The sequence below is a fragment of the Streptomyces alboniger genome, assembly GCF_008704395.1.
In the GTDB taxonomy this organism is placed as follows: Bacteria; Actinomycetota; Actinomycetes; order Streptomycetales; family Streptomycetaceae; genus Streptomyces; species Streptomyces alboniger.
In genome coordinates, this window is record NZ_CP023695.1 from 4,612,320 (window position 1) to 4,668,235 (window position 55,916).

The window sequence follows — 55,916 nt, forward strand, 5'->3', positions numbered from 1 at the left end:
ACGATCCAGAACCGGGCTTCCTTGCCGGACAGGCTCTAGCCGACGACCGTCCACGTGTCGCCGCCCGCGAGCAGCGCCGCGAGGTCGCCCTTGCCGTTCTGCTCGATGGCGCTGTCGAGCTGGTCGGCCATGAGCGTGTCGTACACCGGACGCTCGACGTCGCGGAAGACGCCGATCGGGGTGTGGTGCAGGGTGTCCGGGTCGGCCAGCCGGGAGAGGGCGAACGCGGTCGTCGGGGACGCGGAGTGCGCGTCGTGGACGAGGATGTCGCGCTCGTTCTCCGGGGTGACCGCGACGACCACCAGATCGCCGGTCAGCGGGTCGCGCACGACGCCCTTGGAGCTGTCGGTGCCGAAGCGGATCGGCTGCCCGTGCTCCAGGCGGATCACCGCCTCCTCGGCCTGCTGCTTGTCCTTGAGGACCTCGAAGGCGCCGTCGTTGAAGATGTTGCAGTTCTGGTAGATCTCCACCAGCGCCGTGCCCGGGTGGTCGGCGGCCTCGCGCAGCACCGACGTGAGGTGCTTGCGGTCGGAGTCGACGGTGCGGGCGACGAAGGACGCCTCCGCGCCGATGGCGAGGGAGACGGGGTTGAAGGGCGCGTCCAACGATCCCATCGGCGTCGACTTGGTGATCTTGCCGACCTCGGAGGTGGGGCTGTACTGCCCCTTGGTGAGGCCGTAGATCCGGTTGTTGAAGAGCAGGATCTTCAGGTTCACATTGCGGCGCAGCGCGTGGATGAGGTGGTTGCCGCCGATGGACAGCGCGTCGCCGTCACCGGTCACCACCCACACGCTCAGGTCGCGCCGCGAGGAGGCGAGGCCGGTGGCGATGGCCGGGGCGCGGCCGTGGATGGAGTGCATCCCGTACGTGTTCATGTAGTACGGGAAGCGGGAGGAGCACCCGATCCCGGAGACGAAGACGATGTTCTCCTTCGCCAGGCCGAGATCCGGCATGAAGCCCTGCACAGCGGCCAGCACGGCGTAGTCACCGCACCCCGGGCACCAGCGCACCTCCTGGTCGGACTTGAAGTCCTTCATGGACTGCTTCGCCTCGGCCTTGGGAACCAGCTTCAGCAGACCATTGCCGGCGTCAGTCATCGATGGCCTCCTTGAGAGCCGTGGCGAGCTGCTCGGCCTTGAACGGCATTCCATTGACCTGGTTGTACGAGACCGCGTCCACCAGGTACTTCGCCCTGATGAGGGTGGCGAGCTGACCGAGGTTCATCTCGGGGATCACCACCTTCTCGTAACGCCCGAGGACCTCGCCCAGGTTCCGCGGGAACGGGTTCAGATGGCGCAGATGGGCCTGGGCGATGGGCACACCGGCCGCGCGCAGCCGCCGGACCGCCGCGGTGATCGGCCCGTAGGTCGAACCCCAGCCGAGGACCAGCGTGGTGGCGTCCCCGCGCGCGTCGTCGACCTCCAGGTCGGGGACCTGGACGCCGTCGACCTTGGCCTGGCGGGTGCGGACCATGAAGTCGTGGTTGGCCGGGTCGTACGAGATGTTGCCCGTGCCGTCCTGCTTCTCGATGCCGCCGATCCGGTGTTCGAGCCCGGGTGTGCCGGGGACCGCCCAGGGGCGGGCCAGGGTCTGCGGGTCGCGCTTGTACGGCCAGAAGACCTCGGTGCCGTCGTCCTCCGTGTGGTTGGTCCCCGAGGCGAACTGCACGCGCAGGTCGGGCAGTTCGTCCACGTCCGGGATCCGCCAGGGCTCGCTGCCGTTGGCCAGATAGCCGTCGCTCAGCAGGAAGACCGGCGTCCGGTAGGTGACCGCGATCCGGGCGGCCTCCAGAGCGGCGTCGAAGCAGTCCGCCGGGGTCCTCGGCGCCACGATCGGCACCGGCGCCTCACCATTGCGGCCGTACATCGCCTGGAGCAGGTCGGCCTGCTCGGTCTTGGTCGGCAGACCGGTGGAGGGGCCGCCGCGCTGGATGTCCACGATGAGCAGCGGCAGTTCGAGCGAGACGGCGAGGCCGATGGTCTCCGACTTCAGTGCCACACCGGGCCCCGAGGTCGTCGTCACCGCCAGCGAGCCGCCGAACGCCGCGCCGAGCGCCGCGCCGATCCCGGCGATCTCGTCCTCCGCCTGGAAGGTGCGCACCCCGAAGTTCTTGTGCTTGGACAGCTCGTGGAGGATGTCCGAGGCGGGCGTGATGGGGTACGAGCCGAGGTACAGCGGCAGATCGGCCTGGCGGCCGGCCGCGATCAGGCCGTACGACAGTGCGAGGTTCCCGGAGATGTTGCGGTAGGTGCCGGTCGGGAACGCCTTCGCGGCCGGGGCGACTTCGTAGGAGACCGCGAAGTCCTCGGTGGTCTCGCCGAAGTTCCAGCCCGCGTGGAACGCCGCGATGTTCGCCTCGGCGATGTCGGGCTTCTTGGCGAACTTGGTCCGCAGAAACTTCTCGGTGCCCTCCGTCGGCCGGTGGTACATCCACGACAGCAGGCCGAGCGCGAACATGTTCTTGGAGCGGCCCGCGTCCTTGCGCGAGAGGTCGAAGTCCTTGAGGGCCTCCACCGTCAGCGTGGTCAGCGGCACGGGGTGCACGCTGTAGCCGTCCAGGGAGCCGTCCTCCAGCGGCGATACGTCGTAGCCGACCTTCTGCATCGCCCGCTTGGAGAACTCGTCGGTGTTGACGATGATCTCGGCGCCGCGCGGCACATCGCCGATGTTCGCCTTCAGTGCCGCCGGGTTCATCGCCACCAGGACGTTCGGCGCGTCACCCGGCGTGAGGATGTCGTGATCGGCGAAGTGCAGCTGGAAGGAGGAGACGCCCGGCAGGGTGCCGGCGGGCGCCCTGATCTCGGCCGGGAAGTTCGGCAGCGTCGACAGGTCGTTGCCGAAGGACGCGGTCTCCGAAGTGAAGCGGTCACCCGTGAGCTGCATCCCGTCACCGGAGTCACCCGCGAAGCGGATGATCACCCGGTCCAGGCGCCGTACGTCCTTCTCACCCGCGGGCTTGCGTTGCTCTCCGACGCGTGCCCCGTCGGCCTGCTCGGCTTGGCTACTGACCTGGCTGGTCACTGAACTGGACCTCCCTCGAGGCGGCTGAGGGATAACGCCGGGACGCCCGGCGTTCCCAAGGCCCACCCTACGTCTGTAAGGGGTGCCTTCCTCGGGTAGATCGCATTTTGGACGTCCTTTTGAGACGCATCGATGTCCTGGTTTGCCATGATTTGCCTTACCCCCCGGCCCTTCATAGATGACGCTCCCCGCTCATCCTTCGGTTCTAGGACTGTCTTGGCGTGGCGCTGATCTCCGGTCTGGCTCTGGTCTGGCTGTGGTCTGGCTCTGATCTCCGGCGTGGCTCGGCCCGGCTCGGCTACGGCTTCCGCCCTTCCGGCCCTGCCGATCACTGGCAGGGTGTCAGCTCGTCATGAGTTCAGGTAGGTGAGGACCGCCAGCACGCGGCGGTGATCTCCGTCACTCGGGGACAGCCCGAGCTTCAGGAAGATGTTGCTCACGTGCTTCTCGACGGCGCCGTCGCTCACCACGAGCTGCCGGGCGACCGCCGAGTTCGTCCGGCCCTCGGCCATCAGACCGAGTACCTCGCGCTCGCGCGGGGTAAGCCCCGCGAGGACGTCCTGCTTGCGGCTGCGGCCGAGCAGCTGCGCCACGACCTCCGGGTCGAGCGCCGTACCCCCCTCGGCCACCCGCACCACCGCGTCCACGAACTCGCGGACCTCGGCCACCCGGTCCTTGAGCAGATAGCCCACGCCCCGGCTCGACCCGGCGAGCAGCTCGGTGGCGTACTGCTCCTCGACGTACTGCGAGAGGACCAGCACCCCGAGCCCCGGATGCTGGTGGCGCAGGTACACCGCGGCCCGCACCCCCTCGTCGGTGTGGGTCGGCGGCATCCGCACATCGGCGACGACCACGTCCGGCAGGGCGTCCTGCGCCGCGAGGTCCGTGATCGTCTTGATCAGCGCCTCGGCGTCGCCCACCCCGGCGACCACGTCGTGTCCGCGGTCGGTCAGCAACCGGGTCAGGCCCTCCCTGAGCAGCACTGAATCCTCGGCGATGACCACCCGCACTTTGTCCTCCACTGTTTTCGGCCCCCCGGGCGCGCTTGTCCGACCGGCCCCGGCCCGACGTCCATCGCGTCGCCCGGACATCCGGCACCTCAGTATCGCGCGATCCGGGGCCGCCCACCGGCGCTGTCGTCAGACTGGTACCTCCCGCACGCGCCGCGCCGCCCCCGGTCCCGCGTACGGACCGGGGGCGGCGCGCCGCGTGCGGGCGCGGGCCGACTCAGGCCTTGCGCCAGGGGAGTTCGGCTGTGATCGCCGTCGGGCCGCCGCTCGGCGAGTCGACCACGAGGATCCCGTCGACCGCGTCGAGGCGCTCGGCCAGGCCCGCGAGCCCGGAGCCCGCCGACGCGTCGGCACCCCCGGAGCCGTCGTCCGTGACCTGGAGCATCAGCCGGTTCTCGGCCCGCCACACGTCGACCGAACCCCGCGTCGCCCGGCTGTGCTTGCTGATGTTCTGGAGCAGCTCGGAGACCGTGAAGTACGCGATGCCCTCGATGGCCGCCGCCGGCCGGCTCACCAGGTCCACCTCGACCTGGACCGGCACGGTGCAGCGTGCGGCCAGCGCGGAGAGCGCCGCGTCCAGGCCGCGGTCGGTGAGGACGGCCGGGTGGATGCCGCGGGCCAGGTCGCGCAGCTCCTGGAGGGCGACCTTCACCTCGCCGTGCGCCTCGTCCACCATGCGGGCCGCGGCCTCGGGGTCCTCGGTCAGCTTCTCCTTGGCGAGACCCAGATCCATGGCGAGGGCGACCAGGCGGGCCTGCGCGCCGTCGTGCAGATCGCGCTCGATGCGGCGCAGGTCGGCGGCGGCGGTGTCCACGACCACGCCCCGGTCCGACTCCAGCTCGACGACGCGGGTCGCGAGCCGCGAGGGGCCGAGCAGACTGACCACCAGCAGGCGGTCCACGGTCGTCAGGGCCCGCAGGATCCACGGCGTGGCCAGCGTGATCAGCAGGCCGGTGCCCGCCGTGAGGCCGATCTCGAAGGGGTTGTCGAGATAGACGCGGTGGCCGTCGTCGCCGCCGTAGAGCTGGATGCCGTCCTGCCCCGCGTACATCGGGAAGAGCCAGAACCAGAGCGGGTACGTGACCATCAGCCAGCCGTACGACCAGAAGATCACCGCCACGGTGAACGAGAACAGCGACCACGGCAGCAGCACCACGGAGTAGAGCAGGTGCCGCCAGGACGCGCCGCTCTTGAGGACGGCGCCGATGACCGCCATCGGGCCGCGGCTCTTGGGACGCAGCGGCTCCGGGGCGGCGACGTCCAGGTCGAGCAGGCCACGGGCCCGCGTGCGCTCCAGGGCGCCGATGCCGCGGCAGCCGGCCAGGGCGCCGGCCAGTACCGGGATGCCTACGAAGGTGACGAGCAGGCCCACGCCGAGCGAGAGCATCGTGACCGCGAAGGCGAAGGACGTGAGGCCGATCGGCAGGCTCAGCAGGAGGTAGCCGAACTCCTTCCAGGCGCGTGCCTCGAACGGGGCGCGCAGTCCCGCGGGAAGGCGCCGCCACCCCTTGACGTCGGTCCCCCGGAATTCCGGCCGGTCCATGTGTATGTGCCCCTGTCCGTACTCCGCGGCCATCGCTGCTATCCGTTTCTGCTGAGCTGTCTGCGTCTGCGTCTGCTTCTGCTGAGCTGCCTGTGTCCGTGCCTCCAGCCTCGCCTCCGCCGGGCGCCCGGGCCATGGAGCGCGTCGGCGTCCTGAGGCGGGGGTTTTCCCTACCTCACGCCCGGCGAGCGCCGGAAGCGTGGTCCCCCGCGCGGTCGCGCCACGGCAGCTCCGCCGTGATCGTCGTCGGGCCGCCCTGCGGGGAGTCGATCACGAAGAGGCCGTCGACCGCGCCGAGCCGGTCCGCGAGGCCCGCCATGCCCGTGCCGCCGTCCAGCCGGGCCCCGCCCCGGCCGTCGTCCCACACCTGGATGAGGAGCCGGTCCTTCGCGCGCCACACCTCCACGCTCGCGCTCCTCGCCCCGCTGTGCTTGCTGATGTTCTGAAGCAGCTCGGAGACCGTGAAGTACGCGATGCCCTCGATGGCGGCCGCCGGGCGCGCCGGCAGATCGGCGCTCACCTTCACCGGCACCGTGCACCGGGAGGCGACGGAGGACAGCGCCGCGTTCAGCCCCCGGTCGGTGAGGACGGCCGGATGGATGCCGCGGGCCAGGTCGCGCAGCTCCTGGAGGGCCAGCTTCACCTCGCCGTGCGCCTCGTCGACCATCGTCGCCGCGGCGTCGGGGTCCTCCAGGAGCTTCTCCTTGGCGAGGCCGAGCCCCATCGCGAGGGCGACGAGACGGGCCTGCGCGCCGTCGTGCAGATCGCGCTCGATGCGGCGCAGATCCGCGGCGGCCGTGTCCACGACCACCCCCCGGTCGGACTCCAGTTCGGCGATACGCCGCTCCAACTCGTCGGAGGGGCAGAGCAGTCCGCGCACCATCGCCCGGTCGGCGTTGGTAAGCCCCCGCACGACGAAAGGCAGCACGGGCCAGAGCACGAACAGTCCGACGAGCGTGACCGCGAAGGTCAGCACCCCCCAGGGCAACCGGATGAACGCGTACAGCATCGCGCGCCACCCCACCGGGTCCTTCAGGCTCGACCAGAGCCACCCGAAGAAGCCGCTCCCGCCGAACACCGCCATCGGGCTCGGCTCCTCGACCCGCACCCCGAGCAGCTTCCTGGCCCGCGCCCGCTCGACCTTGCCCAGCCAGCGCGCGCCGACCAGTCCCACCGCGAGCAGCGGCAGACCGACGACCGTCACCGTCAGACCCGCGCCCAGCGACAGCGTGAACACCGCGTAGACGAAGCCGGCGATGCCCATCGGCAGGTTCCCCAGGAGTTGCGCGATCTCCCTCCAGGTGTGCCCCCCGTACGCGAGCCGCGCGGGCGGCGGCCGATCGTCGTCAAGGGATCCGGCCGACGGTCGGACATCATCCAAGGGTCCGGTCGGCGGCGGGACATCTTCCAAGGGTCCGGTCGGCGGCCGGTCGTCGGGCAGGGGCGTGGTGCGTGCGGTCATACGCGCCAGAGTGCCCGGCGCGCCGCCGTAACGCCATGAGGGCCCCCGCCCGGGCGTCCGGGGGATAACCCCACCCCGCCCGCACCGATGCGTGACGCTCTGCTTACTGAACCTTTAGCAGGCCCTAGACTCCCGTGCGTACAGATCGTCGAACAGGATCAGGATCAGGACCAAGGGCGGTCAGGGAGTGAGGGGCTGACGTGTGTGAGGGGCTGACGTGCACGTGACGAACGTCGCGGCGAGCTACTACCAGTCGTACTCCGTCGTCGGACTGCTCGCCCTCGTGGGCGTGCTGTTCGTCGCCGTCGCCTTCGGGGCGGGCAGGCTGTTGCGCCCGGTGGTGCCGACCCCCGAGAAACTCCTGACGTACGAGTGCGGCGTCGACCCCGTCGGCGAGGGCTGGGCCCACACCCAGGTCCGGTACTACGTCTACGCCTTCCTCTACGTGATCTTCGCCGTCGACTCGATCTTCCTCTTCCCCTGGGCGACGGTCTTCGCCGCGCCCGGCTACGGCGCGACGACACTCGTGGAGATGTTCATCTTCCTCGGCTTCCTCGCCGTGGGCCTGCTGTACGCATACAAGAAGGGCGTCCTTACATGGACGTGAGTGCCGTGACCCCCGCTCCCGTGGACCTCCCGGAGCCGAAGCGGCTTGGCGTGCTCTCCCGCCTGGCCCCCGAGCCGATGAAGGTGGTCCTCAACTGGGGCCGCCGCTACTCCCTCTGGGTCTTCAACTTCGGCCTCGCCTGCTGCGCCATCGAGTTCATCGCCGCCTCCATGGCGCGCCACGACTTCATCCGGCTCGGCGTCATCCCGTTCGCACCGGGCCCGCGCCAGGCCGACCTGATGGTCGTCTCCGGCACGGTCACGGACAAGATGGCCCCCGCCGTGAAGCGCCTGTACGAGCAGATGCCCGAACCGAAGTACGTCATCTCCTTCGGCGCCTGCTCCAACTGCGGCGGCCCCTACTGGGACTCGTACTCCGTCACCAAGGGCGTCGACCAGATCATCCCCGTCGACGTCTACGTCCCCGGCTGCCCGCCCCGGCCCGAGGCACTGCTCCAGGGCATCCTCAAACTCCAGGAGAAGATCGCCGCCGAGTCTCTGGGGGAGCGGTACGGGAACGGCACCGGCCCCCGCCCCTCCCCGGCCGCGCTGCGCAGCGGCCTGGTGAAGGCGCCCGCGCCGGGGGAGGCCCAGGCATGACCGGCTGGCTGCCGAGCCCCGTCGAGGAGCTGTTCGGCGCGGAGGCCACGGCCGACGAGTCGTACGACGTACTGACCGTCGACGTCCCGCCCGCCGCGTGGACCACCGCCCTTGAGACCGCGCGCACCACGCTGGCCTGCACCTACTTCGACTGGCTGAGCGCGGTCGACGAGCCGGGGACGGGCTTCAAGATCTGCGCCCACGTGGTGGCTCTCGCTCCCGTACGCCGCCTCCTCCTGCGCACGACGGTCGCGCACGAGGCACCGGCACTCGCCTCCGCGGTCGACGTCTACGCGGGCGCTGCCTGGCACGAGCGCGAGACACACGAGATGTTCGGCGTGGTGTTCGAGGGCCACCCCGGGCTGACCCCGCTCCTCCTCCCCGAGACCTTCGAAGGCCACCCGCTGCGCAAGGACTTCGTCCTCGCGGCCCGCGTCGCGAAGGCCTGGCCGGGCGCCAAGGAGCCGGGCGAGTCCGAACACGGCGGCCCCAAGCGCCGCCAGATGCTGCCCCCCGGCGTCCCCGACCCCAACGAGTGGGGCCCCTTCAAGGGCCAGCTCCCGGCAGCCCCGGCCCGCCCGGCCCGGGGCGCGGGAGCGGCTGGCCGCGCGGCGGGTGCGGCCGGTGCGGCGGGTGCGGCGGGTGCGGCTGGTCGTGCGGCGGCCGGTGACCGTCCGGCGCGGCGGACTCGCTCCGTGAGCGAGGGTTCGGCCAGCCAGGCGGCGACCCCGCCAGCGGCCGGCGCTTCCGGTACCGGGGGCACCCCGCCCGTGGACCAGACGGCCGCTGAGCCCGCCGAAGCCCAGCAACCGGCAGCCCCGAGCCGCCCCCCGAGGCGCTCCCGCAGCGTCAGCCAGGGTTCGGCGTCCCAGCGGGCGGGAGCTTCGCCTTCTTCGGAGCCGGGGGCCTCGCCCACGGACGCGGCGTCAGCGACACCGCCAGTGCCGGAACCGGCTCCCGCGACCGAGGCGAGCCCCGCTTCCGAGGCGACTGCGAGCCCGGCGACCGAGGCGTCCCCGGCCACCGAGGCGAGGCCCGCGCCCGCCCCCGCGCCCGCCGCGGAGCCCGAGCCCAAGCGGCGCCCAGCCCCGCGTAGCTCCGACGCCCCGTGGCACCACGCCCGCCCGACCTTCGACGACGCCGACCCCGCAGGGCCCGAGCAGCCCACCCCCGCCGAGGCCACCGAGGCCACGGAACCCGACCCCGACAAGAACCCGGAGAACGGCGAACGCCCAGGAGGCACCGAGTGAACGACGCCCTCGACGTCGCCCTGCGCCTCCTCATCGTCTTCGCGGCGTTCCTGGTCCTGCCCCTCGTCATCGGCCAGACCGAGCACAAGGTGATGGCCCACATGCAGGGCCGCCTCGGCCCCATGTACGCGGGCGGCTTCCACGGCTGGGCCCAACTCGTCGCCGACGGCGTCAAGTTCGCCCAGAAGGAAGACATCGTCCCGGCCGAGGCCGACCGCCGCGTCTTCCAGCTCGCCCCCGCGATCGCCCTCCTGCCCTACCTCCTCGTCCTGGTCGCCATCCCGATCGGCCCCGGCGAGGGCGCGGTCGGCGAAGTCGTCGACGCCGGCATCTTCTTCGTCCTCGCGGTCATGGGCATCGGCGTACTCGGCTCGCTCATGGCGGGCTGGGCCAGCGCCAACAAGTTCTCCCTCCTCGGCGGCCTGCGCACCGCCGCCCAGCTCCTCGCCTACGAACTCCCGATGCTGCTCGCCGCCGCCTCGGTCGCGATGGCGGCCGGCACGGTCTCCCTGCCCGGCATCGTCGACGCGTTCGAGTGGTGGTGGCTGCCTTGGCAGATCACCGGCGCCCTCGTCTTCTTCGTCGCGGGCCTCGCCGAACTCCAGCGCCCGCCCTTCGACATGCCGGTCGCCGACTCCGAGATCATCTTCGGCGCCTACACCGAGTACACGGGCCTGCGCTTCGCCCTCTTCCTCCTCGCCGAGTACGCCGGAATCGTCGTCCTGTGCGGCCTGACCACCGTCCTCTTCCTGGGCGGCTGGCACGGCCCCTGGGGCGCCGACGGCCTGGGCTGGGTCTGGACCCTGCTCAAGACGGCCGTCCTCGCCTTCGTCGTCATCTGGCTCCGCGTCTCCTACCCCCGTCTCCGCGAGGACCAGCTCCAGAAACTTGCCTGGACCACCCTCGTCCCCCTCGCTCTCGCGCAGATCGCGCTCACCGGAATCGTGAAGGTGGCGATCTCCTAACCATGTCTCCCGTCCCCGGATCCGGCCTCGCCAAGGGCCTCGCCGTCACCCTCCGCACGATGACGAAGAAGACCGTCACCGAGCAGTACCCGGAGCACCAGCCCGAACTGCCGCCCCGCACCCGGGGCGTCATCGGCCTGTTCGAGGAGAACTGCACGGTCTGCATGCTGTGCGCCCGCGAGTGCCCCGACTGGTGCATCTACATCGACTCCCACAAGGAGACGGTCCCGCCCGCCGCCCCCGGCGGCCGCGAGCGCAGCCGCAACGTCCTCGACCGCTTCGCCATCGACTTCTCCCTCTGCATGTACTGCGGCATCTGCATCGAGGTCTGCCCCTTCGACGCCCTCTTCTGGTCCCCCGAGTTCGAGTACGCCGAGACCGACATCCACGAACTCACCCACGAGCGCGACAAACTCCGCGAGTGGATGTGGACGGTCCCGGCTCCGCCCGCCCTCGACCCCGGCGCCGAGGAGCCGAAGGAGCTCGCCGCGGCCCGCAAGGCCGCGGAGAAACAGGCCGCCGCCGAGGCCACCCCGCCCGGGACGAAGGAAGGGGAGTCGTGACCCTCGCAGCAGCCACCGCGGCATCCGCGGCCAAGACCGCCGAGACCCACGGATTCCTCTCCCCGACCGGCGTCGAGATCGCCTTTCTCCTCGTCGGCCTCGTCACCCTCGGCGCGGCGGTCATCACCGTCACGACACGCCAACTGGTGCACGCCGCCCTGTGGCTGGTCGTGGCACTCGGCGGCCTCGCCGTCGAGTACCTCCTGCTCACCGCGGAGTTCATCGCCTGGGTGCAGGTCCTCATCTACGTCGGTTCCGTCGTGGTCCTCCTCCTCTTCGGTCTGATGCTCACCAGGGCACCCATCGGCCGGTCCCCGGACGCCGATTCGGGCAACCGCCCAGTGGCGCTCGCGGTGGCCGCCGCCGCTGCCGCCGCCCTGGTCTGGGTCGTCGTGGACGCCTTCCGCACCACGGTGATCGACCTGGACGGCGCCGCCCAGGGCTCCACCGACGTGACCGGCTCGATCCTCTTCCGGCACTGGGTGCTCCCCTTCGAGGCGCTGTCGGTCCTCCTCCTCGCCGCCCTCGTCGGCGCGATCGTCCTGTCCCGCAAGACGGCCAAGGGCACACCCGCCCCGGAGGGAGACCGCTGATGCACCTCCACCTCGCCTATCCCGCCGTCCTCGCCGTCCTCCTCTTCTGCGTGGGCCTCTACGGCGTACTCGCCCGGCGCAACGCGATCCTGGTCCTGATGTCCGTCGAGCTGATGCTCAACGCCGTCAACCTCAACCTCGTCGCCTTCGACGTCTGGCTCCGCGACTCCCTCCACGCCGGCCAGGCCCTGACCCTCTTCGTCATCGCCATCGCCGCCGCCGAGATCGGTATCGGCCTCGCGATCGTCCTCGCCGTCTACCGCAACCGCGGCACCTCCGCCGTCGACGACCTCCGCGACACCGCCGAGCCCTCCGCGCCGGACGACTCCCAGGACGCACGGGAGTCCCAGGAGCCGGACGAGTCCCAGGAACCGCAGCAGTCACCGCAGTCGCAGAAGGCCGAGGCCACCGCGTGACCACGACCACCCTCGCCGTCCTCGTCCCCCTCCTCCCGTTCCTGGGCGCGGCCGCGGGCCTGCTGCTCGGCCGCAGGACCCCCGGACTCGTACGCCCCCTCGCGGTCCTGCCCACGCTGACGGCCCTGCTCCTCGCCGTACTCGTGGCCGTCCGCCAGGGCGGCGACAAGTCCGTCGACGCCGCCACCGAACTCACCCCGACCGGCTCGGTCCCCATCGAACTCGCCCTGCACATCGACGGCTTCGCCGCCCTCGTCGCCGTCTTGGTCGGCGTCGTCGCCTCCTGCGTGCAGATCTACTCGACGGGTTACCTGCGCGACGACCCGCGCTATCCCTCCTACGCCGCCCTCGTCTCCCTCTTCACCTCCGCGATGCTGCTCGTCGTCTACTCCGGCGACCTGATGGTGCTCCTGGTCGGCTGGGAGATCATGGGCATCTGCTCGTACTTCCTCGTCGGCCACTACTGGGAGACGCCCGAGGCGCGCGCCGCTTCCCTGAAGGCCTTCCTGGTCACCAAGCTCGGCGATGTCCCCTTCCTGATCGGCCTCTTCGCCCTCGCCGCGGACGCAGGCTCGTTCCGCGTCACGACGGTCCTCGCGACGGTCGCGGACGGCCGCCTGGACCACCCCACGCTCGTCGCCCTGCTGCTCCTCGCGGGCGTGGCGGGCAAGTCGGCGCAGTTCCCGCTGCACACCTGGCTGCCCGACGCGATGGCGGGCCCGACGCCCGTCTCCGCGCTGATCCACGCCGCGACGATGGTCGCCGCCGGTGTCTACTTCGTGGCCCGCCTCCTGCCCGTCTTCGCCGCCTCCGGGGCGGCCCTGGTCGTCCTCGCCGTCATGGCGGCCGTCACGATGGCCGGTTCGGCCCTCGCCGCGCTCGCCCAGGACGACATCAAGCGCGTCCTCGCGTACTCGACGATCGGCCAGCTCGGCTACATGACCGGCGCCCTCGCTGTCGGCGACCGCGGTGCCGCCGTCTTCCACCTCCTGTCCCACGGCGCCTTCAAGGCGCTGCTGTTCCTCACCGCGGGCGTGCTCATCCACGCCGCCGGTACCAACTCGCTGGCCGCCATGTCCCGTATGAAGGGCCTGCGCGACCGCGTCCCCGACGCCTACTGGACGATGACCGTGGCGCTCCTCGCGCTCGCCGCGATCCCGCCGTTCAGCGGCTTCTTCTCCAAGGAGGCCGTGCTCGGCGCCGCCGAGCACACGGCCACGGGCCACGCCGCGTCCGTGCCCACCGCCGCGGGCTGGATCGTCCTCGTCGCCGGTCTGCTCACCGCCCTCCTCACCGCCGCCTACGCGACGCGCCTGTGGCTGCTCGCCTTCAACGGCCGCGGAGCCGAAGCCCCGGACCACGGAAGGCAGCCCCTCGCCATGACGGCCGTGCTGTGGGTGCTCGCCGTCCCCTCCCTCGCCTTCGGCCTGGCCGTCGGTGTCCTGCCGGACTGGTTCGACGGCCGCTCGCTCTCGCCGACGCTCACGACCTCCGTCGTCGGGACGGGCCTCGCCCTCATCGGCGGTCTCGTCACCTACGGCGCCTGGCGGCACACCACCTCGCTCGCCGCCCGCGTCCCGATGGGCGCGGTCGCGGTGAGCCCGGACGGAGACGGGGGACAGGTCGAGTCGGAGGCCATCGCCTCGCACGCCCCCGCGTACGGAGACGTGGCCTCGGCCCACGACCCGGCCGACCCGGGCCGCCTGCTGCTCGGCCCCCTGCACCGCCACGCGGCCGCCGGCTTCCGCCTGGACGCCGCCTACGCCGTCCTCTTCGTCCGCCCGGTGCAGGCCGCCGCACGCCTCGTGCGCTTCCTCGACCGCGAGGTCGTCGAGACGTACGTGCGGGGCGCGGGCACCGCACCCCGCTGGCTCGGCGCGGCCGTCCGGCGCGCGCAGACCGGCAACGTACAGACCTATCTGAGCGCGCTGCTCGCAGGCACGGTCGTCCTGGCCGTCGCCGCCGTCCTCGTCGCCACCGCCGGAGCGTGAGCAGCCGTGATCGGTATCAGTGAGTCCGTGATGCAGTTTCTTCTGGCGTTGATCGTCGTCGGCCCGCTCATCGGCGCGGTGGCCGCTCTCCTGCCGGCCCCGCCCGGACTGAAGGGAAAGTCGCCCGACCAGGCCGTGCTGCGCCACGGCGTGATCGTGACGGGCGCGATCCTGCTCGCCGCGGTCATCCTCGCGCTCGGCTTCGACCACGACCACCCGTCGAAGATGCAGGCCACGACCGATATCAGCTGGATCCCCGCACTCGATGTGCGCATCCACCTCGGCATCGACGGCATCTCGCTCCCCCTTCTGGTCCTGACCGCGCTGCTGACCTTCCTCTGCGCGCTCTACAGCTATTTCAAAATGCCTTCCGGGCCGTCCCCCAAGGCATTTGTGGCACTGATCCTCGTCCTGGAGTCCGGCACCCTCGCGACCTTCGCCGTCCTCGATCTGCTGCTGTTCTTCCTGGCATTCGAGATGGTGCTCATCCCGATGTACTTCCTCATCGCCCGCTGGGGTGGCGAGCAACGAACCCAGGCGGCCTGGAAGTTCATCCTCTACACCCTGCTCGGGTCCGTCGTGATGCTGCTGGGCCTGCTCCTCATCGGGCTCAAGTCCGGCACCTTCGACATGGTGGCACTCGCCACTGACAACGACCCGGGCCTGAGTACATCCGTGCAGGTCATCGCCGTTCTGGCGATCGGGGTCGGGCTCGCGGTCAAGACGCCGATGTGGCCGCTGCACAGCTGGCTGCCGGACGCCCACACCGCCGCGCCAACTGTCGGCTCGGTCCTGCTGGCCGGCGTGCTGCTGAAGATGGGAACGTACGGGTTCATCCGCATTCTGCTGCCCATCGCCCCGGACGGGATGCGGGAGTTCGCGCCGTACCTCGCGGCCTTCGCGGTCGTCGGGATCATCTACGGATCCCTCGCCTGCCTCGCGCTCGCCAAGCGGGGCGCGAAGGGCGACCTCAAGCGCCTCATCGCGTACTCGTCCGTCGGCCACATGGGCTTCGTCCTGCTCGGCATCGCGACGATGAGCCCGACCGGCGTGAACGGCGCGCTGTTCGCCAACATCGCGCACGGCCTCATCACCGGCCTGCTCTTCTTCCTCGTCGGCGCGCTCAAGGACCGCACCGGCACCACCGACCTCGACTCCCTCGCACAGGAGTCCGGCGCCGCCCTCTACGGCAAGGCACCCCGCCTCGGCGCCCTGCTCGCCTTCGGCGCCGTCGCCTCGCTCGGCCTGCCCGGCCTCGCCGGGTTCTGGGGCGAAATGCTCGCGCTGTTCGGCGCGTTCGAGCCCGCCGACGACCTGAGCCGCCCCGCCTTCCTCACCTTCATGGCGATCGCCGCGTTCGGCACCCTGCTCACCGCCGCGTACATGCTCATCGTCGTACGCCGTGTCTGCATGGGCCCGATGCCGCGGCCCACCGCCGAGCCCGCGCCCCAGGCGCCCGCCGACGTCCAGGGCTACGAACTCGCCGCCTGGGCCCCCCTCGTCGCCCTCACCGTCCTCGCCGGACTCTGGCCCGCGGCTCTCCTCGGCCTGACCGACCCGGCCGTGCAGAAGCTCCTCACTGGAGGCAAGTCGTGACCGTGGACGCCGAAAGCGCTTCAAGCTTGGTCCAGTCCGTCGACTGGCTCGCGATCGCGCCGCCGACCATCGCGGCCGTCGTCGGCCTCGTCGTGCTCGTAGCCGACCTCTTCGTAGGCGACGCCAAGAAGGCGCTCCTCGGCTGGATCTCCGTGGCGGGCCTGGCCGCGGCGGCACTCTCCCTCCTGCCCCTCCTGGACGACGACCGCTCGACCTTCTGCCTGACCGGGGGCGGCGCGCACGCGTGCAGCTACACCGCCGACCGCTTCACCCTCGTCATCCAACTCCTCGTCCTCGGCGGCGCCCTGCTGGCCGCCCTGCTCTCCATGAGCACCCTGAAGGACGAGAAGGGCACCAAGGGGGAACTCCCCGCAGGAGAGTTCTGGTTCCTGCTGCTCTCCTCCGCCGCGGGCGCCGCCCTGCTGCCCGCCTCGCGCGACCTCGCGACGCTCATCGTCGCCCTGGAGGTCGCCTCCCTGCCCGCCTTTGCCCTCGTCGGCCTCAGGCACGGCGACAAGCGCTCCTCCGAAGCGGCCCTGAAGTTCTTCCTGTCCTCGGTCACCGCGACCGCCGTGAGCCTCCTGGGCGTCAGCTTCGTGTACGCGGCGACCGGCACCCTGCACCTCACGGAGATCGCCACCAAGCTCCAAGGCGACCAGGTCACCGACGGACAGCTGCACACCCTCGCCCAGGCCGGTGTCGCCCTCACCCTCGTCGGCTTCGCCTTCAAGGTGGCCGCCGTGCCCTTCCACTTCTGGGTACCGGACACCTACGTAGGCGCGCCGCTGCCCGTCGCCGCCTACCTGTCGGTCGTCGGCAAGGCCGTCGGGTTCACCGGCCTCATCCTCGTCACCGTGGTCGCCTTCCCCTCGTACGCGGACGTCTGGGGCCCCGTGCTCGCCGTCCTCGCCGCGCTCACCATGACCGCGGGCAACGTCGCCGCCCTGCGGCAGCAGACCACGCGCGCGTACAGCGCGGTCCGCCTCCTCGCCTGGTCCTCGGTCGGCCAGGCCGGCTATCTCCTGGTGCCGATCGCCGCCGCCGGATACGCCGACAACGAGGCGGGCGCCGAGAAGGCGATCGGCTCCACCGTCGCGTACGCCCTAATGTACGCGGCGGTGAACCTCGGCGCCTTCGCCGTGGCCGCGCTCGTCGGCCGCACCCAGCGCCTGAACCGCGTCAGCGACTACCGGGGCCTGTACACGCGCAGCCCCCTGGCCGCCCTCGTCCTGTCCTTCTTCCTGCTCTGCCTAGCGGGCCTGCCGCCCGGCATCATCGGCCTCTTCGCCAAGGTCACGGTCTTCTCGGCCGCGGTCGACGCGGGCCTCGGCTGGCTGGCCGTGGTGATGGCCGTGAACGTCGTGATCGCGCTCTACTACTACCTCCAGTGGACCGCTCTCCTGTTCCGCGCCCCCGAGGGCGAGCCGGTCAGGCACCGCGTACCCGCCCCCCTGACGGCGGCCATCGCGCTGACCGCGGTCCTCGGCGTCGCGCTCTCCGGAGCGCCCCAGCTCGTCCTGAGGTTCTCGGACACCGGCCTCTTCTGACACGGGCCCCCGGGCCGCCCCGGCGCGCCACGCGGGCCCTCACCCGCGTGGCCTACACCGCTCCTGAGCGCACAAGGGAACTAGTGCTCCCCGCCTGGCGTTGACCAGTACGGGAGGGTCCACTGAACAGTGGAAGCACCAGTCAGCAGAGGGTTCCCCCACGCACCACCAGGAGGGCGTACCGTGCACCGCCGGCACAACGGGTTGAAGACCGCCGTACTCCTCGGGGGACTGTCCGGACTCATCCTCGTCATCGGCAGCTTCTTCGGGCGTACGGGCCTCTTCGTCGCGCTCTTGGTAGCCCTCGGCACCAACGCGTACGCGTACTGGAACAGCGACAAGCTCGCCCTGCGAGCCATGCGCGCCCGCCCGGTGAGCGAATTCGAGGCCCCCGCGCTGTACCGCATGGTCCGCGAACTCTCCACCCAGGCCCGCCAGCCCATGCCCCGCCTGTACATCTCACCCACCGAGGCCCCGAACGCCTTTGCGACCGGCCGCAACCCGCGCAACGCGGCGGTGTGCTGCACCGACGGCATCCTGCGCCTCCTCGACGAGCGCGAGCTGCGCGGCGTCATCGGCCACGAGCTGAGTCACGTCTACAACCGCGACATCCTGATCTCCTCGGTCGCGGGCGCCCTGGCCTCCGTGATCATGTTCCTTGTCAACTTCGCCTGGCTGATCCCCGTCGGCCGCTCGAACGACAACGACGGCCCCGGCATCTTCGGAATGCTTCTGATCGTGCTGCTCGGCCCGCTCGCGGCCTCGATCATCCAGCTGGCGATCAGCCGTTCCAGGGAGTACGAGGCCGACGCGTCCGGCGCGCAACTGACCGGCGACCCGCTCGCGCTCGCGAGCGCCCTGCGCAAACTCGAAGCGGGCACGAAGCAGTTGCCGCTACCGCCCGAGCCCCGTCTCGAGACGGCGAGTCACATGATGATCGCGAACCCCTTCCGCCCGGGGCAGGGCATGTCCAAGATGTTCTCCACGCATCCGCCGATGGCGGAGCGCATCGCCCGACTCGAGCAGATGGCAGGTCGCCACCAGTGAAGACAATCCTCAACGTCATATGGCTCGTCCTCTGCGGCTTCTGGATGTTCCTGGCCTACCTGCTGGCGGGCGTGCTGCTCTGCGTCACGATCATCGGCATCCCGTTCGGCCTTGCCAGCTTCCGCATCGGCCGCTATGCCCTGTGGCCCTTCGGCTACACCACGGTCGAGCGCCGCGACGCGGGCGCGCCTTCTTGCGTCGGCAACGTCCTGTGGCTGGTCCTCGCGGGCTGGTGGCTCGCCCTCGGTCACATCGTGACGGGCATCCTCCTGTGCGTCACGATCATCGGCATCCCCCTGGGTGTGGCCAACTTCAAGCTGATCCCGGTCTCGCTGCTGCCGCTCGGCCGCGACATCGTCCGCACGGACCAGCCGTTCACCGCGCGCTACTAGAATCCAGCACCCTCCGGGGCGCGGCCCCGGAGGGCCCTGGGCGTCACACCACGCTCGGCGCCGATTGTCAGTGCCGTGGTCCACCATGAACTCATGACCGACACCGAGCAGTTGCTGGCCCGCGTCGCCGCCGAGGCGCGCGCCACCCGCCCCTGGGGCTGGGACGTCCTGCCCGCCCCCGTGGACGCGGACACCCTGGCCCGCGCGGAGGCGGCCCTGGGCTTCCGCCTGCCCCCGCTGCTCGCCGCGCTGTACACCCGCATAGGCGACGGCGGATTCGGCCCGGAATACGGCCTGTTGCCCCTGCTGGAGAACAAGTCCTCCGGAGGCGAGCCCGCGGTCGTCGAGAAGTACCTCGCGATGCGCCATGCCGACGACTGGGGCTGGCCGGAAGGCGTACTGCCGATATCCCAATGGGGCTGCGGGATGTACGCATGCGTGGACTGCCGCACGGACTCAGCCCAGGTGTTGCTCTTCGAGCCCAACGGCGGCGACCCCGACCACGCCTGGTTCATCGACTCCCCGAGCCTCACGGCCTGGCTGACCGCGTGGCTCGACGGCACCGGGTGGTACGAGGAGGACAACCAGGGCCTGGAGCTGCCGAGTTGGCACGACGCCCAGGCGCGGGTAGCACACGCGTGACGCTCGACCGGGGGCGCGTGCGTGCCGCTCGTCCGAGAAGCGTGCCGCGCGTGCTGCTCCCCTGAGAAGCTGCGCCGCGCGCTGCCCGCCTGGCAGGTTCCCCCGCGCGTGCCGCTCGCCCGGCAAGCGCGCCCGTACGACGCCCCTACGACGTCCGGTCGACGCTCGCATGACGCCCGCCCACGCCCGAGCGTGCCGCACGCGTACCGCCCTGCCTGATACGCCAAGCCCGCCGGACCTCTCGCCTAAAGGTGCCGTTACCCGAAGGGGCCCCCAACCCGAAGGTGGCCCCCACCCAAAGACGCCCCGCCCAAATCCCCCGCCCTCAACGCAACCGCCACCGCACCCCGTAAGCCGCCACCCCCACCGCCAGCACCGTCCCACCGGCCACCACCGAGGTCACCGGCAGCGCGAACGCCAGTACCACGCACCCGAGGCCGCCCACCGCTGGCAGGACCCGCGCGGCGGGCGACGAACCGAGCGTCCACGCCGAGGCGTTGGCGATCGCGTAGTAGACGAGCACCCCGAAGGAGGAGAAGCCGATCGCCCCACGCACATCCACCGTCGCGGCGGCCACCGCCACCACCGCGCCCACGGCCAGTTCCGCGCGGTGGGGCACCCGGAAGCGCGGATGCACGGCCGCCAGCGCCCCCGGCAGGTGCCGGTCCCGCGCCATGGCCAGCGTCGTCCGCGAGACGCCCAGGATCAGTGCGAGGAGCGAGCCGAGCGCCGCCACCGCGGCCCCCACCCGCACGACGGGCACGAGCCCCGGCACGCCCGCCGCCCGCACCGCGTCGGCCAGCGGCGCGGTCGCCCCGGCGAGCCCCGAGGGCCCGAGGACGGAGAGCACGGCGACCGCCACGCCCGCGTACACGCACAGAGCGATGCCCAACGCCACCGGGATCGCCCGCGGAATGGTCCGCGCCGGATCGCGCACCTCCTCGCCGAGCGTCGCGATGCGGGCGTACCCAGCGAAGGCGAAGAACAGCAGCCCCGCGGCCTCCAGCACCCCACCGAACCCGTTGGAGAGCCCCACATCGAGCCGCTCCGCGCCGGCCGCCCCCGACCCGAGGCAGGCGACGACGACCGCCGCCAGCACGGCGAGCACCACCGCCACGATCCCCCGCGTCAGCCACGCCGACTTCTGGACGCCCAGATAGTTCACGGCCGTCAGCAGCACCACGGCTGCCACCGCCACCGCGTGGGCCTGGCCCGGCCAGACGTACGCCCCCACGGTCAGCGCCATCGCCGCGCACGACGCGGTCTTGCCGACGACGAACGCCCAGCCCGCCAGGTACCCCCAGAACTCCCCGAGCCGTTCCCGCCCGTAGACGTAGGTCCCGCCCGACGCGGGGTAGCGGGCGGCGAGCCGCGCCGACGCCGTCGCGTTGCAGTACGCCACCACCGCGGCGATCGCGAGCCCGAGCAGCAGCCCCGACCCCGCCGCGCCCGCCGCGGGCCCGAGCGCGGCGAAGATCCCCGCGCCCACCATCGACCCGAGGCCGATCACCACCGCGTCGAAGACACCGAGGGTCCGTCGGAGCTCTGGTTGTTGTGTCATGCGCCGCACCTTACGGATCACCGCAACCGCGGCTCTCCGTAGAGGCGTCCTCCAGGGCAACAGCGCACAAAAGCTCACCGCGCGAGAAAGGCCGGGTCATCGCATGGGCGTCATCAGCTGGATCGTTCTGGGGCTGCTCGCCGGAGCCGTCGCCAAACTGCTGCTGCCCGGCCGCGACCCCGGCGGCTTCATCGGCACGACCGTCATCGGCATCGCGGGCGCCTTTCTCGGCGGCTGGATCTCCGCCCGCTACCTCGACCGCCCGATCGTCAACGATTTCTACGACGGTGCCACCTGGGCGGCGGCCATCGGCGGCTCCCTCGTCCTGCTCGTCGCCTACCGCATCCTTTTCGGCCACTCGCGGCGCTGAGAGGCCGTTCCCTCGCACCGCGTCGGGCGGCTCAGTCGGTCACCACCGGCACGATCACGGCGGCGATGGCGGACGCGAGACCACCGATGGCGATGAACGCCGCGAACTTCTCCTTGGCGGTCGGGAAGATCGACCTGGAGATGTCTCCCGCCTTGCTCCGCAGAACCACCAACTTGATCTTCTGCCACCGGTGCTGACGGAGATTGCAGCCCATCAAGATCCCCGAAGCGTTGCGCCGGCAGTAGGTGCCGTTGCGATTGACCGCCCCGCACCACACGGGAAACTGAAAGGTCGCGTACGAGACGACCGCCAGCGAGAGGACCACGATCACAGCGGTGGCGGCACGACTGCTCCATGCGGCGATCAGAGCCGCCGCCGCGATGTAGCCCCAGTACGTCCGCATCCCCCTCATGTTCATGGCTCGGGACGGTACTGCGGGGGCGACGATCATGAACAGGGCGAGAATGAGCCAGGAGCGGCTCCGCTCGGACGGCGGGGACGCGGCGGGGGCACACCGCCGAGACCGTCCTCGGTGCTGTGCCCCCCTCGCGCCCTGCGAACTTGCTTACCGGTAGTTGACGAACTGCAGCGCGAAGTCGAAGTCCTGGCCCTTGAGCAGCGTCTGCACGGCCTGGAGGTCGTCGCGGCTCTTCGAGCTGACGCGCAGCTCGTCGCCCTGGACCTGCGCCTTGACGCCCTTCGGGCCCTCGTCGCGGATGATCTTTGCGACCTTCTTCGCGTTCTCCTGGGAGATGCCCTCCTCGATGGACGCGAAGATCTTGTACTCCTTGCCGGACAGCTGCGGCTCGCCCGCGTCCAGCGCCTTCAGCGAGATGCCGCGCTTGACCAGCTTGGACTGGAAGACATCGAGGATCGCCTTGACCCGCTCCTCGCCGGTCGCCTCCATCAGGATCTTCTCGCCGGACCACGAGATCGAGGCGCCGGTGCCCTTGAAGTCGTAGCGCTGCGAGATCTCCTTGGCGGCCTGGTTGAGGGCGTTGTCGACTTCCTGCCGCTCGACCTTCGAGACGATGTCGAAACTGGAGTCGGCCATGTCCTGTGGCTCCTTGAATCGGGGTGTGCGTACTCAGCGGATACACGGCCGCCTGACGCTGGCCGCATCCGCAAAGCCTAGCCACCGCGCCCGCGCCGGGTGCCGATCAATCGGGTGGCGAAGCACCCCGGTGCATCAGGTATCGTTTACGTCGTTGCCACGGAGCGCCGCGAAAGCGGAGCGAGGCAGCAACCCCGGCGGTGTGCCCGAGCGGCCAAAGGGAGCAGACTGTAAATCTGCCGGCTCAGCCTTCCCAGGTTCGAATCCTGGCGCCGCCACATGAAGGTAAACCCCCTCCGATCTGCGGAAACGTTGATCTGAGGGGGTTTCTTCGTATGCGAACACGGCGATTCGAACGCTGGTCGAAACGCGTGGCTTGTCTCACTGAATATCGGGCTGGCCCGGCCCTGATCAGCGCGTGTCCCCCAGGCGTCCCCCGGGGGATGAGTCGCTTCCGTGCCATTCCCGCAGGCCAGCCTCTATCTGGCGGTTCGCTCGCTCCTGCGCTTGCGCCAGGACCTTCGCGTAGACCCGGAGGAGGACGGCCACGGAGTGCCCGGCCCGACGGGCGACCTCCATCGGATCGACCCCGGAGAAGAGCCAGAAGGAGACCCCGGCACACCGAAGGTCGTACGGGCGACGAGCGAGCGGGGACGCCACCTCAATGGGGGAGAGGGCGGTGCTCCGGGCTTCTGCCCAGACCTCGCCGTAGCCTGTGTCCTGAATCACGCCGCCGCGACTCGTTCGAAAGAGCCGCCCGTCCGGAGCCGCGCCGAAGCGCGCGAGGTGCCACCGGAGCATGGCCACGAAGTGCGGCGGAATCGGGACCACCCGCGAGTCCCGAGCTGCTCGTGCCTTCAGATGGCGATGTTGGTGGGCCCGGTCGTCGTCCGTCCAGCCGTGGCCCGCGTGGACGATGCCGCCACGAAGCGTGAGCCGACCCCATCCATGCTTGGGAAGGTGGCACTGCGACGCAGTCAGACCTACGGCTTCAGCGGGGCGCATGGCGGCGTAGTAGAGGCACCCGAAGAAGGCTTCGAGATGGGCGCCACGGTCGCCCTGTGCGCGCACGGCTTCGAGCAGCTTCTGAACCTGCCGAGGGTTGGCGACGCTCGCAGGGTCAACCTCCTCCGCTGACTTCGGAGGCGTCCACTTCACCGTGGTCAGCGGATTCACGGGAACGCTGAAGTACCGCCGTTCCACCGCGAGCCCGAGTACGTCGCTGAGACAGGCCCGCTTGCGGTTGGCCGTACGTCCGGCCGCAGGAGAGCCATCAAGCAGTGTCGACAGAGCGTCCAGCGCCAACCGAATCGTCCCGGGGTCTTCCAGCGCCGAGACGGGTACGGAGTTCTTCTCCACCCAGCGCAGCGCGTCCGCGACCTCCGTGGGGTGCTCCTGATCCCAGCGGCTCTTGTTGTACGCCCACCCGTACAGGGCCGTGCGGAGCGCGCGAGCGGGCGGCCGGCCCACGGTCGTCTTCACCAGGGCGGGGGTGATGGTGGCCAGGGCGTCCGCGTCGTTCCGGCGGGACTTCGCAGGGAGGCGGTCCCACCTGCGGTCGATGTACGAGCGTGTGTGCTCGTACCAGGTCACGGACCCGTGCAACGCCCGGAGTTCGGAGGTGGGCAAGCCCGTCTCGACGTCAAACTGGTCGCCCTTGCGCAGGGAGGCCATCAGCTCGGAGCGACGACCGTCTGCCTGAGCCTTAAGGGTGTAGCTCTTGGAGTGCTTCTGCGGGCCGACCAGCCAGCGAACGCGGTAGGGCTTGGGGCGGTCGGGACGCGTCTCGATGCTGTAGACACGCACGTCGTAGGTCAGCACGCGGATACCTCGCAGGTGTCCCACCACGAGTCGAGGTCGGAGCGGCGGATGCGTATCTGGCCGTTGGGCAGCTTCAGGAGTCGGGGTGCTTTGCCGCGTGCGCGTAGCCGGTAGAAGGCCGCCCGCGACATGCCGAGCTCGTCGAGCGCTTCCACGAGGGTGAGTTTGGGGTCTCGGGTGGCGCTCACAGCCACGGGTCTCCTTCCGTCTTGGCGCGTTGCTTGAGTGCTTGGTCGTGGCGGACGTGGGCGGCGAGGAGTTCTTCGCCGGGGCGGTAGCCGGTGCCGAGGAAGGTCCAGGCGGAGTCGGTGACCAGGGTGGTGGGCTCTTCGTCGGGGAGGCCGCGGTGGGCGCGGGCGGTGGCGAGGCGCCAGGCCCGGCGTACGTCGCGCAGGGCGCCGAGGGTGGTGGAGTAGGCGCGGGACTTGCTGGAGAAGTGGCCGCGGAAGCCGAGCATGTGGGCCCACTTCCAGAGCTTGAGGTGGGCGAACTCCGGCAGGTGGCCGAGGTCCCAGGCAGTGCGGATCATCTGGCGGGCGTGGTGCTGGACGGGGAGGGCCTTGATGCGTTCGGCCTGTCCGGTCCCGTCGCAGTCGGAGCACAGGTCGAGGAAGCCGTCCGGACCGCGTACGTAGCCGCGTCCCTTGCAGGGGCGGCACAGGAGAGTGCGGTCCACGGTGCCCGCGCCTTCGGCGTTCTTGGTGGCGTACTTGGCGACGTATCCGGCGACTTTGGCGTCGGTCAGTTCGCCGTCGCCGAGGGCGGTGATGGGGTCGACCTTGAATCGTTCGCCCCAGGTCATGATCCGTTCGCCGATGGCGTCGGACTCTACGGTGAGCCGAGTGCGGCGGACGGCCAGGCCGACGGCGACGTTCAGGGCGTCGAAGGTGGCCCATGGGGGCGGGGTGCTCGTGTGGCCGCTGGGGCCGTCGAAGCGGATCACGGCGTGGAAGTGGACCAGGCCGCGTTTTTGGTACTCGGCGACCTTCGCGAAGGAGATACGCAGGCCGGTTCGTAGGGCTTCTTGTGTCATGCCGAGGTGGGCGGCGAGGGCTCGGCGGAGGTAGATCGTGAAGCGTGCCCAGAGCTGTCCTGCGTGGGCGTTCCAGAGCACGGCGCCGGTGTAGTCGTAGGTGGACGGGTGCAGCGGTGTGCCGAGTTCTGGGGCGTCTTCGGTGTGGTGGGTGCCGCAGGCGCAGGGGCGGGGCTTGCCTGCCGGGTCGGTCTTGCGGTTGTGGACGGGGCCGAAGGAGGGGGCGGTGAGGGTGACGAAGGCGCGGGGGTGGTCGCGGACGCTTTCGGCGACGTTCTTGCCGCCGGAGAGTCCGGCTTTGATCAGGTGGTAGGTGTCGGCGGCGTACACCCGGGAGCAGGCGGGGCAGCGCGAGGAGCGGCGGTTGCCGCAGGTGGTGAGGAGGCGTCCGGTCGGTTCGTCCTCGGAGCGGTAGGAGCGGACGACTTCCTTGGTTGCCTGGTCGGTGGTGACTGTCCAGCCGTGAAGGTTGACGGGGTTGGTGCAGCCGCGCAGCTCGCGGACCTGTTCGGTGACGCGGCCGAAGTTGTCGGTGTTGGCCAGGGCGATCAGGTCCCGCAGGCCGGGGCTGAGCACGTGGTGCAGGTCGAGGTGGTGGCGCATGGGTGGCGGGGTCTCCCGTCTGACGTGAGGGTGGGGCCTGCGGGCAGCAGCGATTCAGTGCGCTCGGGCTGCTGTCCGCAGGCATGACTGGCAGGGCCCAGGGCGGGCGAGGAGGGGAGCGCCGGGGAGGCCGACGGTGGAGTTACAGGGCCGCGTGGAGGGCAGTGGCCATGGGCAGCCCGATGGCCAGGCGCATCTTGAGCTGAGCCGCAGTGATGGGCTCGCCGTGCTCGGCACAATGCGATGCGGCGATGGAGCGCGCTTCGGTCAGCAGCGGTTCGGGGACCTTCAGCGCGGGAGCGGCCGGTGCGGGCGTGGTCGAGGGCTCGGGCCGACTGGGCGCGGGTGCCTGGTCGACAGTGGGGGCCGCAGGCGTGGGCGCCGGGACGGGAACCGTCGGGGGTTCCGTGGCTGGCGCGGCGGGCTCGTTCGCGACTGCGTGGAAGCAGCGGAGGAGCTGCGGGCCGACGGCTCCCCAGCCGAGGAGCAGTAGCGGGGCCACGGCGTCGACAGCGGCACGACCGTAGTGCTTGGCTGCGATGGGTTCGGCGACGTTGAGGGCCAAGGTCAGCAGGCCGGAGACGTGCATGAGGCGGGTGGCGGCCGTCGTCTGCTCGGGCGGGATGCCGCGCAGGGAGAGATAGCGCAGGGCTACGAGGAGGCCGACCACGGAGAGGTCCACCATCGGTGCGATGAGCGGGGCGATGGGGGCGGGGACGCCCAGGCGCAGGGCCAGGGACCAGACGTTGCCGAAGGAGAAGACGAACGCCAGGGCGGCGATCACGATCATCACGGCTGTGATGGTGCGCTGAGTGATGCGGTCCTCAGTCATGGGTGTTCACCTCCTTCCGGGCGAGGACGCGACGGGTGGTGTGGCCGGTCAGGCCGCCATGGGCGGGGTGGTGTCCCCCGGGCCCGGCTTGGTGAGGTCGAGGCCGGGGAGGCAGGCGGCGAGCAAGTCGGCCGGGTCGGCGGTGAGATGGGCTGTCTGCTCGGCGATGGCCGCGCTGTCCCTGCCGGAGACGTAGGGGGTGCGGATGCGGGTGAAGCCGGGTTGCGACTGGTGGTTCATGGAGACCACGCCGACGTAGGAGCGGTCCTGAAGATTGATCGGGTTGGCGTCGGGCCACTCCCGGATGTCCTCGCCGAGGGCGGCCACGGCCGCTTCTGCGGTCTTCTGGGCGAAGGACAGGCCGATGGGGCACACGTCGCGGATGAACGTGGGGATGGCGTCGCCCGTGGACTTCTGGGTGGCAAGGATGGTGAGGATGCCCGTGCTGCGGCCCTTCTTGACCAGGTCCTCGACGAGCCGGGCGTTCTCGGCGGCGAGAGCGGCCAGCTTTTTCGTTTTGGGGTCGCTGCCCTTGTGGTCGCGGAAGTAGGTGTGCGCTTCGTCGATGATCACGACGACGAGCGGCCATGTCGCGGACGGCCCGACCTCCCACATGCTCTGGACGCCCAGGACGCGTTCGGCGGCCGAGACGCGGGCACGGCGCAGGTCCACCAGGCGCCGGAAGAGGGCGTTGGCCTCTTCGAGGTCGTCACCGACGAAGGCGAACATCCGCTTCACGAGGTGGGCGTAGTCCCCCTCCCGGGCGGTCGATACCTTGCCGTCGGCACACACAAACTGCACCGTGGGCGAAGGTGCCCAGTCGCAGATCAGACGGTTGATGAGCGAGGTCTTCCCGAAGCCTGGAAGGCCAGCCACAGTCACGCCGGGCACCTGGGTCAGGTCCACGGACACCGGTTGCGCGTACTCGTCCACGCCCAGGTCCCACCGGGCGATCTCGTCCGGCACCTCACCCGTCGGGTGATGCTCGGTAGGGATCTTCAGCGGGTCGAGGCGGACACCACGGATGACGACCTGTCCGGGCTTGTCCTGGGTGACCGCGACCCGTGTGCAGCCCCAGGCGTCGGCCAGGTGCGGAGCCGCCTTCTGGAACTGTTCGAGACCGACACGGGGCAGGCACGTCGCCCGAGCGATCACCCCGTACGCGTCGTGCCGGACCTTCAGAGCCGGAATCAGCACGCGGGGCTTGACCGGCCTGTTGGTCGTGTTGGCCATAGATGCCAGCGCGGTCGGAGTCTTGTCCGTGACCGACAGCTTCAGCATGGGCGCGAGCCGCCTCCAGCCCCACCGCACGCGCACGGCCTGACGGATGGACTGTCGGGTCATGGCGTCGGCACGCACGTAGCGGACCACCCACACCACGGCCCACACGGCCATCACGGCGAGGCCGAGCTGTACGACGAGCGGGGCTATGCCGAACACCTCCTGCACGGACATTCATTGCTCCTTGGAGTAGTCGAGGAAGGGCAGTGCACTGGGGCGGGCGCCCGGCCCGGCGTGAGGCGACGGATGGTCGCGTTCAGCGCCGGACCGGAGGGCGGGGCTGCTCACGCCGCGTCGGCGGCCGGGGCGGGGGTGAGGAGGTCGATGCGGTCGGCGCGGTAGGCGATGCCGTCCGCCAGCGAGCCGTTGAAGATGCGGGCCCACGGGGTGGCGAACAGTTCCACCGGCTTCACCGGCAGTCCCGGCTTGAGGCCGTTGGGGAGCCCGGTCTCCGGAACGGTGATCTTCAGGGCCTCGGCGCGGTCCTCCTCCATGAAGAAGAGGGTGATCGTCATCAACTTCGCGCCTGTCTCACGGTCGGTCGCGAACTGGGTCTTCTCGGCGTCCGCGTACTTGGGCACCGGCAGGGTGCCGACCATGAACGCGGCGGTCGGGAGCAGGCCAACACGGATACGAGCCATGACAGTTGAGTCCCTTCGGTAGAAGCCTCACCACGAGGCGGTGAGGTGCGATCTATAGAACCTCGGTGACCTAGCACTGTCAAGTATGAAGGGTGAGCTAGGTATGTAGTGACCTATGTCAGCGGGGTGTGCTAGGGCAGCTAGGGATGGCTACTCTGAGGGCATGACTCCCGCGCCAGACAAGAAGCAGGACCGCCGGCCGCCGTATCAGCACGCAGCCGACGAGCTCCGGCGCGAGATCATGCAAGGCCGCTTCAAGCCCGGTGAGCAGATGCCGCCCGTCCGCGAGCTGCAAGAGCGCTTCGGGGTCGCCAACATGACCGCGAGAAGCGCTCTGAACGTGCTGCGGGACGAGGGGCTGATCTACACCATTCACGGCCGCGGCAGCTTCGTCGCTGATGTGGCCGTCGCCGACAGCGCGGGCGAATTCGCCATCGACTACACCCCGCCCGCCTGGTACCTGGCCAACGACCCCGAGCGTGAGCCAGCGGACGGCGAGAGCGAGGGCAGCGAGCCCCGGACTTCGGAAACGGCCCCGCCCTCCCTCGCTGAAGTGCTCACCGCGTTGCGCGACGAGATCCGCGTACTCAGCGCCGAGCATCAGGAGTTGCGCCGGGAAGTCGAGGAGCTGAAGAAGGCTCGACGCGATCCGCGGTCCTGAGTCGTGCCACCTCGTGCCGTAGCTCCCGCGTCTCACGGCTGAGCCTGGCCACCATGGCCGTGATCTCACGGACCAGAGCAGACACCTCTGCGGACTCCGGGCTGTGAATGACGCTCAACTCCCCTTCTATCTGGCTTACCTGGTCGGACATGTCTCCCCGTTCGCTGCCATGCCATCGGTGCGTGCTGCGCGAGCCCGAGCGCAGCGGAGCTGTTCAGAGTTTCTTTACTGGATCAAGGCGGCCCGCCTGCGGCGTGCCGCGCGCGCTGGCGGCCGGGGGCCGCCGCCGCTCCATGTCTCCGCCACCGCTCCGGCGGCCCCCCGCCACTCAGCGCGCAACAACGCCGAAGCGGTCGAGGGGACCAGGAAGCAACTCGACCACTTCGAGCACCAGGACCAGGCCGACGAGCGCCGAACCGAGGCCGCGTCCGCAACGCCAAGGCCGGTCGACGGCGAGGGCCGTGACGCATTGAGGCAGCGTGGCTGAGACCGGGACGGGGTTGCTGGAGGCATACGTGGCGGGTGCTCGTTCGGCCGCCCCGCCGTCGTGGCTGACTTTCGGTGGCTGAGGTCAGAACTGGGGATGCACGGGCCGCGCCGCAATGTTGTTTCCTCTCCGACTCGACTGTGTGGAGCCGGGGTTGCAGCCGAACCCGCGTTCGGGCACGCCGATCACCCCGGTACCATCGGCACCGGGGTCCTGAACAGGGATTCCTCGACCGGACCACCCGGAATGCTGTCCAGGCTGAGGGGTGGTCCGGTCTTTTGTTGTCGGGTGAGGGTTCAGAGAGGCAGGGCGCCGGTCGCCAGCGTGAAGCCGATGACCAGGCCGCAGGAGCCGGAGATCATGATGATCATCAGCGGCCCGGTGAACTGCCCCAACCACGTGATCGCTCGTCGTATCAAGGCCGCCTCCAGGCCCGCCAGGGGCGCGTGATGATCTCGCGGTAGGTGTGGTGGGAGGGATGCTTGCCGCAGTGCTTCAGGACCCAGTCCTGTGGTGCCACCCAGTCCTCACTGGCGGGCGAGGTCTCCTCGTCCACGGCGCACTGCATGGCGTAGGTGACTGGCTCCGAGTCGGGCTCGACGTCGGGTTCGAGGGTCCAATTTTCGAACCTCAGAACCGCCCGGGGGCTCACAGTCCCCACCGCCTGTTGGCGACCGCCACTTTGGAGCTCATCCCTTCGGATTGGGTGGGTTGTCGAAGTGCGTCGGGAGGGACGTCCCACTCGGTGCCCCCACCAGACGGACGAAGCTGCACGTACGGGCCTTCGTGTCCCGTGACTATGCCCGTCTTGCCAGTGCGCGTATCGACCATGAGGGTGCCGACAGCCGGAAGGGACGCGTCGTCGATCACTTCTGCCTCCTACTCGCTGACGGAGCGGATTGACGCCAGATCGGAGCGTCCGCGTCGCCCCGTAAGCAGTCGGTATCCGTCCGTGCTCGTGCGCAGAAGCATCGGGTCAACAGGGGGGACCTTGGAACAACCCCCAAACCCCACTTCGGGACGTCCCGCGTCGGGTAAAACGTCCCTAGTGCCGTCCCGAGACTCAGGGGGAGACTCATGCAGAACGAGAGACTACGAGCCGTCATGGCGGCCGGAGGCTGGACGTACGCCGGACTCGCTAAGGCCGTTGAGGTCGACCCCAAGTCGGTTGAGCGATGGGTAAATCTGGGCCGTACGCCGCGCCGTGCCACAGCTATGGAGGCAGCTGAAGCCCTAGGAGAAGACGTGCACGCACTCTGGCCGGCGCTTCGACAGGCCCGCGCCGCCCGCGCGATCAGCCCGGAACTCGTCGCCCTCTACGAGCAACGAGCCGACCTGCCCGTATCCGCGTTCGTCGACATGATGACCCAGGCCCGCGAGCGCATCGACGTCCTGGTCTACGCGGCCGTCTTCCTGCACGAGGCATACCCGCGGCTCAACGATCTGCTGCGCGAACGAGCCGCCGAGGGCTGCTCCGTACGTATCGCAGTAGGCGATGCCGAAAGCCCGAACGTTCAAGCGCGCGGCCAGGAGGAGCGGTTCGGGCACGGCATCGAGTCCCGGTGCCGACTGGCCCTCATGCACTACCGCCCTCTCGTTGGGGTATCCGGCATCGAGATAAGGACCCACGAAACGACGCTCTACAACTCCTTGTACCGCGCCGACGACCAGCTGTTGGTCAACGCCCACGTCTGGGGAGCGAACGCGTACGGTGCGCCGGTGTGGCACCTCCGCCGTAACGGGGAAGGCGGCATGTTCGACACCTACGGGCAGAGCTTCGACGCGGTCTGGGCAACGGCGAAGCCGGTACAGCAGGAGGAGTGACCATGGCGCGCACCGAGTACTACGACGACCCCAACGCCCCGAAGCCGAACAGCATGGTTGTCGCGGCCTCAGCGGTCGTCACCGACGAAGAGGGGCGCATCCTGCTTCAACGCCGCCGGGACAACGACCTTTGGGCGTTGCCAGGAGGCGGCATGGACCTCACCGATTCACTGCCCGGTACGGCGGTCCGTGAGGTCAAGGAGGAGACCGGCCTCGACGTCGAGATCACGGGCCTGGTCGGCACGTACACCGACCCGAAGCACATCATCGAGTACACGGACGGCGAGGTCCGGCGACAGTTCAACGTCTGCTTCACGGCTCGAACCGTCGGTGGTCGGCTCGCGATCTCCAATGAGTCGACAGAGCTCCGTTTTGTCCGGCCAGAGGAGCTTGAGGAGCTGCCCATGCACCACACGCAGCGGCTCAGGCTCCGGCACTTTTTGGAGCACCGCGCGCGTCCGTATCTTGGCTAACGGTGACGGATCGCAATTGCAATGCTGCGTCGAGTACGGATGTCTGTCGACTCCGGCGAGCGGTCACCGACTGTGCGTATGTGACTCGGAAGGGAAACACATTTAGCGCAGAAGGCTCGTTTGATGATCTGGAGGAGGAGGTAGATGGAGCTACCTGAGATTGCGATCGTGGTGTCGTCAGCAAGCGCAGCGATCACGGGAGTAAATGCGCTCGTATCGTATCGCACGTTCAGGCGTGTCCGGCCCAAGATTCAGGTTCGGCTATGGCGTACCAATACCAACGCATTGGTGTCTCAGTCGGAGAAAAAAGAGGTCAATCACACCTTCGTTCTTCGACTTATCAATAATGGCATGACTCCCGTGACCCTTGAACGTGTTGAACTCTGCCGTTATGAGTCGAGATACAGCAAGCGGAAATTTCAGTTGGTGAAGGGCAGTAGGGGGTTCGATCCACAAAACAGATGGGGGACCGTGGCCCCGGTAATTCCTGCCCTTGATGGCACGATCTACCGCTTCACAGTTTCTAGGAGAAGCGCTACTCGCGGGGATCATCTTCGCTTTCGTGTCTTGCTGTCCAACGGTCGTACGTCTACAAGTCGCCTCATCCCCACCAAGGATTGGTCACTGGATGCAGGTGGGTCGGCGACTGGGGGTGGGCGAACGTCTGAGGACTAGCTCTCAACCGATTCCAGGTTGCAAGGTACTCCGTGCCGCCTGGATGAAGTCTCGCTCCCTAAATACTCGCGCTCTCTCTGCGTCCTGGAGTTCCTGCCTGTATGCCTCTCCAACTCCTGGACCATGGGCGGCTCTGTTTTTCTGAATTATCTCCTGCACTTCTCTGTGGACCACGACGACAGATTGGGCCAGCGGTACAAGGCGTTCGGGGCCTTCCAGTTCCACTAGAAACGCGAGCCCGATCAGCTCTCCCGTAGCGTCTTGCAAGGGTGCTGCGTACTGATCTGTGTATTCCTTGTGCTCTACGTTTCCTGCCCTTCTGATCTCCCTCAGTGTCACTCGTTGCTCGGCGTCATGAAGCCTCTTTGCTTCTAGCTCAGATACTTGTCCCGCCTTCTTTAGGAACTGGGCATAGATATCCCTGCGTACATCTCGGTGCCGTGAATTCTCGTCCAATTGATGCTTGCGCTCCTGAGTGGCGTTCTCCTGTCGCCCTTTCAGGAGGCTGAACGCACCAGCGATAAGTCCGCCTGTGGCTACACCAGTGCCACCCAGTAGGGCAGCCATGAGCTGTGAATCCATCAAACCCCCCAAGTGGCCAGAGATCTGGTCTTACCCAGTGGTCAACTTTGCGAAACACAATCGGTGCTAGGTGCGGACCCTGGCCATCCGTAATCGGAATGACTTGTGTGTGTTTGTCAGAGGTGGGTGCGGAGATGAAAGCACCTCATCGGAATCACAGCCATGATCCAAAGTCATGGTGAAGGCGTAGCGTGAGAGGGCGGCACTTGACCTCACCTACGGAGATCGTTTAGAAGCGCCTGGTTACGACCTCGTGGGGGGGGCAGCGAATGTGGTCGATCGACAGAGTGAAGTCGGAGGGCCGCTTGTGGCGCGCTTCCCCCAGGCGTCCCCCCAGTGGGGCGCCGCTGGTCTTCTTGCCAGGTCAACCAGGTTGGGAGCGGCCCGCTGTAAATCTGCCGGCTCAGCCTTCCCAGGTTCGAATCCTGGCGCCGCCACATGAAGGTAAACCCCCTCCGACCTGCGGAAACGTAGATCGGAGGGGGTTTCTTCGTTCCGCGCGGCCTCACGCGGTACTGGGGCAGCCCCGTACGACCTTCGTGGACTCCGGAAGCAGATGCGAGCCGACGAGTTCGGCGTCTTCCGGGACGCGGAGCGTGAGCAGGGAGCGCACCCTCTCCAGAGTGCTGAGGTCGATGCTCGGATGGAGTGTCTCAATGGTGAGTACACGCAGTGCGGGGAAGTGGCTCAGCCAGTCCCAGGCGGGTCCCATGTCGGACTCGACCCAGAGGTGGGTGAGGCGCTGGCTCGGGCACGTGGCGATGAACTCGTCGACGGCGAACTCCCCGGTGATCTTGATGCGGGAACGGCCGCCGAAACTCCGCAGCGCGGAGAGTTCCCGCAGGTTCGACACGGGGAAGTAGAGGCCGTCCTCGGCGAGGTGGGCGACGACTTCCTGGCCGTACAGGTCGGTGTCGTACCTGCTCCACGCCTGTGCGAGTTCGCTGCGCACCCGCAGGTCCGGGTGGTCGCGGTACAGGGCGAGCACCTGGACGGCGGCGTCGGTCGCGATGGGCGTCGCCGTGAGCACTGTGAAGTACGCCTCATCCGCCACCGCCTGGTACGCGGCTTCGGCCGCCGCCGCCTCGGCCTTCTGCTCGTCCGTGGCGAAGGGGTCCAGGGCGGCCGGGCGCGGCGGGAGTTCCCGAGGGCCGGTCAGCAGTTCGAGTACGACAGGGCCGATCGCGGCCAGGGCGCGGGCCCGGTCCGTCGAACGCGGCGGGATCAGCGCGGCGGCTCGCTCCTGGACCTCGGCTCGCACCGCGGGATCCAGCTCTGTGGCGTGTTCCAGGCAGGCGGCCGCGAGGAGATGGAGACGGTCCCGGCCCTGCCGTGAGGTGTTCTCGCGCCTGATGAGGCCCGTCAGGAGGTGGGTCCGCTCCGTGGGCCGCGCGTGGGCGACGGCCATCCTGATGACGTCCTCCCACTGGTCCAGGTGCGCGTTGGCGATGAGGAAGTCGAAGTCGAGCCCTTCGACCGCCGCCTTGGCTCCCAGGTAGTCCTGGAACGTCCGGTGGACGAAGTCCATGGAGTTCGCACTCGGCTCCCGGAGCAGACCGCTGCGGACGAGCAGATGCCGGTACACGGCTTCCGGCGTGCCCTGCTCCGCGACCTTGGGCATGGCCGGCAGGACGCGGCGCAGCAGCTCCACCGCGTCGGTGCGGTTCATCTCGGAGCGGCCGTTGCGGATCATCCAGTAGGCCAGTTTCTGGATGAGCTGGATGTGTTCGGCCTCGCTGATGTGGATCGGGCCGGATTTGAGGACTCCGCGTTCGCGGTCACGCCGGAAGAGCAGCATGGACAGGGCCGCGTCGTAGATCTCCTTGCGGCCGTCGGGCAGATAGCCGCGGCGGTCCTGGTGCAGGGCGCAGATCAGGCCGCACATCAGGGGGTTGACCGCGAGCCCGCTCAGGTCCTGCTGGGCCCGGATCGCACGGAGCAACTCGGTGGCGTACTGATCGCTGATGCCGGCGGCCTTGTGCCATCGATGGATGAACTCGGCGATGTTGTCCCGGTTCATGGGGGCCAGGTCCAGCTCGGCGAAGTCGTCCTCGGCCAGCCAGCGTTCCCGTACGGCCGACGGCCTGGAGGTGACGAGCCAACGGTTGTCCGGGTAGGCGCTGAGGAGTTCGCGAAGCCAGCGGCGGGCGTCACCGCGGTCGTCCTCGGGAATCTCGTCGATCCCGTCGATCAGGATGAGCCCCCGGCCGGCTTGCAGCACCCGGTCGATCCACCCGGGCGGCTGGCTCCCGGCGATCGGGCAGTCCACCGCGGACAGGAATCCGTCGGGGGCGGGAAGCGGGGCACCGCTGCGCGTCAGCGTGCGCAGGGGCAGCACGAACGGTACGAGCCCATAGAGGTAGAGCAACTGTTCGTTGAGCGACTTCTTCGCCGTGGACACCGCCAGCCACTGAATGAGGGTGGTCTTCCCCGAGCCCGCCACGCCGCGCAGGAGCACGCGGTCGCGGCCCGCGAGGACATGGTCGGCCGAGACCACCGTGGGGACGGGACTCAGCGCGTCGACGGCCGCGTCCAGGCGGAGATAGGCCACGTCGAGTCGCCAGCTCTCCGGAGCCCCGGACAGGTCGAGACCGAAGATGCTCAACTTGCCGTGCTTGGCGGCGATGTAGTGCGCGTACCGCTTCTCGAAGGGACCGTCCGCGGGCGGCGGCGACCGGGTGATCAGAGCATCGATCTTCCGGGTCAGCTCCTCGATGCCGCGGCTCTGTTCGAGGAGTGTGCGCGGCACGAACGTGGACCGCTGGGTGAAGAAGTTCAGAATGTGCAGGCATGCGGTGTCCATCACGCCGGCATGCAGCGTGACGGCGTCGTGGGACAGGCCGAGCGTGGCCGTCCTGTTCTGGGCGCGCAGCTGCCTGGAGAGCGCGAGATGACCGAGGCGCACGGCCTGGACGTCGTCCATCGCGAGCGTCCCGAGAGAACGCAGTGAATCGGTGACGGCGTGGACGACGGCCCGCTTCTCGAAGGAAGGCAGTTCGTCCTCGACGCCTGTCGAGTGGGCGGCGCGCCTGACCAGCTCTTCCGCGATCTTGTACAGGTCCTTGTCGGAGAGCGTCCGCTTCTCGCCCCGGAAGGAGACGAGACCGGATACGGCCACGGGCCGGTCCACCAGGTCGGCCCCGGGACCTTCGGATACGAACAGTTTCCTGACCAGCGGCCCCACGATGCTCGACGCGAGCCGAGCTCCGATCACGGCGGGTTCCATCAGCCCTCCGAGGCGTCCATGCGGCGCGATGTGCACGTCGCCTTCGGGGCAGGATAGGGCGGAGCGCTCGGAGGCATCGCCCAACTTGACAAATAGGGGGCCGAGTTGGAGCGCGGGCGCCGCCGAGGTCCGCAGGGCTCAAAATGGGACCATGTCGTCCCGTCGCAGAAACTGCCCGGAGTGCCGCCGCGAGATCGCCGTCGTAGGCGGGCGGTTCGCCCGTCACGACCCGCCGGGCTCGCGCGCCACCGGCGACCTGGTCTCCTGTCCGGGGTCCCGTCGGCACGCCCAGCTGGGCGCCGCGCAGCCCGCCCTGGACGGCTACACGGTCCCGGACCTGCCGGGCCAGCTCCCGCTGTTCTGAGCGCGCCTGAGGGGCCCTCAGGGCCTTCCCGGGCGGCGTCACGGCGTCAAGGCCTCCTGGGCGGCCTCAGGGCCTCCCAGGCTTCGCGGGGGCCCATCCGGACCCGTGGATCGTGCGCCGGGGGCGGCCTGAACGTTTCAGTTCCCCGCGACGGACTTGACCGCCACCGACACCGGCACCGAACCGCTGACCAGTTCCAGCGTCAGGCCGGCCGTCGCCGACGTCTCCAGAAGCTCCGCGAGCACCGCGGCGACGTCGTCGCGCGGGATCGGCCCCCGCCCGGTCGACGCCTCCAGGCGTACGAGACCCGTGCCCGCGTCGTCCGTCAGCATCCCGGGACGCAGGATCGTCCAGTCCAGAGCGGCACGCGCGCGTACGTTCACGTCCGCCTCGCCCTTGGCCCGCAGATACGCGTCGAAGACCTCGTCGCCCTGGTGCGCCGGGTCCGCGCCCATCGACGACACGACGATGTACCGCCGCACCCCGGCCCGCTCCGCCGCGTCCGCGAAGAGCACGGCGGCGCCCCGGTCCACGGTGTTCTTGCGGGCGACGTCGCTGCCCGGTCCCGCGCCCGCCGCGAAGACCGCCGCGTCGGCGCCGCGCAGGTGCTCGGCGACCTGGTCGACCGACGCCGACTCCAGGTCGCACAGCACCGGTTCGGCACCGGCCTCGCGCAGATCGGCTTCCTGCCCGGCGTCGCGGATCAGCCCGGCGACCTCGTCACCACGCGCGGCGAGCAGACGCTCGAGCCGCAGCGCGATCTGACCATGACCTCCAGCGATGACAATGCGCATGTCTCCGACCGTACGGCAGCACGGACGCGTTCGCCGCACGCGGAGGTCCCGACCCCATCGCGGGCCGCCCACCCCGCCTGGCCCTCAAGGCGACGCCCCCCTCTCGAATCGTCACCCTCAAGGCGACGCCTCGTCCCCTCTCGGCCGCCCCGGCTCGCCTTCCTTGGCCCGCCCCTGGCGCGGCAGGTCCAGGGCCACGGCGGCGGCCGAGTCGCAGTACTCACGTACCGCGCTGGTCCGCGCCACCACGCGTCCCCGGTGCACCACGATCCGGCTGTAAGCGAGCGACAGCGCGCCCGCGAGCCGGTCGCCGCGTACTGCGAGCAGCTCGGCGGGGAAGCCCGCCTCCACCCGGATCTCGGGCAGGCCCATGGCCGTCCGTGCCGCCCCGCTCACCGCGTCGTAGGCATCCTCGGGGCGCAGCCCGCACCGCGAGGCCAGCAGATACGCGGCCTCCAGCGGATCCCCCCGCCCCACGGCGTTCGACACGTCCCGCATCGCCCCGCTCCCCGCAGCTACCCGCACCCCGGCCGACCGCAGCAGCCGCACCGGCGCGAGCCCACGTCGCTCCGCGCTGCCGCAGCCGCCCTGGGGCAGGCAGATCACGGTCACACCGGCCGCCGCCAGCTGCTCGGCGGCGCGCGCGGCCAGCTCCTTCGGCAGCCGCCCGAGGCCGCCGCACGGGCCGATCGTCACCCCGGCCCGCACCCCGGCCGCCATCGCCGCGAGCCGCCCGAGCCGTGCCGGATCGTCACCGTCCGTATGCAGGTCGACGGGGCAGCCGTGCTCGGCGGCAAGCTCCAGGACCGCCTCCGCGTACCCCGTCGGATCGGGGTCGAGATCCGGGCAACCGCCCACTACGGAGGCGCCCATTTTCACCGCGTCCCGCAGCATCGCGAGCCCGTCGGCACCCGCGGCGCCGGTCAGCAGCCGCGGCACCGCGACGGCTGTCAGATCGACCAGCCCCCGCAGCGAGCGCCGCGCCTGGAGCACGGCCTCCATCGGGCCGAGCCCCTGGACGTCCCCGATCCGCACATGCGACCGCAGGGCCGTCGCGCCGTGCCCGAGCTGGAGCAGAGCCGCCTCCGTGGCCCTGCGCTGCACGTCGGGGACGTCGTACGAGACCGGGCCCGGCACGTCCGCCGACAGCGCGGTGTCACCGTGGGCGTGCGGCTCGGCGGCGGCCGGCAGCAGCAGATAACCGGCGAGGTCCACGCGCGCGGCGTGCGCGGCCAGGCTGCCGACCGTGCCGACCGCCTCGATGCGCCCGCCGCCGAGCCGGACGTCCACGGTCCTGCCGTCGGTGAGCCGGGCGCCGCAGAGCAGCAGGGACCCTGAGTCGGCCGTGGGGTCGGAACCGGAGGAACCGGAGGAGCCGGAGGAGTGGGGCTGCTGCGGTTGGCTGTCGGGCATCGCGCTCCTGGTGTTCGGGGGCGGCTGCTGTCGTTCGGGGCGTCAAGATCACGCAGCGTGTGCCGAGCCTAGGACGGCGAAACGTCCGCTTCGAGGAGGAGCGCAATAGTCGTACCGGTGTGGTGCCACGAGCCGTACCGGCGGGCTGTCACGAGCCGAATCGGTGTGGCGTCACAGCACGGACGAGGCATTCGGAGACCTCTGAGGCGGCCCTCCAGATCCCCCCGGACGGCCCTGGCGAAACGGATTTGGGCGATCGGCGACCAACCGTGTAATGTCTTCATCGCTCGCCCCAATAGCTCAGTCGGTAGAGCGTCTCCATGGTAAGGAGAAGGTCTGCGGTTCGATTCCGCATTGGGGCTCTGATGTCGAGTGATCCTCGCCTTTCGGGCGAGGGGATCCGGCATCGCAGCGGTGTAGCTCAGTCGGTAGAGCAAGCGGCTCATAATCGCTGTGTCACCGGTTCAAGTCCGGTCACCGCTACTCCTGGTAGCCGATTGTGGGGTCGGTCCTTCGATCGGCTACTCTTGTATGCGTTCATCCGTCCATCCGTCCGTCAAGGAGCACTCACGTGGCTGCCACCGACGTCCGCCCGAAGATCACGCTGGCCTGCGTGGAGTGCAAGGAGCGGAACTACATCACCAAGAAGAACCGGCGTAACGACCCGGACCGTCTTGAGATGAAGAAGCACTGCCCGCGCTGCAACTCGCACACTGCTCACCGCGAAACGCGCTGACACACAGGCTCGTACACGAGGCCGTCCCCGTTTGTGGGGGCGGCCTCGCGTCGTTTTTTACGAAACCAACCACAGGAGGTACCGAGTCCATGGCGCTCGACCAGTCCTTCGTGGGGCGGTCCTATCCGCCCACTGATCCTTATGAGGTCGGCCGGGAGAAGATCCGCGAGTTCGCCGAGGCGGTGGGGGACGCCAATCCCGCGTACACCGACAGGGAAACCGCCAAGGCACTCGGTCACCCCGATGTGATCGCCCCGCCGACTTTTGTGTTCGCGATCACTTTCAAGGCCGCGGGTGAGGTGTTCCGGGACCCGCAGCTGGGACTCGACTACAGCCGCGTCGTGCACGGCGACCAGAAGTTCGCCTACACCCGCCCGGTGCGCGCGGGGGACCGGCTCACGGTCACCTCGACGATCGAGAGCATCAAGTCGCTCGCGGGCAACGACATCCTGGACGTCCGCGGCGAGGTCCACGACGAAGCCGGGGAGCACGTCGTGACCGCCTGGACGAAGCTCGTCGCGCGTGCGGCGGAGCCCGCGGCAGAGGGGGCCTGAAGCGATGACGGCGAAGATTTCTTACGACGACGTCGAAGTCGGCACCGAGCTGCCGGCCCAGACCTTTCCCGTGACGCGCGCCACGCTCGTCCAGTACGCGGGCGCCTCGGGGGACTTCAACCCGATCCACTGGAACGAGAAGTTCGCGGTCGAGGTCGGCCTCCCCGACGTCATCGCGCACGGCATGCTCACCATGGCCGAGGCGATCCGTGTCGTGACCGACTGGGTGGGCGATCCGGGAGCGGTCGTCGAGTACGGCGTGCGCTTCACCAAGCCGGTCGTCGTCCCCAACGACGACAAGGGCGCCACCATAGAGGTCGGCGCCAAGGTCGCGGCCAAGCTGGACGACAGGCGCGTCCGGGTCGACCTGCTCGCTAAGAGCGCGGACCAGAAGGTCCTCGGCATGTCGCGGGCGGTCGTGCAGCTGGCCTGACGGTTGGCCGTTCACGGATACGCGGTAAGGGGCGCCCTCCATTGAGGAGCGCCCCTTACCTGTACGTCCCCCGACCATGCCCCTTGACCTGCTTAGTGATTGGCCACTAACTTACTCGCATGGTCAGGATGAGCGCAGAGGAGCGGCGCGAGAGCGTCATCCGCGCGGCGATGGTCGAATTCGCGCGCGGCGGCTACAAGGGCACCTCCACCGAGGTGATCGCCAAGCGCGTGGGCGTCTCCCAGCCGTACCTCTTCCGCCTCTTCCCGAGCAAGCAGGCCATCTTCCTCGCCGCGTCCCTGCGATGCAGCCAGGAGATCACCGAGGTCTTCAGGCGGGCATCCGAAGGGCTGGAGGCGGAGGAGGCCGCGCATGCCATGGGGGAGGCCTATCGGGCGCTCATCGCCGATGACCCGGACAAGCTGCTCATGCAGATGCAGATGTACGTCGCGGTGGCCTCCGCGGAGGCGTCCGGGGACCGGGAGTTCGGCGAGGCGCTGCGCGCCGCCTGGATGGAGATGTACGACACGGTCAGCCTGGCTCTGGGTGCCGACATCGACGAGGGGACGACATTCCTCGCGTACGGGATGCTGATCAATGTCCTGGTGTCGTTGGGCTACCGGCCCGATCACCGCGTGTGGAACGGCTTCGATCACTCGGTGCAGTCCTCGGAGTAGGTCACGACCGTCCCGCAGGAGGTGCGTTTCTTCGCGCCCGCGAAAGTTAGTAATCAATAACTAACCAATCAACCGCCCACAGGGGGAAGCAATGCCACAGAAGACCGCGCGGGCCGGGGGAGCGGCCTGGGCCCTGGTCATCACCAGCGCCGCCGGATTCATGGCGGCTCTCGACAACCTCGTCGTCACCACCGCCCTGCCGTCCATCCGCGAGGACCTCGGGGGAGGGCTGCACGACCTGGAGTGGACGGTGAGCGCCTACACCCTCACCTTCGCCGTGCTCCTCATGTTCGGCGCGGCCCTGGGCGACCGCTTCGGCCGCCGCAAGCTCTTCGTCATCGGCCTCACGGTCTTCACCGGGGCCTCCGCCGCAGCGGCCCTCGCACCCGGCATCGAGGCCCTGATCGCCGCCCGCGCGGTACAGGGCGTCGGCGCCGCGATCATGATGCCGCTCACGCTGACCCTCCTGACGGCCGCCGTGCCCGAGGCCAAGCGTGGAATGGCGTACGGAATATGGGGCGCCGTCAACGGCCTCGCGGTCGCTAGCGGCCCACTCATCGGGGGCAGCCTCACCGAGCACGCCTCCTGGCAGTGGATCTTCTGGCTGAACGTTCCGCTCGGCCTGGCCCTGCTACCGCTCGCCCGCTTCCGCCTCGCCGAGTCGCACGCCCCCGGAGCGCGCCTCGACATCACGGGCACCCTGCTCGCCAGCGGCGGCCTCTTCGGAATCGTGTACGCCCTGATCCGCGGGCCCCTCGACGGCTGGACCGGCGTCACCGTACTCGGCAGCCTCGTCGCGGGCGCCGCGCTGCTCGGCGGCTTCGTGCGCCACGGGATACGCCACAAGGCGCCGATGCTGCCGATGCGCCTCTTCCGCAGCCTGGCGTTCTCCGGCATCAACGCCGCGAGCCTGCTGATGTTCCTGGGGATGTTCGGCTCGATCTTCCTGCTCAGCCAGTACATGCAGATCGTCCTCCGCTACTCGCCCACCGAGGCGGGGCTGCGGATGCTGCCCTGGACCGGCATGCCGATGCTCGTCTCACCCCTCGCGGGCTACCTCTCCGACCGGTTCGGCGGCCGCCCTGTCGTCGCCGCAGGGCTCTTCCTCCAGGCCACCGGCCTCGGCTGGTACGCCGTCGTGGTCGCGCCCGACGCCGCGTACACCGTGCAACTCCCGGCCCTGATCATCAGCGGTATCGGCATGTCCCTGTTCTTCGCCCCCGCCTCCAACCTGGTCATGTCCGGCGTCCGGCCGCACGAGCAGGGCATCGCTTCCGGCGCCAACAACGCGCTGCGCGAGGTCGGCGGCGCCCTCGGCATCGCCGTGATGTCCTCGATCTTCTCGGCCCACGGCGGCTACGGCTCCCCGTGGAACTTCGTGGACGGCCTGGAGCCCGCGCTGTGGGTGGGTGCCGCGATGGTGGTCCTCGCCGCGGTGGCCGTGCTGTGCATCCCCGGCCGTCAGAAGACCGGCGTGCCCGCGTCCGGCCAGGAGGTGCGCTTGGGGCGCCAGGACGCCCGGGTCGACGCCTGACCGCTCGTACGGACACGGCCCCGCCGGGACCGGCGGGGCCGTTCTCGTACTCTTGAGCACGTGCAGGAACTCCACGACGCCCCCCTCGCCCCGCTGACCACCTTCCGTCTCGGTGGCCCCGCGACCCGCCTGATCACCGCGACGACCGACGCCGAGGTGATCGCCGCCGTCCGCGAGGCCGACGACACCGGCACCCCGCTGCTGCTCATCGGCGGCGGCTCGAACCTGGTCATCGGCGACAATGGCTTCGACGGGACCGCCCTGCGCATCGCCACCCAAGGCTTCGAACTCGACGGTACGAGGCTGGAGCTGGCGGCCGGCGAGACCTGGACGGACGCGGTCGCCCGCACCGTCGAGGCGGGCCTCGCGGGCATCGAGTGCCTCGCCGGGATCCCCGGCTCCGCGGGCGCGACGCCGATCCAGAACGTGGGGGCGTACGGCCAGGAAGTGTCGTCCACGATCACCGAAGTGGTCGCGTACGACCGAAAGACGCGCGAGACGGTCGTCATTCCGAACGCCGAGTGTGACTTCTCGTACCGCCACAGCCGCTTCAAGGCCGACCCCGAGCGCTTCGTGGTCCTGCGGGTCCGCTTCGAACTGGAGGACGCGCAGGGGATGAGCGCCCCCCTGAAGTACCCCGAGACGGCCCGCGCGCTCGGCGTCGAGGCGGGCGAGCGCGTCCCCGCGGCGGCCGCCCGCGAGACGGTCCTGAAGCTCCGCGCGGGCAAAGGCATGGTGCTCGACCCCGAGGACCACGACAGCTGGTCGGCCGGATCCTTCTTCACCAACCCGATCCTCACCGACGAGGAGTTCGCGGCCTTCCACGCGCGCGTGGCCGACCGCCTCGGGCCGGACACCGCCCCGCCCGCCTTCCCGACGGGCGACGGCCACGTGAAGACCTCCGCCGCCTGGCTCATCGACAAGGCCGGCTTCACCAAGGGCTACGGAGAGGGCCGGGCCCGCATCTCCACCAAGCACACCCTCGCCCTCACCAACCGCGGTGGCGCGACCACCGAGGACCTGCTGGCCCTCGCCCGCGAGGTCGTCGCCGGAGTGCGGGACGCCTTCGGGATCACGCTGGTCAACGAACCGGTGACGGTCGGCGTCAGCCTGTAGGGGCGGTCAGCCAGGCGTCGACCCCGGACAGCAGCTTCTCCCGTACGTCGACGGGGGCGGCCGAGCCGCGGATCGACTGCCGCGCCAGCTCGGCCAGTTCGGCATCGTCGAAGCCGTGGTGCTCGCGCGCGATGTCGTACTGGGCGGCGAGACGCGACCCGAAGAGCAGCGGGTCGTCGGCGCCGAGCGCCATCGGGACCCCGGCGTCGAACAGGGTCCGCAGCGGCACGTCCTCCGGCTTCTCGTAGACCCCGAGGGCGACGTTGGACGCCGGGCACACCTCGCACGTGACACCCCGGTCCGCGAGCCGCTTCAAGAGCCGCGGGTCCTCGGCGGCCCGCACCCCGTGCCCGATGCGCACCGCGTCCAGGTCGTCCAGGCAGTCCCGCACCGAAGCAGGCCCCGTCAGCTCACCGCCGTGCGGCGCCGCGAGCAGCCCGCCGTCCCGCGCGATGGCGAACGCCCGGTCGAAGTCCCGCGCCATGCCGCGCCGCTCGTCGTTCGAGAGCCCGAAGCCGACGACGCCCCGGTCCGCGTAGCGCACCGCGAGCCGGGCCAGCGTGCGCGCGTCCAGCGGATGCTTCATGCGGTTCGCGGCGACGAGGACGCGTATCCCGAGGCCGGTCTCCCGCGAGGCGCTCTCGACGGCGTCCAGGATGATTTCCAGGGCCGGGATGAGCCCCCCGAGCCGTGGCGCGTACGAGGTCGGGTCCACCTGGATCTCCAGCCACCCCGAACCGTCCCGCAGATCCTCCTCCGCGGCCTCCCGCACCAGCCGCTGGATGTCCTCGGGCTCCCGCAGACACGAGCGCGCCGCGTCGTAGAGCCGCTGGAAGCGGAACCAGCCCCGCTCATCGGTGGCGCGCAGTTTCGGCGGTTCGGCGCCGGTCAGCGCGTCCGGGAGCCGTACCCCGTACTTGTCGGCGAGTTCGAGCAGGGTGGCCGGCCGCATCGACCCGGTGAAGTGCAGGTGCAGATGGGCCTTCGGCAGCTCTCTTACGTCTCGTACGCGCTCCATTCCAGGATCTTGCCGTACGCACCTGGTGTCCCGGTAGCGCCTTTCCACCTTCGTGGGCTTCCCCGAACGCAGAAACGGGCCGCCTCTCCGGTGGAGAGACGGCCCGCACGCACGCGTGGCGCGCCCGACCTCAGTCGCGGGCCTCGGCGAGCAGCTTCTGGAGCCGCGACACGCCCTCGACGAGGTCCTCGTCCCCGAGCGCGTACGAGAGGCGCAGGTAACCCGGCGTCCCGAAGGCCTCGCCCGGGACGACCGCGACCTCGGCCTCCTCCAGGATCAGCGCGGCCAGCTCGACGGAGTCCTGCGGGCGCTTGCCGCGGATCTCCTTGCCGATCAGGCCCTTCACCGAGGGGTAGGCGTAGAAGGCGCCCTCGGGCTCGGGGCAGATGACGCCCTGGATGTCGTTGAGCATCCGCACGATGGTCTTGCGCCGCCGGTCGAAGGCCTCCCGCATCCTCTCGACGGCGACCAGGTCACCGGAGACGGCCGCGAGCGCGGCGGCCTGCGCGACATTGGAGACGTTGGACGTGGCGTGCGACTGGAGGTTCGTCGCGGCCTTCACGACGTCCTTCGGGCCGATGATCCAGCCGACCCGCCAGCCGGTCATCGCGTACGTCTTCGCGACGCCGTTGACCACGATGCACTTGTCGCGCAGCTCGGGAAGGATCGCGGGGAGCGAGGTGAACTTCGCGTCTCCGTAGACGAGGTGTTCGTAGATCTCGTCGGTCATGACCCACAGGCCGTGCTCGACGGCCCAGCGGCCGATCGCCTCGGCGTCGGGCTCGCTGTAGACGGCACCCGTCGGGTTCGACGGCGACACGAAGAGCACCACCTTCGTGCGCTCCGTGCGGGCCGCCTCCAGCTGCTCCACGGAGACGCGGTAGCCGGTGGTCTCGTCGGCGACGACCGGGACCGGGACACCGCCGGCGAGACGGATCGACTCCGGGTACGTCGTCCAGTAGGGGGCCGGGACGATGACCTCGTCACCCGGGTCGAGGATCGCGGCGAAGGCTTCGTAGATGGCCTGCTTGCCGCCGTTGGTCACCAGGATCTGCGAGGCGTCCACCTCGTACCCGGAGTCGCGCAGCGTCTTCGTGGCGATCGCGGCCTTCAGCTCGGGGAGGCCGCCGGCCGGCGTGTAGCGGTGGAACTTCGGGTTCTTGCAGGCCTCGACGGCCGCCTCGACGATGTAGTCCGGAGTGGGGAAGTCGGGCTCACCCGCGCCGAAGCCGATCACCGGACGCCCGGCGGCCTTGAGGGCCTTTGCCTTGGCGTCGACGGCGAGGGTCGCGGACTCGGAGATCGCGCCGATGCGCGCGGACACCCGGCGCTCGGTCGGAGAAGTTTCAGCGCTCATGGCCCCATCGTTCCAGACCTGAAACGCCCCCGGCGCGCGGGTTTCCAAGACCATCGGGACCCATTCTGTTCGACGGGGGGCCGTGGAGCACGTACACTCACTGCTCGTTGGCCCTCACCGGCCGCACCCTCACGACGCACTCCGTGCACGTGGGCGGATGCGGTAGGTTGGGGGAAATCAAAGGGTCGTAGCTCAATTGGTAGAGCACTGGTCTCCAAAACCAGCGGTTGGGGGTTCAAGTCCCTCCGGCCCTGCTACACACTCCTTCGCCAGGATGTGTGCGCATGTACGTACTGCAATGCACCGCCGTGCGGCTCAACCGGGCGCGGCACGGCCACGACCCGGAATCAGGTGAGGACGAGTGACGGACGCCGTGGGCTCCATCGACATGCCTGATGCCCAGGACGAGGCGCCGGAGTCCAAGAAGGCCCGCAAGGGCGGCAAGCGCGGCAAGAAGGGCCCCCTCGGCCGTCTCGCGCTCTTCTACCGCCAGATCGTCGCGGAGCTCCGCAAGGTCGTCTGGCCGACTCGCAGCCAGCTCACGACCTACACCTCAGTGGTGATTGTCTTCGTCGTCATCATGATCGGCCTTGTGACCGTGATTGACTATGGCTTCAGCCACGCTGTCAAGTACATCTTCGGCTGAGCCGAGAGCGAAGGGCGCCCTATCCGGCGCCCCTATTCGCGTGTTCCACCCCTTGTATCCAGGAAGAAGCAGCCACCGTGTCTGACCCGAACCTGAACGACGCCGTCGCGCCTCGCGGAGAGGACGCGGAGTCCGTGGAGGACCAGCTCGACATCGTCGAGGCGGCGGACGCCGAGGAGCCGGATCAGGCCGAGGCTGCCGACGCCGCCGCGGGCGAGCCCGCCGAAGAGGCGGCCATCCACCTGGAGGGCGACGCCGAGGCTGTCGCCGAGTCCGAGGAGGACGAGGCCGCCCTCGCCGAGGACGCCGACGAGATCACCGCGGACGACACCGCCGAGGCCACTGAGGACGAGGCCGCCGAGGACGAGGCCGCCGAGGACGAGGTGTCCGAGCCGGTCGACCCGATCGTCGCCCTGCGCGAGGAGCTGCGCACCCTCCCCGGCGAGTGGTACGTCATCCACACCTACGCCGGTTACGAGAACCGCGTGAAGACCAACCTCGAGCAGCGCGCCGTCTCGCTCAACGTCGAGGACTTCATCTTCCAGGCCGAGGTGCCGCAGGAAGAGGTCGCCCAGATCAAGAACGGCGAGCGCAAGACGATCCGTCAGAACAAGCTCCCCGGCTACGTGCTGGTGCGCATGGACCTGACGAACGAGTCCTGGGGCGTCGTCCGCAACACCCCCGGCGTCACCGGCTTCGTGGGCAACGCCTACGACCCGTACCCGCTGACCCTGGACGAGATCGTCAAGATGCTCGCCCCCGAGGCCGAGGAGAAGGCCGCCCGCGAGGCCGCGGAGGCCGAGGGCAAGCCCGCTCCCGCCCGCAAGGTCGAGGTCCAGGTCCTGGACTTCGAGGTCGGCGACTCGGTCACCGTCACCGACGGCCCGTTCGCGACGCTCCAGGCGACGATCAACGAGATCAACGCCGACTCGAAGAAGGTCAAGGGCCTCGTCGAGATCTTCGGCCGCGAGACCCCGGTCGAGCTGAGCTTCGACCAGATCCAGAAGAACTAGCCGGGCCGAGCCCGCAGGGCTCCTCGGCTTCCTCTGGAACACACGCCTCCGAACAGGTCAGACGGGCTGCCAAAGCCGGTCTGACCTGCTCGGTTTTTAGCCGCGCGACTATACCCGTTATCGTTGTGCGGTATGCCTCCATCCGGATGACCGGATGGCCGGCTGAAAACTCTCACTAGGACCCGGAGAGAGCAATGCCTCCCAAGAAGAAGAAGGTCACGGGGCTGATCAAGCTCCAGATCCAGGCTGGTGCCGCCAACCCGGCCCCGCCGGTCGGCCCCGCGCTGGGCCAGCACGGCGTCAACATCATGGAGTTCTGCAAGGCCTACAACGCCGCGACCGAGTCGCAGCGTGGCTGGGTGATCCCGGTGGAGATCACGGTCTACGAGGACCGTTCCTTCACCTTCATCACCAAGACGCCGCCGGCCGCCAAGATGATCCTGAAGGCCGCTGGTGTCGAGAAGGGCTCCGGCGAGCCCCACAAGACCAAGGTCGCCAAGGTCACCGAGGCGCAGATCCGCGAGATCGCGCAGACCAAGATGGAAGACCTCAACGCCAACGACCTGGACGCCGCGTCGAAGATCATCGCCGGCACCGCCCGTTCCATGGGCATCACGGTCGAGGGCTGAGACTCCTCCCCCGTCTGACCTTTCTCCAGTGGTAGGGCCAAGCGCTGGCCCGCACCACGACTCCATACCTGAACACACCAGGAGCAGAAGTGAAGCGCAGCAAGACTCTCCGCGCTGCGGACGCCAAGATCGACCGGGAGAAGCTGTACGCCCCGCTCGAGGCCGTCCGTCTCGCCAAGGAGACCTCCGCGACCAAGTTCGACGGCACCGTCGAGGTCGCCATGCGTCTGGGCGTCGACCCGCGCAAGGCCGACCAGATGGTCCGTGGCACCGTGAACCTCCCGCACGGCACCGGCAAGACCGCCCGGGTCCTGGTCTTCGCGACCGGTGACCGTGCTGCGGCCGCGGAAGCCGCTGGCGCCGACATCGTCGGCTCCGACGAGCTGATCGACGAGGTCGCGAAGGGCCGCCTGGACTTCGACGCCGTCGTCGCCACCCCGGACCTCATGGGCAAGGTCGGCCGCCTCGGCCGCGTGCTCGGTCCGCGTGGTCTGATGCCGAACCCGAAGACCGGCACCGTCACCCCCGATGTCGTGAAGGCTGTCAACGACATCAAGGGCGGCAAGATCGAGTTCCGCGTCGACAAGCACTCGAACCTGCACTTCATCATCGGCAAGGTCTCCTTCGACGAGACCAAGCTGGTGGAGAACTACGCCGCGGCCCTGGAGGAGATCCTCCGTCTGAAGCCGTCGGCCGCCAAGGGCCGCTACATCAAGAAGGCCGCCATCACCACCACGATGGGCCCCGGCATCCCGCTGGACTCGAACCGCACCCGCAACCTCCTCGTCGAGGAGGACCCGGCCGCCGTCTGACACTGACGGCAGCCGCGTCGCGCACGCGTTCTGTGGACGGGCCCCGCAACCTTTCGAGGTGCGGGGCCCGTCCTGTTTATGTGCGAGTTTGTGTACGAGTCATTCGGATACGTCTGTCACAGGCCCGCGCCGGTGTGCGCGGGCGTCACTAAGCCAAGGGGTGGGACGAGATGAACAGCACGATCATGCGGCGTACGGGCCTTTCGATCGCGGTGGCGGCCGCGCTGACGGGCCTGGCGGCCTGCGGCTCGGGCGACTCGGGCGACTCCTCCGACAAGGCCGGGGGCGGGGCGAAGGACAAGGGCGGTATCAAGCTCAGCCCGGTCGCGGCCCTGCGCAGCGTCGAGACCAGCACGGACAAGGCGGACACCGCCCGGGTCGAGGTGCAGACCGTCATGGGTTCGCAGATATCGACCGACATGAAGGGCGTCATGGGCTGGTCGGACGGCCTCACCGGCAACGTCCAGGCGACCATCACGGGCGGCACCCAGGCCGAGCAGATGAGGCAGCTCGGCCAGACGAAGATCGAGTACCGCTACCTGAAGAACGGCTTCTACGCGAACATGGGCGACAAGTTCGCGGCCCAGGCGGGTGGCGGCAAGCACTGGATCGCGTACGACTACGCGGAGCTCGAGAAGCTGTCCGGCGCCGCCGGTGCGGCCCTGAAGGACCAGGCGCAGAAGACCACCCCGAACCAGTCGGTGAAGATGCTGCTGGCCTCGGGCGACGTGAAGCGCGTGGGCAAGGAGACCGTCCGGGGGACCGAGGCGACCCACTACCGCGGGACCGTCGACGTCGCCGACTTCACCGGCAAGAACTCCGACCTGGACGAGCAGCAGATGAAGGAACTGAAGCAGCAGTTCCAGCAGGCCGGGCTGACCACCGAGACGATCGACATCTGGGTGAACAGCGACGACCTGCTCGTCAAGAAGGTCGAGAAGGCGGACATGAAGACCGGTTCCTTCTCCCAGACCGCCCACTACAGCGACTACGGCACGCCGCTCTCCGTCCAGAAGCCCCCGGCCTCGGACACGGTGAGCTTCCAGGACGTCATGAACAAGCAGCCCGCTGCCTGATCACGAGGTACGTGTGGCCCTGACCGGCGGATAACCCGGAGGAAAGCACCCCTTTCCTTCGGGTAATCTCGGCCCACCGCAGTAAGTGGATCAAATGTTTTGATGTTCCTAGGGGTGGGGTCATGAGTATTTCCGTACGTACGGGACGCAAGAGAACCGCGGGCGCCGCGCTGGCGGCCGTGCTGCTCGCCGGTGGCGCGGTCAGCTGCGGGTCGGAGAAGTCCGACAAGGCGGGGGAGGACATGGCGCCGGCGGCGGCCGTGAAGAAGGCCGCGGAGAAGACCGAGGAGCTGACCTCGTTCACCTTCCGGATGAAGGGCACCGTCCCGGGGGACGGGCGGGTGAAGGCCGACGCGGCGATGAGCACCAAGCCGCTCGCCATGAGCATGAAGATGTCCGCGCCCGACCAGGGCCCGGAGAAGATGGAGCTGCGCTTCGTCGACGGCGCGGTCTACCTCGGCGGCGGCAAGGAAGCCGCCAAGGAGATGGACGGCAAGAGCTGGATCAAGTTCGACGCCGCGGCCATGGGCAAGGCCGGCGGCAAGCCCGCCGCCACCTCGGCGGCCGGGCAGGCCGAGAACAACCCGGCCGACCAGTCCACGCTCCTGACCAACTCCAAGGACCTGAAGAAGGTCGGCGGCGAGTCGGTCGACGGTGTCAAGACCACCCGCTACACCGGCACGGTCACGCTGGACCGGATCCGCGAGCTGTTCAAGGACAAGGACGCGGCCACCCGGAAGCGTCACGAGAAGAGCATCAAGCAGTACGAGGAAATGGGCGTCGAGAAGCTCACGATGGACCTGTGGGTCGACGGCGAGGACCACACCAAGCAGTTTCGCGCCCGCGGAAAGGGCGACAAGGGCCCCCTCGACATGACCATCACCTTCGTCGACTACAACAAGCCGGTGAACGTGGAGGCTCCGCCGAAGAAGCTGGTCATGGACCTCGCCAAGGAGATGAAGGGCCTCGGGGGCTGACCCGATTTGCCTGACGCAAACCCCTTCGCGTAGTCTTCCCCAGAAGCCAAAGACCGCTGGTCGTTGCTGTGTTCTCGTATGAGGGTGCAGTGGCCGAAGGATCCGCTGAAACTGCGGACGACCCGCGTAGGTGACTGTGGATGTGCTCCCGGACGGGATTCTGTTCGGTCGAGCTCACGCCCCGTGCGCCTGCGCCGGGGCGTCTCGTTTTTCCCAGCCCCTTCTGAGCGGTCCTCATCACCCGGAAGGAGGCCGACGCTCATGCCGACGCCCGACAAGGCTGCCGCGGTAGCCGAGCTCACGGACAAGTTCCGCAGCTCGAACGCCGCCGTGCTGACCGAGTACCGGGGTCTCACCGTGGCCCAGCTCAAGCAGCTGCGCCGTTCCCTCGGTGCGAACTCCGAGTACGCCGTGGTGAAGAACACGCTGACCAAGATCGCGGCCAACGAGGCCGGGATCAACACGCTGGACGACCTGTTCACGGGTCCGACGGCGGTCGCCTTCGTCACCGGTGACCCGGTGGAGTCGGCGAAGGGTCTTCGTGACTTCGCCAAGGAGAACCCCAACCTCGTCATCAAGGGCGGTGTCCTTGATGGCAAGGCGCTGTCCGCCGATGAGATCAAGAAGCTCGCGGACCTCGAGTCCCGCGAGGTTCTGCTCGCCAAGCTGGCGGGCGCCATGAAGGGCAAGCAGTCGCAGGCTGCCGCGCTCTTCCAGGCGCTTCCCTCGAAGTTCGTCCGCACCGCGGAGGCGCTTCGTGCCAAGAAGGCCGAGCAGGGCGGTGCCGAGTAATTCGGCTCGCACACTGACCGCCGCCTGAGGCGACGGTCACAGCGGGCCCAACGTACGCCCGCCTCCATATACACCCGGCACCTGCCGAATTAGTGGAAGGACGCCATCATGGCGAAGCTGTCCCAGGACGACCTGCTCGCGCAGTTCGAAGAGATGACCCTCATCGAGCTCTCCGAGTTCGTGAAGGCCTTCGAGGAGAAGTTCGACGTCACCGCCGCCGCCCCGGTCGCCGTTGCCGCCGGTGGCGCCGCTGCCGCCCCGGCCGAGGCCGAGGCCGAGCAGGACGAGTTCGACGTCATCCTCACGGGCGCCGGCGAGAAGAAGATCCAGGTCATCAAGGTCGTGCGTGAGCTGACCTCGCTGGGTCTGAAGGAGGCCAAGGACCTCGTCGACGGCACCCCGAAGCCGGTCCTCGAGAAGGTCGCCAAGGACGCCGCGGAGAAGGCCGCCGAGGCCCTCAAGGGCGCCGGCGCCTCCGTCGAGGTCAAGTGACCTCACGAGTCGTCTGACTCTCTTCACCGCACGTACGGCGGAAACGCTGTAACGCGCGGGACGCCAAGGGCGATCACCCATGTGGGTGGTCGCCTTTCGGCGTTCCCGGGCACGCGCGTGAGGGCGCCTTGCGATGTCGGTCCCGGCGAGTATGGTGATCTTCGTTGTGCCTCGGGACGGCCCGTGACGGTGACGCTCTCCGGGCCAAGTCGGGGCATGGGGGGCCTTGACGAACCGCACGCAGCGCGCAATTCTCAGGACGCGTCGTCACAACGATCCGCATCCGAGGCATGGATCGGCGGCGAAGAGGGCAGTATCGATGTGCATCGAGGGCGTGGCTTGCAGCAGGGGTTGAGAAAAACGAGGGTCTTCAAAAACCCGCACTGGACATCAGTGGGCCGAGTGGCTACACTGACCCTTTGCGCTGCCTGTTAGCTGCCTCCTGCCCGTCACCAGGGGCATGCCCATGCTTGAGCACTGTGGACCGAATCTTCCCTGACCTGGGATGTCTGTCTCCGTGTCCAGCCTGGGACCGGTACGCGCGTAGTGAGTCCGAGCCCTCGGAAGGACCCCCTCTTGGCCGCCTCGCGCACTGCCTCGACCGCGAATACGAACAACGGCGCCAGCACCGCCCCGCTGCGCATTTCCTTTGCAAAGATCAAGGAGCCCCTCGAGGTTCCGAACCTTCTTGCGCTGCAGACCGAGAGCTTTGACTGGCTGCTCGGCAATGACGCGTGGAAGGCTCGTGTCGAGGCGGCTCTGGAAAGCGGACAGGACGTCCCCACCAAGTCCGGTCTGGAGGAGATCTTCGAGGAGATCTCCCCGATCGAGGACTTCTCCGGGTCGATGTCCCTGACGTTCCGCGACCACCGTTTCGAGCCTCCCAAGAACTCGATCGACGAGTGCAAGGAGCGCGACTTCACGTTCGCCGCCCCGCTCTTCGTCACCGCCGAGTTCACCAACAACGAGACCGGCGAGATCAAGTCCCAGACGGTCTTCATGGGCGACTTCCCGCTCATGACCAACAAGGGCACCTTCGTCATCAACGGCACCGAGCGTGTCGTCGTGTCGCAGCTGGTCCGTTCGCCGGGTGTCTACTTCGATTCCTCGATCGACAAGACGTCCGACAAGGACATCTTCTCCGCCAAGATCATCCCGTCCCGGGGTGCCTGGCTGGAGATGGAGATCGACAAGCGCGACATGGTCGGTGTACGCATCGACCGCAAGCGCAAGCAGTCGGTCACCGTTCTGCTCAAGGCTCTCGGTTGGACGACCGAGCAGATCCTCGAGGAGTTCGGCGAGTACGAGTCCATGCGCGCCACCCTGGAGAAGGACCACACCCAGGGCCAGGACGACGCGCTGCTCGACATCTACCGCAAGCTCCGTCCGGGCGAGCCGCCGACCCGTGAGGCCGCTCAGACGCTGCTTGAGAACCTCTACTTCAACCCCAAGCGCTACGACCTCGCGAAGGTCGGCCGCTACAAGGTCAACAAGAAGCTGGGTGCGGACGCTCCGCTCGACGCGGGCATCCTCACGGTCGAGGACATCATCGCCTCGATCAAGTACCTGGTGAAGCTGCACGCCGGTGAGACCGAGACCGTTGGCGACAGCGGTACGTCGATCGTCGTCGAGACCGACGACATCGACCACTTCGGCAACCGCCGTCTGCGCAACGTCGGCGAGCTCATCCAGAACCAGGTCCGCACGGGTCTGGCTCGTATGGAGCGCGTCGTCCGCGAGCGCATGACGACTCAGGACGTCGAGGCGATCACGCCGCAGACCCTGATCAACATCCGGCCGGTCGTCGCCTCCATCAAGGAGTTCTTCGGCACCAGCCAGCTGTCGCAGTTCATGGACCAGAACAACCCGCTGTCGGGTCTCACCCACAAGCGCCGCCTGTCGGCGCTCGGTCCGGGTGGTCTCTCCCGTGAGCGGGCCGGCTTCGAGGTCCGTGACGTGCACCCGTCTCACTACGGCCGCATGTGCCCGATTGAGACCCCTGAAGGCCCGAACATCGGTCTGATCGGTTCGCTCGCCTCCTACGGCCGCGTCAACGCGTTCGGCTTCGTCGAGACGCCGTACCGCAAGGTCGTCGAGGGCCAGGTCACCGACGACGTCGACTACCTGACGGCCGACGAGGAGGACCGCTTCGTCATCGCGCAGGCCAACGCGCCGCTGACGGACGACCTCCACTTCGCCGAGGCCCGCGTCCTGATCCGCCGCCGTGGCGGAGAGATCGACTACGTGCCCGGCACGGACGTCGACTACATGGACGTCTCGCCGCGCCAGATGGTGTCGGTCGCGACCGCCATGATCCCGTTCCTCGAGCACGACGACGCCAACCGTGCCCTCATGGGCGCGAACATGATGCGTCAGGCCGTGCCGCTGATCACCGCCGAGGCTCCCCTCGTCGGCACCGGCATGGAGTACCGCTGCGCGGTCGACGCCGGTGACGTGATCAAGGCCGAGAAGGCGGGTGTGGTCCAGGAGGTCTCCGCGGACTACGTCACCGTCACCAACGACGACGGCACGTACACCACGTACCGCATCGCCAAGTTCTCCCGGTCGAACCAGGGCACCTCCGTCAACCAGAAGGTTGTCGTCGACGAGGGCGCCCGCGTGATCGAGGGCCAGGTCCTGGCCGACGGTCCCGCGACCGAAGAGGGCGAGATGGCCCTCGGCAAGAACCTGCTCGTCGCGTTCATGCCCTGGGAAGGTCACAACTACGAGGACGCGATCATCCTGTCGCAGCGCCTCGTGCAGGACGACGTCCTCTCCTCGATCCACATCGAGGAGCACGAGGTCGACGCCCGTGACACCAAGCTCGGCCCGGAGGAGATCACCCGGGACATCCCGAACGTCTCCGAGGAGGTCCTCGCCGACCTCGACGAGCGCGGCATCATCCGTATCGGTGCCGAGGTCGTCGCCGGCGACATCCTCGTCGGCAAGGTCACGCCCAAGGGTGAGACCGAGCTGACGCCCGAGGAGCGCCTGCTCCGCGCGATCTTCGGTGAGAAGGCGCGCGAGGTGCGCGACACCTCGCTGAAGGTGCCGCACGGTGAGATCGGCAAGGTCATCGGCGTCCGCGTCTTCGACCGTGAAGAGGGCGACGAGC

The 55,916-nt window shown here is 69.1% G+C and carries 57 protein-coding genes and 4 tRNA genes (2 of these 61 cut by a window edge); 38 read left to right on the forward strand and 23 right to left on the reverse strand.

The features are described from left to right. Position 1 carries a 1-nt sliver of a winged helix-turn-helix transcriptional regulator gene (locus CP975_RS20615; RefSeq protein WP_055528252.1) on the forward strand. The gene continues 371 nt to the left of window position 1, outside the view, so a 1-nt sliver of its 372-nt coding sequence is all that appears in the window; its start codon lies beyond the left edge, outside the window; its stop codon straddles the left edge of the window (only 1 of its three bases is visible, at position 1). Positions 2-35: 34 nt separating this feature from the next. Here CP975_RS20615 and CP975_RS20620 read toward each other — a convergent pair whose 3' ends face one another. The 5 genes from CP975_RS20620 to CP975_RS20640 form a co-directional block, all read right to left on the reverse strand. After that, positions 36-1,097 carry a 2-oxoacid:ferredoxin oxidoreductase subunit beta gene (locus tag CP975_RS20620; RefSeq protein ID WP_055528253.1) on the reverse strand — a complete coding sequence of 354 codons (1,062 nt, stop codon included), beginning with the start codon at positions 1,095-1,097 and terminating at the stop codon, positions 36-38. Then, positions 1,090-3,021 (reverse strand): 2-oxoacid:acceptor oxidoreductase subunit alpha, encoded by a 1,932-nt coding sequence (locus CP975_RS20625; RefSeq protein WP_055528254.1) that lies wholly within the window; start codon positions 3,019-3,021, stop codon positions 1,090-1,092. The genes CP975_RS20620 and CP975_RS20625 overlap by 8 nt, the downstream gene beginning before the upstream one ends. A 350-nt stretch (positions 3,022-3,371) precedes the next feature. Beyond that, a complete protein-coding gene (locus CP975_RS20630) occupies positions 3,372-4,031 on the reverse strand; it encodes a response regulator transcription factor (protein ID WP_030782716.1) in 660 nt (219 codons plus the stop codon). 217 nt (positions 4,032-4,248) lie between these two features. Beyond that, entirely contained in the window at positions 4,249-5,607 is a 1,359-nt protein-coding gene (locus tag CP975_RS20635) for a sensor histidine kinase (RefSeq protein WP_055528256.1), read from the reverse strand. A 142-nt stretch (positions 5,608-5,749) separates the two neighbouring features. Continuing rightward, the gene (locus tag CP975_RS20640; RefSeq protein ID WP_425474328.1) at positions 5,750-7,045 is read right to left on the reverse strand and encodes a sensor histidine kinase; all 1,296 of its coding nucleotides are present in this window, start codon (positions 7,043-7,045) and stop codon (positions 5,750-5,752) included. A gap of 208 nt (positions 7,046-7,253) precedes the next feature. Here CP975_RS20640 and CP975_RS20645 point away from each other — a divergent pair, with 208 nt between their 5' ends. The 13 genes from CP975_RS20645 (at position 7,254) to CP975_RS20705 (ending at position 19,244) form a co-directional block, all read left to right on the forward strand. Continuing rightward, positions 7,254-7,643, forward strand: coding sequence for an NADH-quinone oxidoreductase subunit A (locus CP975_RS20645; protein ID WP_030782706.1), 390 nt, complete (start codon positions 7,254-7,256; stop codon positions 7,641-7,643). Beyond that, positions 7,634-8,242, forward strand: a complete 609-nt coding sequence (locus CP975_RS20650) for an NADH-quinone oxidoreductase subunit B (RefSeq protein WP_030782703.1) — start codon at positions 7,634-7,636, stop codon at positions 8,240-8,242. The genes CP975_RS20645 and CP975_RS20650 overlap by 10 nt, the downstream gene beginning before the upstream one ends. Next, complete coding sequence (locus CP975_RS20655; protein ID WP_150477210.1) at positions 8,239-9,492, forward strand: NADH-quinone oxidoreductase subunit C; 1,254 nt, start codon at positions 8,239-8,241, stop codon at positions 9,490-9,492. Before CP975_RS20650 ends, CP975_RS20655 begins: the two co-directional genes overlap by 4 nt. Beyond that, entirely contained in the window at positions 9,489-10,457 is a 969-nt protein-coding gene (locus tag CP975_RS20660; protein WP_055529897.1) for a complex I subunit 1/NuoH family protein, read from the forward strand. Before CP975_RS20655 ends, CP975_RS20660 begins: the two co-directional genes overlap by 4 nt. Positions 10,458-10,459: 2 nt before the next feature. After that, positions 10,460-11,020, forward strand: coding sequence for a NuoI/complex I 23 kDa subunit family protein (locus CP975_RS20665; protein ID WP_055529894.1), 561 nt, complete (start codon positions 10,460-10,462; stop codon positions 11,018-11,020). Continuing rightward, positions 11,017-11,613: an NADH-quinone oxidoreductase subunit J family protein gene (locus CP975_RS20670; RefSeq protein WP_055529892.1), complete on the forward strand. Its 597-nt coding sequence runs from the start codon at positions 11,017-11,019 to the stop codon at positions 11,611-11,613. The genes CP975_RS20665 and CP975_RS20670 overlap by 4 nt, the downstream gene beginning before the upstream one ends. After that, positions 11,613-12,029 carry an NADH-quinone oxidoreductase subunit NuoK gene (nuoK, locus tag CP975_RS20675; RefSeq protein WP_055529890.1) on the forward strand — a complete coding sequence of 139 codons (417 nt, stop codon included), beginning with the start codon at positions 11,613-11,615 and terminating at the stop codon, positions 12,027-12,029. Before CP975_RS20670 ends, nuoK begins: the two co-directional genes overlap by 1 nt. Beyond that, positions 12,026-14,020 (forward strand): NADH-quinone oxidoreductase subunit 5 family protein, encoded by a 1,995-nt coding sequence (locus tag CP975_RS20680; RefSeq protein ID WP_055529888.1) that lies wholly within the window; start codon positions 12,026-12,028, stop codon positions 14,018-14,020. The genes nuoK and CP975_RS20680 overlap by 4 nt, the downstream gene beginning before the upstream one ends. A gap of 6 nt (positions 14,021-14,026) precedes the next feature. After that, complete coding sequence (locus CP975_RS20685; protein WP_055529886.1) at positions 14,027-15,616, forward strand: NADH-quinone oxidoreductase subunit M; 1,590 nt, start codon at positions 14,027-14,029, stop codon at positions 15,614-15,616. Then, entirely contained in the window at positions 15,613-17,163 is a 1,551-nt protein-coding gene (locus CP975_RS20690; RefSeq protein ID WP_150477211.1) for an NADH-quinone oxidoreductase subunit N, read from the forward strand. Before CP975_RS20685 ends, CP975_RS20690 begins: the two co-directional genes overlap by 4 nt. 183 nt (positions 17,164-17,346) lie before the next feature. After that, entirely contained in the window at positions 17,347-18,210 is an 864-nt protein-coding gene (gene htpX, locus CP975_RS20695; protein ID WP_055529884.1) for a zinc metalloprotease HtpX, read from the forward strand. Then, positions 18,207-18,602 (forward strand): YccF domain-containing protein, encoded by a 396-nt coding sequence (locus CP975_RS20700; protein WP_030782671.1) that lies wholly within the window; start codon positions 18,207-18,209, stop codon positions 18,600-18,602. Before htpX ends, CP975_RS20700 begins: the two co-directional genes overlap by 4 nt. Before the next feature lie 93 nt (positions 18,603-18,695). Further along, positions 18,696-19,244, forward strand: coding sequence for an SMI1/KNR4 family protein (locus CP975_RS20705; protein WP_150477212.1), 549 nt, complete (start codon positions 18,696-18,698; stop codon positions 19,242-19,244). Positions 19,245-19,569: 325 nt separating this feature from the next. Here CP975_RS20705 and CP975_RS20710 read toward each other — a convergent pair whose 3' ends face one another. Beyond that, the gene (locus CP975_RS20710; RefSeq protein WP_150477213.1) at positions 19,570-20,805 is read right to left on the reverse strand and encodes an APC family permease; all 1,236 of its coding nucleotides are present in this window, start codon (positions 20,803-20,805) and stop codon (positions 19,570-19,572) included. Between the two features lie 103 nt (positions 20,806-20,908). Between CP975_RS20710 and CP975_RS20715 the strand changes: the two genes are divergently transcribed. Beyond that, positions 20,909-21,175: a GlsB/YeaQ/YmgE family stress response membrane protein gene (locus CP975_RS20715; protein ID WP_055527154.1), complete on the forward strand. Its 267-nt coding sequence runs from the start codon at positions 20,909-20,911 to the stop codon at positions 21,173-21,175. Between the two features lie 31 nt (positions 21,176-21,206). Here CP975_RS20715 and CP975_RS20720 read toward each other — a convergent pair whose 3' ends face one another. Together CP975_RS20720 and CP975_RS20725 are read right to left on the reverse strand one after the other, a co-directional pair. Beyond that, positions 21,207-21,593: a hypothetical protein gene (locus CP975_RS20720; RefSeq protein WP_150477214.1), complete on the reverse strand. Its 387-nt coding sequence runs from the start codon at positions 21,591-21,593 to the stop codon at positions 21,207-21,209. A 147-nt stretch (positions 21,594-21,740) separates the two neighbouring features. Further along, positions 21,741-22,229 (reverse strand): YajQ family cyclic di-GMP-binding protein, encoded by a 489-nt coding sequence (locus tag CP975_RS20725; RefSeq protein ID WP_030782653.1) that lies wholly within the window; start codon positions 22,227-22,229, stop codon positions 21,741-21,743. Between the two features lie 196 nt (positions 22,230-22,425). On the opposite strand from CP975_RS20725, the gene CP975_RS20730 reads away from it, so the two are divergent. Next, a tRNA-Tyr gene (locus CP975_RS20730) sits at positions 22,426-22,507 on the forward strand. Between the two features lie 133 nt (positions 22,508-22,640). Here CP975_RS20730 and CP975_RS20735 read toward each other — a convergent pair. From CP975_RS20735 to CP975_RS20760, 6 genes are all read right to left on the reverse strand, one after another. After that, complete coding sequence (locus CP975_RS20735) at positions 22,641-24,047, reverse strand: tyrosine-type recombinase/integrase (RefSeq protein ID WP_055527159.1); 1,407 nt, start codon at positions 24,045-24,047, stop codon at positions 22,641-22,643. Continuing rightward, positions 24,044-24,238 carry a helix-turn-helix transcriptional regulator gene (locus CP975_RS20740; RefSeq protein WP_281292888.1) on the reverse strand — a complete coding sequence of 65 codons (195 nt, stop codon included), beginning with the start codon at positions 24,236-24,238 and terminating at the stop codon, positions 24,044-24,046. Before CP975_RS20740 ends, CP975_RS20735 begins: the two co-directional genes overlap by 4 nt. Next, positions 24,235-25,686 carry a replication initiator gene (locus CP975_RS20745; protein ID WP_055527152.1) on the reverse strand — a complete coding sequence of 484 codons (1,452 nt, stop codon included), beginning with the start codon at positions 25,684-25,686 and terminating at the stop codon, positions 24,235-24,237. The genes CP975_RS20740 and CP975_RS20745 overlap by 4 nt, the downstream gene beginning before the upstream one ends. A gap of 142 nt (positions 25,687-25,828) precedes the next feature. Then, on the reverse strand, positions 25,829-26,518 hold the full coding sequence (locus tag CP975_RS20750; RefSeq protein ID WP_055527151.1) for a DUF2637 domain-containing protein: 690 nt from the start codon (positions 26,516-26,518) through the stop codon (positions 25,829-25,831). Between the two features lie 48 nt (positions 26,519-26,566). Further along, positions 26,567-27,973: an FtsK/SpoIIIE domain-containing protein gene (locus tag CP975_RS20755; RefSeq protein ID WP_055527150.1), complete on the reverse strand. Its 1,407-nt coding sequence runs from the start codon at positions 27,971-27,973 to the stop codon at positions 26,567-26,569. A gap of 110 nt (positions 27,974-28,083) precedes the next feature. Then, positions 28,084-28,440, reverse strand: coding sequence for an SCO3933 family regulatory protein (locus tag CP975_RS20760; RefSeq protein ID WP_055527149.1), 357 nt, complete (start codon positions 28,438-28,440; stop codon positions 28,084-28,086). 163 nt (positions 28,441-28,603) lie between these two features. On the opposite strand from CP975_RS20760, the gene CP975_RS20765 reads away from it, so the two are divergent. Continuing rightward, entirely contained in the window at positions 28,604-29,101 is a 498-nt protein-coding gene (locus CP975_RS20765) for a GntR family transcriptional regulator (RefSeq protein WP_070321130.1), read from the forward strand. A gap of 783 nt (positions 29,102-29,884) precedes the next feature. On the opposite strand, the gene CP975_RS36250 is transcribed toward CP975_RS20765, so the two are convergent. The 3 genes from CP975_RS36250 to CP975_RS35875 are packed head-to-tail and all read right to left on the reverse strand — an operon-like array spanning position 29,885 to position 30,419. Then, positions 29,885-30,007: a hypothetical protein gene (locus tag CP975_RS36250; protein WP_281292889.1), complete on the reverse strand. Its 123-nt coding sequence runs from the start codon at positions 30,005-30,007 to the stop codon at positions 29,885-29,887. Further along, positions 30,004-30,249 carry a DUF7848 domain-containing protein gene (locus tag CP975_RS36760; protein WP_055527148.1) on the reverse strand — a complete coding sequence of 82 codons (246 nt, stop codon included), beginning with the start codon at positions 30,247-30,249 and terminating at the stop codon, positions 30,004-30,006. Before CP975_RS36760 ends, CP975_RS36250 begins: the two co-directional genes overlap by 4 nt. After that, on the reverse strand, positions 30,237-30,419 hold the full coding sequence (locus tag CP975_RS35875; protein ID WP_150477940.1) for a hypothetical protein: 183 nt from the start codon (positions 30,417-30,419) through the stop codon (positions 30,237-30,239). The genes CP975_RS36760 and CP975_RS35875 overlap by 13 nt, the downstream gene beginning before the upstream one ends. A 246-nt stretch (positions 30,420-30,665) precedes the next feature. On the opposite strand from CP975_RS35875, the gene CP975_RS20780 reads away from it, so the two are divergent. Further along, positions 30,666-31,412 (forward strand): helix-turn-helix domain-containing protein, encoded by a 747-nt coding sequence (locus CP975_RS20780; RefSeq protein WP_055527147.1) that lies wholly within the window; start codon positions 30,666-30,668, stop codon positions 31,410-31,412. 2 nt (positions 31,413-31,414) lie between these two features. Then, positions 31,415-31,885: an NUDIX domain-containing protein gene (locus CP975_RS20785; protein WP_055527145.1), complete on the forward strand. Its 471-nt coding sequence runs from the start codon at positions 31,415-31,417 to the stop codon at positions 31,883-31,885. A 678-nt stretch (positions 31,886-32,563) separates the two neighbouring features. Here the strand turns inward: CP975_RS20785 and CP975_RS20790 are convergent. Beyond that, positions 32,564-33,127, reverse strand: coding sequence for a hypothetical protein (locus CP975_RS20790; RefSeq protein WP_150477217.1), 564 nt, complete (start codon positions 33,125-33,127; stop codon positions 32,564-32,566). Between the two features lie 520 nt (positions 33,128-33,647). Next, a complete protein-coding gene (locus CP975_RS20795) occupies positions 33,648-36,356 on the reverse strand; it encodes an NACHT domain-containing protein (protein ID WP_246201580.1) in 2,709 nt (902 codons plus the stop codon). A gap of 163 nt (positions 36,357-36,519) precedes the next feature. Between CP975_RS20795 and CP975_RS20800 the strand changes: the two genes are divergently transcribed. Further along, on the forward strand, positions 36,520-36,732 hold the full coding sequence (locus CP975_RS20800; RefSeq protein WP_055527143.1) for a hypothetical protein: 213 nt from the start codon (positions 36,520-36,522) through the stop codon (positions 36,730-36,732). 137 nt (positions 36,733-36,869) lie between these two features. Here the strand turns inward: CP975_RS20800 and CP975_RS20805 are convergent, their stop codons facing one another. Both CP975_RS20805 and CP975_RS20810 read right to left on the reverse strand, forming a co-directional pair. Then, positions 36,870-37,526, reverse strand: a complete 657-nt coding sequence (locus CP975_RS20805; RefSeq protein WP_055527141.1) for an SDR family oxidoreductase — start codon at positions 37,524-37,526, stop codon at positions 36,870-36,872. Positions 37,527-37,643: 117 nt separating this feature from the next. Further along, positions 37,644-38,939: an amidohydrolase family protein gene (locus tag CP975_RS20810; RefSeq protein ID WP_055527139.1), complete on the reverse strand. Its 1,296-nt coding sequence runs from the start codon at positions 38,937-38,939 to the stop codon at positions 37,644-37,646. A 289-nt stretch (positions 38,940-39,228) separates the two neighbouring features. Here CP975_RS20810 and CP975_RS20815 point away from each other — a divergent pair. The 8 genes from CP975_RS20815 (at position 39,229) to CP975_RS20850 (ending at position 43,989) form a co-directional block, all read left to right on the forward strand. Beyond that, positions 39,229-39,301: transfer RNA gene (locus tag CP975_RS20815), tRNA-Thr, on the forward strand. 48 nt (positions 39,302-39,349) lie between these two features. Beyond that, positions 39,350-39,422: transfer RNA gene (locus CP975_RS20820), tRNA-Met, on the forward strand. A gap of 88 nt (positions 39,423-39,510) precedes the next feature. Beyond that, positions 39,511-39,675 carry a 50S ribosomal protein L33 gene (rpmG, locus tag CP975_RS20825; protein WP_006604855.1) on the forward strand — a complete coding sequence of 55 codons (165 nt, stop codon included), beginning with the start codon at positions 39,511-39,513 and terminating at the stop codon, positions 39,673-39,675. 89 nt (positions 39,676-39,764) lie between these two features. Then, positions 39,765-40,229, forward strand: coding sequence for a MaoC family dehydratase N-terminal domain-containing protein (locus tag CP975_RS20830; protein ID WP_055527138.1), 465 nt, complete (start codon positions 39,765-39,767; stop codon positions 40,227-40,229). Positions 40,230-40,233: 4 nt separating this feature from the next. Beyond that, the gene (locus tag CP975_RS20835) at positions 40,234-40,662 is read left to right on the forward strand and encodes a MaoC family dehydratase (RefSeq protein ID WP_055527136.1); all 429 of its coding nucleotides are present in this window, start codon (positions 40,234-40,236) and stop codon (positions 40,660-40,662) included. 119 nt (positions 40,663-40,781) lie between these two features. Beyond that, entirely contained in the window at positions 40,782-41,339 is a 558-nt protein-coding gene (locus tag CP975_RS20840; RefSeq protein WP_055527134.1) for a TetR/AcrR family transcriptional regulator, read from the forward strand. 91 nt (positions 41,340-41,430) lie between these two features. Beyond that, entirely contained in the window at positions 41,431-42,873 is a 1,443-nt protein-coding gene (locus tag CP975_RS20845; protein WP_055527132.1) for an MFS transporter, read from the forward strand. A gap of 60 nt (positions 42,874-42,933) precedes the next feature. Beyond that, entirely contained in the window at positions 42,934-43,989 is a 1,056-nt protein-coding gene (locus CP975_RS20850; RefSeq protein WP_055527130.1) for a UDP-N-acetylmuramate dehydrogenase, read from the forward strand. Here the strand turns inward: CP975_RS20850 and CP975_RS20855 are convergent. Beyond that, the gene (locus CP975_RS20855; RefSeq protein WP_055527128.1) at positions 43,979-45,007 is read right to left on the reverse strand and encodes an adenosine deaminase; all 1,029 of its coding nucleotides are present in this window, start codon (positions 45,005-45,007) and stop codon (positions 43,979-43,981) included. The genes CP975_RS20850 and CP975_RS20855 overlap by 11 nt on opposite strands. Before the next feature lie 130 nt (positions 45,008-45,137). Next, positions 45,138-46,364, reverse strand: a complete 1,227-nt coding sequence (locus tag CP975_RS20860) for a pyridoxal phosphate-dependent aminotransferase (protein WP_030782621.1) — start codon at positions 46,362-46,364, stop codon at positions 45,138-45,140. 181 nt (positions 46,365-46,545) lie between these two features. Between CP975_RS20860 and CP975_RS20865 the strand changes: the two genes are divergently transcribed. The 10 genes from CP975_RS20865 to rpoB form a co-directional block, all read left to right on the forward strand. Further along, positions 46,546-46,618 (forward strand) — tRNA-Trp (locus tag CP975_RS20865). 107 nt (positions 46,619-46,725) lie between these two features. Continuing rightward, the gene (gene secE, locus CP975_RS20870) at positions 46,726-47,010 is read left to right on the forward strand and encodes a preprotein translocase subunit SecE (RefSeq protein WP_030782618.1); all 285 of its coding nucleotides are present in this window, start codon (positions 46,726-46,728) and stop codon (positions 47,008-47,010) included. 77 nt (positions 47,011-47,087) lie between these two features. Continuing rightward, the gene (nusG, locus tag CP975_RS20875) at positions 47,088-48,023 is read left to right on the forward strand and encodes a transcription termination/antitermination protein NusG (RefSeq protein WP_055527126.1); all 936 of its coding nucleotides are present in this window, start codon (positions 47,088-47,090) and stop codon (positions 48,021-48,023) included. Positions 48,024-48,217: 194 nt separating this feature from the next. Beyond that, complete coding sequence (gene rplK, locus CP975_RS20880) at positions 48,218-48,652, forward strand: 50S ribosomal protein L11 (RefSeq protein WP_030782612.1); 435 nt, start codon at positions 48,218-48,220, stop codon at positions 48,650-48,652. 89 nt (positions 48,653-48,741) lie between these two features. Beyond that, the gene (rplA, locus tag CP975_RS20885) at positions 48,742-49,464 is read left to right on the forward strand and encodes a 50S ribosomal protein L1 (protein WP_030782609.1); all 723 of its coding nucleotides are present in this window, start codon (positions 48,742-48,744) and stop codon (positions 49,462-49,464) included. Positions 49,465-49,634: 170 nt separating this feature from the next. Continuing rightward, the gene (locus tag CP975_RS20890; protein WP_055527124.1) at positions 49,635-50,540 is read left to right on the forward strand and encodes an SCO4651 family lipoprotein; all 906 of its coding nucleotides are present in this window, start codon (positions 49,635-49,637) and stop codon (positions 50,538-50,540) included. 122 nt (positions 50,541-50,662) lie between these two features. Beyond that, the gene (locus CP975_RS20895; RefSeq protein WP_055527122.1) at positions 50,663-51,517 is read left to right on the forward strand and encodes an SCO4651 family lipoprotein; all 855 of its coding nucleotides are present in this window, start codon (positions 50,663-50,665) and stop codon (positions 51,515-51,517) included. A 261-nt stretch (positions 51,518-51,778) separates the two neighbouring features. Beyond that, positions 51,779-52,309 carry a 50S ribosomal protein L10 gene (gene rplJ, locus CP975_RS20900; RefSeq protein ID WP_030782600.1) on the forward strand — a complete coding sequence of 177 codons (531 nt, stop codon included), beginning with the start codon at positions 51,779-51,781 and terminating at the stop codon, positions 52,307-52,309. Positions 52,310-52,417: 108 nt separating this feature from the next. Next, the gene (gene rplL, locus CP975_RS20905) at positions 52,418-52,801 is read left to right on the forward strand and encodes a 50S ribosomal protein L7/L12 (protein ID WP_030782597.1); all 384 of its coding nucleotides are present in this window, start codon (positions 52,418-52,420) and stop codon (positions 52,799-52,801) included. A gap of 576 nt (positions 52,802-53,377) precedes the next feature. Continuing rightward, on the forward strand, positions 53,378-55,916 hold the 5' portion of the coding sequence (rpoB, locus tag CP975_RS20915) for a DNA-directed RNA polymerase subunit beta (protein ID WP_030782595.1). Its footprint extends 947 nt past the window's final position; the window shows 2,539 of its 3,486 coding nt (coding positions 1-2,539); the start codon lies at positions 53,378-53,380; its stop codon lies off the right edge, out of view.

Bases quoted from the DNA above. Each gene is read 5' to 3' on its own strand.
- CP975_RS20790 (WP_150477217.1), bottom strand. From the start codon at position 33,127: ATGGCTGCCCTACTGGGTGGCACTGGTGTAGCCACAGGCGGACTTATC.
- rplL (WP_030782597.1), top strand. From the start codon at position 52,418: ATGGCGAAGCTGTCCCAGGACGACCTGCTCGCGCAGTTCGAAGAGATG.
- CP975_RS20830 (WP_055527138.1), top strand. From the start codon at position 39,765: ATGGCGCTCGACCAGTCCTTCGTGGGGCGGTCCTATCCGCCCACTGAT.
- CP975_RS20860 (WP_030782621.1), bottom strand. From the start codon at position 46,364: ATGAGCGCTGAAACTTCTCCGACCGAGCGCCGGGTGTCCGCGCGCATC.
- CP975_RS20705 (WP_150477212.1), top strand. From the start codon at position 18,696: ATGACCGACACCGAGCAGTTGCTGGCCCGCGTCGCCGCCGAGGCGCGC.
- CP975_RS20835 (WP_055527136.1), top strand. From the start codon at position 40,234: ATGACGGCGAAGATTTCTTACGACGACGTCGAAGTCGGCACCGAGCTG.
- CP975_RS20800 (WP_055527143.1), top strand. From the start codon at position 36,520: ATGTCGTCCCGTCGCAGAAACTGCCCGGAGTGCCGCCGCGAGATCGCC.
- CP975_RS20895 (WP_055527122.1), top strand. From the start codon at position 50,663: ATGAGTATTTCCGTACGTACGGGACGCAAGAGAACCGCGGGCGCCGCG.
- CP975_RS20805 (WP_055527141.1), bottom strand. From the start codon at position 37,526: ATGCGCATTGTCATCGCTGGAGGTCATGGTCAGATCGCGCTGCGGCTC.
- CP975_RS20780 (WP_055527147.1), top strand. From the start codon at position 30,666: ATGCAGAACGAGAGACTACGAGCCGTCATGGCGGCCGGAGGCTGGACG.
- CP975_RS20785 (WP_055527145.1), top strand. From the start codon at position 31,415: ATGGCGCGCACCGAGTACTACGACGACCCCAACGCCCCGAAGCCGAAC.
- nuoK (WP_055529890.1), top strand. From the start codon at position 11,613: ATGCACCTCCACCTCGCCTATCCCGCCGTCCTCGCCGTCCTCCTCTTC.
- CP975_RS20750 (WP_055527151.1), bottom strand. From the start codon at position 26,518: ATGACTGAGGACCGCATCACTCAGCGCACCATCACAGCCGTGATGATC.
- CP975_RS20840 (WP_055527134.1), top strand. From the start codon at position 40,782: ATGGTCAGGATGAGCGCAGAGGAGCGGCGCGAGAGCGTCATCCGCGCG.
- CP975_RS20655 (WP_150477210.1), top strand. From the start codon at position 8,239: ATGACCGGCTGGCTGCCGAGCCCCGTCGAGGAGCTGTTCGGCGCGGAG.
- CP975_RS20620 (WP_055528253.1), bottom strand. From the start codon at position 1,097: ATGACTGACGCCGGCAATGGTCTGCTGAAGCTGGTTCCCAAGGCCGAG.
- CP975_RS20890 (WP_055527124.1), top strand. From the start codon at position 49,635: ATGAACAGCACGATCATGCGGCGTACGGGCCTTTCGATCGCGGTGGCG.
- CP975_RS20765 (WP_070321130.1), top strand. From the start codon at position 28,604: ATGACTCCCGCGCCAGACAAGAAGCAGGACCGCCGGCCGCCGTATCAG.
- CP975_RS20715 (WP_055527154.1), top strand. From the start codon at position 20,909: ATGGGCGTCATCAGCTGGATCGTTCTGGGGCTGCTCGCCGGAGCCGTC.
- CP975_RS20725 (WP_030782653.1), bottom strand. From the start codon at position 22,229: ATGGCCGACTCCAGTTTCGACATCGTCTCGAAGGTCGAGCGGCAGGAA.
- CP975_RS20710 (WP_150477213.1), bottom strand. From the start codon at position 20,805: ATGACACAACAACCAGAGCTCCGACGGACCCTCGGTGTCTTCGACGCG.
- CP975_RS20650 (WP_030782703.1), top strand. From the start codon at position 7,634: ATGGACGTGAGTGCCGTGACCCCCGCTCCCGTGGACCTCCCGGAGCCG.
- CP975_RS20665 (WP_055529894.1), top strand. From the start codon at position 10,460: ATGTCTCCCGTCCCCGGATCCGGCCTCGCCAAGGGCCTCGCCGTCACC.
- rplJ (WP_030782600.1), top strand. From the start codon at position 51,779: ATGCCGACGCCCGACAAGGCTGCCGCGGTAGCCGAGCTCACGGACAAG.
- CP975_RS20810 (WP_055527139.1), bottom strand. From the start codon at position 38,939: ATGCCCGACAGCCAACCGCAGCAGCCCCACTCCTCCGGCTCCTCCGGT.
- rplK (WP_030782612.1), top strand. From the start codon at position 48,218: ATGCCTCCCAAGAAGAAGAAGGTCACGGGGCTGATCAAGCTCCAGATC.
- CP975_RS35875 (WP_150477940.1), bottom strand. From the start codon at position 30,419: ATGGTCGATACGCGCACTGGCAAGACGGGCATAGTCACGGGACACGAA.
- CP975_RS20635 (WP_055528256.1), bottom strand. From the start codon at position 5,607: ATGGCCGCGGAGTACGGACAGGGGCACATACACATGGACCGGCCGGAA.
- CP975_RS20845 (WP_055527132.1), top strand. From the start codon at position 41,431: ATGCCACAGAAGACCGCGCGGGCCGGGGGAGCGGCCTGGGCCCTGGTC.
- CP975_RS20755 (WP_055527150.1), bottom strand. From the start codon at position 27,973: ATGTCCGTGCAGGAGGTGTTCGGCATAGCCCCGCTCGTCGTACAGCTC.
- CP975_RS20855 (WP_055527128.1), bottom strand. From the start codon at position 45,007: ATGGAGCGCGTACGAGACGTAAGAGAGCTGCCGAAGGCCCATCTGCAC.
- CP975_RS20720 (WP_150477214.1), bottom strand. From the start codon at position 21,593: ATGAACATGAGGGGGATGCGGACGTACTGGGGCTACATCGCGGCGGCG.
- CP975_RS20760 (WP_055527149.1), bottom strand. From the start codon at position 28,440: ATGGCTCGTATCCGTGTTGGCCTGCTCCCGACCGCCGCGTTCATGGTC.
- CP975_RS20745 (WP_055527152.1), bottom strand. From the start codon at position 25,686: ATGCGCCACCACCTCGACCTGCACCACGTGCTCAGCCCCGGCCTGCGG.